Origin of the sequence: Roseburia sp. OM04-10BH, from assembly GCF_003462605.1 — a bacterium.
Classification (GTDB): domain Bacteria; phylum Bacillota; class Clostridia; order Lachnospirales; family Lachnospiraceae; genus Roseburia_C; species Roseburia_C amylophila.
This window is the reverse complement of the sequence record NZ_QTZI01000015.1, coordinates 1-57,671: the sequence shown is the minus strand read 5'-3', so window position 1 is coordinate 57,671 and position 57,671 is coordinate 1. Positions and strand designations below refer to the sequence as shown.

Below are 57,671 nucleotides of genomic sequence, written 5' to 3'. Positions count from 1 at the left end.
ATTTCTTTTAAACTCTTTGTCCCGTCAAATAAATCATACATTTTCTTTCGTTGTTCTGTTGTAAGGTACCGATTTTTTATCTGTTCATTGAAATCTGCAAGTTTGTCTTGAGATAAAATAGTAAGTAATTTACGAATCATAATCAACTCTTCAAGAATTTGTTCATTTATTTTATTATCCATTAATTTTTCTCCTCTTCCTCAACAACGCCAGAAATTCCGTATTCCTCTAAATTGAACGCCGCCTTATATCGTCCTTTTTGTTTTGCAGGAGCTACCAAACCGAGCAATGCCCACTTATTCCATAATCGAGCAATTGTAGAATGGGAACACTTATTTTTTAAAACAGCGGCAACTTCTCTAGTCGACTTTTCTCCATCTGATTTTTGATATATTTCTATAAGCTGCTCTGTATTTAACTCTCTTTGAAGAATTTCAATAATATTTCGTCTATTAACAACCTTATACATAAGTAAAAACTCTTCAAATAGGTTTTCCAATTTGTCATTAGCCATTTTGCGCTTCTCCTAATTCTTTATTTGCATAGTACACTGCAATTTTCGAAAGTGATTTACTCAAAATTCGTGCATTTCCTTTCATCTCATAGTCTACCAAATCCTTATCCACAAGTTGTTGGGCAAAGACTTGCAATGTATTTAGTTTACAATTTATGTCAGTACTAATCTGTTGTAATGTCCTTACTCCATCAAATGACTCATACATTTGATGCCTTAAATCTGATGTAAGGAAATCAGCATTAAATTTTCTGATGGCTTCAGCCTTAGTCTGAACAGTAAGTAATTTTGTTTCATCCAATAAAGCCTTTAAAAGTTTTTCAATGTTATTATTCTCCAAAATATCGCCTCCTCGTATTATAGTATATCTACATCTTTCTTTTTTGTCAACATTATAAATATTACAACTTGCCTATATAATGTTTATTATTTTTAAAAAGTAATGTTTTTAGCACATGTATTTGAACTGCTTTTCCCAAAATCAAGTGTATACAACCTTATTTATGTTACAAATCGCTTTATATAACCCTTAATTATCATTTTTGTAAAATAAATATTGTTTTAGTTCTTGTATTATTTAATATATTGCAGTCAAAAAATAATAGGATTGCCAGATAATTTCATCACAAAATATCCTTTTTTTATTTAACATCTAAATAATACCGTTTATAAATCAGTGTTCTTTTTACACTTTTTTTCTTACTACTTTTTACTGTTTTTCTAACACATTTGATATATGAATATAAACAAGACCGATTACACCCAAAGATAATCGGTCTATATCTCCTACTTAAGTATAAGCCCTAAATAAGTAAATCGCAGGTAAAAACTTAATTACAAAATGTTTAAAAGCCCAATTTTACTAGCCATTTCCCACTTCTATTACAGACTGCCGTGGCAAACCATGAGCACTTTTATTTTTCTTTGCATATCTTAGTATAACCTCGATTTTCCTTATATTTACTAGGGTTCTAGCCATTTTCTCATAGAACCTTATCTTGGTATATCTTAGCACATTTTACTCTTTCCTGGTAGGTAAAAAGAGTACAAACAGAAGTAAATTTACTCCTCCGTACTCTTCTTACTTTAGGCTATTCCTATATACTGCTCACTCGTTTTATTTCCTTTTTGGCATACTCCATGTCCACCAAGGTCATCTCCTTTTTTAACTGCTCCCTTACTTTCATCTGCTCCAGTTCGTCCTTCGCATCTTCTAATTTGAGATGCGTGTATACGTTCATGGTAGTCGCTATGTCTGCATGCCCCATAAGATATTGCAAAGTCTTTACTGATATTCCCGACTTTGTCATGTTGGTACAGTAGGTATGTCTGCATATATGGGGTGTAATCTTTGGCAGTTCCACTTTATAGATTTTATTGTATTTCTCAACAGACCTTGGGAACTTCTTTTCCCATTGATATGCTAACATTGGTTTTCCTCTGCCATCCAAAAATAGGAAACCATTGACCCCATCTATCATCATTTCTATTTTTGGTTTTTTCCTGCTTGAAGCAACACGCTTCCAGAACTCCGCCACTCTACTATATGTTTTTCTATTTTGATTATACTTTTAATCTCCATAAAAAAAAAAAATTATTCATTATTAGCCAAACTCCATCGCCATGCTTTCTATCATTTTTTTCTTCCCACAGAATAGTTCATAATCATTGCACAAGTATTGATTGCTTGCTCTACCATATCATCATCTGTAATATCAAGGATTTCAACAGGCATACAATTAATTTCTTGCCTATCAACTTGTGCACAATAATCAATTTCAAAATCACAATCGCTCCACACTCCTTTGCAACCAGAAATTGTGACACATATATATGCTATCATATGTTTTTCTTGTAAAACAAATAACTCTTTTGTTCCTTCCACCAATAATCTCATATTTTCTATAACGCCTGGCATCCAAAGCCATTTGTCCCCATTCCGTTCTTTAATATCCATTTTATAAAAGAGTTCTGATATTCCATTATTATAAAGCTGTAAATATACCCCATTATCATAACCATAGTTAGGGAAACAGATTCCGTCCACATTAGGAAATATGCATCCATAACAGAGCCCATTGAAAATATCATGAAATTTTATATTTTTCTCCTTATACTCATTATATAAAAGTGTCATAGAGTCAACATTTACAAATTCCGCAGGAATAACATGGATAATAGCAAATGGTGTATTGGAATATTCTTCAATATAAGAGCATAATCTATCCTTACGAAATCTTTTAACTTCCTCTGCCAAAAGATTAGAATGTAAAAAATCATCTCTAATCTCCATGTAACTCATCGCCTGCTTTCTATTTCCTCTTCTAACATAGAACCTATAGTTATCTTCATTTTCCCTATATAAATATGGTTTATAAATACCTCTGTAAATTTTTATTACTACCACATAATTTCCGTTTAACAATTTTATAAAAGAAAATTCTACTTTAGGTACAACTGGAAGTATTCCCGATAACTCATTTCTTCGATCTAGTTCAAACTTATCTGTGTTAGAAATGGCAATTCCATTTATTACTAAGGGTATTCCCTCTTCTTCCATTACTCCCACAATAAGATAACCACCTTCAGCATTAGCAAAGGAACAAATATCATGCCGAAATTCATTCTGTTTTTTACGTTTACGTTCCTTATCCTGACATTCTATTACAGCAAAAGTTTGCTTGTAATCTAAATAATCATTCTCTCTAAATGCATCATTCTCTACAATTTCCTGCAAATCTCCTTCTGTCCAGTCTTTAAATTCTTTATTATTTATTTTCAAATCATTCTCTCCTCTATCTTACAGTCTCAATTCCTAATAGCCTCATCTTCAAGGCTGTACTTTTTCCAACAACATTCTCTTTCTTCATTTGAAAGCAATAACTCCACTTCTCCATGATAGTCTTTTAACTGCGCTATAGTTCGCTTGTCTAAGTGCCTACTTCGATAACCTATATCCTTTTCAATTAAAGTTCATCTGCCCGCCCAAAATCCGATTTTCTCTTTCACGAATCGTCTACAATTCTTCATAAGAGCATTTTGCAAATACAAATATTTTCTCATCTATCTTTTATCAAAGTTCACTGTATTAAGCCCAAAATACTTACAAGTTCTACATACAACTTTCCATCTCCAAATTTCACATTTTCAAATAATATTGCTTGGCATAACACTTCCCTGACATTCTTTTTTTCACTCTAAAAACTCCACTTCAAAGGAGTCTCTCCATCTCTTCCAAATATAACCACTTTTACAGATAGTCAGAATGTCTATAAAACTAGGATATAAGACGTCTTAAAGGTATAAATATCCTTTCCCTTCTTTGTGGAATACGTAAATCAATATTCCTTTTCAATGCTATTTGTTCCGAAATAATACTTTGAATTATTGATTTCAAACATATTCATTATACACACATCTCTTTGTTTTTGAACAATCTCTATCCGAACACTGTATTTTCCATCTTCTAATTTGAGATTATTTATATTATATTGATACTTCCAATAAAGCATTTCCCCAGGTATTTTCTGAGTCTTTCCAATTTCGTCACCTTTATTATTTTTCAATGTTTGTCCTATTGAAGTCTTAGCCTGTAAAATAACATCTTCCGTAATGTCTATTTCTGTTACAACACCATTTTCATCATAAATACGCAAAGTTCCCTTTCCAAATTCTTCATCAATAGAATTTTGAATTAATATATTTCCTTGCTCATCAAATATTACATCCACTTTACCACATCTGCTACAAATTAGTACAAGTTCAATATATAATGTAATAGCTAATATTACTCCTAAAATAGCTAACCTTTTCGTAATATCCCATATTTTTTTCCAACCAATTTTCCTTTTTATAAGTTTTTCTATAAATACTACAATAACAATGACAAGTAATACTAGCCCCACAATAAAACCAAATAAACCTTCTATATTTTTTTGTGAAAAACCACTTATTAAAAACAATAAACACAATTCGCTCAAAATAGTTCCAAGTACTATTTTAAAATCTTTTATCATAGTAGCATATTTTATATCAGACTCTTTATCATAATCCTCATATTTTTCATCTAGCACATTATATCTTTTTAAATCAGCCATAACATAAAAAATAATGTCTAAAACTATAAAAATAGCACTTGATAAAGAAGTCAAGAAAATACTCCACAACATAATATAATATGCATATCCACTCTCTGGAACTGCAGACATAACTGCCTTTGTGCATCGAAATAACACCGAACATAATGTTACCATAATTGCAATTATCCCAATAATTGATCCCAATCTCGAATCACGCCTACTTGGTATATCACATATCGAAACATTACTTTCTTCGTTTCCATTTCTTCTTCGTTTACTCATATTTGTTGTCCTTACCTTTTCTCGCTAAAATATTACCTACCATATACAATTAAACATATCGGATGCCCAAAAAATACAGCCAATATACTTCTTAAACAACACCATTATTCTGAAAAAATACTTTTTATGACCGTTACAAAGCAAATCTCTATCCCAAAATTACTTCTGAACCAATTTTATCGTTAACTGCTATAAAGCCTCAACTATTTTTATAAAATTCCTTTAATTTGTTTTAATTTCATCAAAAGTTGTTTTAGTTCCATCTTAATCTTATAATACATATATTCATCTCTATGCAATATCTCTTCAAGTTGAGAAATTGAGCTATCAATATATTTTTCTGAATACTGATCACCTCCAAAACGTTCATAATATCTAATTGTATTTCTTGCATATATTAATGCATGATAATTAATTCTCACATCTTGAGTTATACAATATTCTAGAGTCGAAAAAGACTTCTGCATAGTTTCCTTAAGTAAGTATAGTTCTTTATCGCTATTTGCTTCTGCACCTATGTTCATCTCAAACATAATAACCGCATGCGTATTAGCTATCGTAAACACTTTCTTTTCACTCTCTGTATATGCTTGATCAATCTGTTTCCATGCTAAATCAAATTGTTTTTTTCTTAATAAAAAGATTGCATATTGATGCTTAACAAATGGAGATTTGTTTATCAAGAACATCTTCTCATAAAAATCTTGTCCGTCTTTAACATTATAAACATTAGTAATGATATCTGCGTCATAAGCTCTTCGTTTCATAACATCATAGCGATATATAATGTGAGGATTAATTCTATTCCAAAACTCTTTTAAAACTTTCCCCATAGTAATCTTATCAATCAGTTTTAATGAACGTTCTGCAAAAAGTTTACTTCTCATAATTAGATAATCTTGATCCTCTATTTCCTCTATGACCTCTTCATACTGTACAATAATCTTAGTCATTTTATTAAGTGCATATAGCAAATCCTTGTAATCATCAATATCCTCATGAAAGTAAAACAATAGCATATCCATTGAACATGGTACTCCACAATAACTTGTATAATTAATAAGTGCAAATAATTCCAACAAGTTGATTTTCAAATTCGGATCTTCAAATGCACGTAAATCATTAATATAACCACGAATTCGTTCATTAATCAATGTATTTGTAGATGCATAAAATACAATTTCTAATAGTGAAACATTATTATTTGATGATAAAAGACTTACTGCGTCTTCACCCGATTTATTCATCCCTTTGCATATACGTTGAACATCCTCTGAACAAAGATTACTAATATCAATAATATCCTGCGATTCAATATTAATTGACCTTTTTATGTAATCAAAATTTAAAGCACGCTCAGCCAATACCAAATTAACGTTTGTCATTTCTCTTAAAACCTTAAAAGCCTCCATGTTGTTATATAGATTATCAATAAATATCGTAACAACTTGTTGCTCATGCATAAGAAGTTTTCGCAAATTCTCAGCCTCTTGACATGTAATGCTATTAAACCAAAACTTAATCCCTGATATTTCTTCCGAAAAAGCAAGTTGAAGTAATAATGTAGATTTTCCACAGCCTGGTATTCCCATAATCAACACTGTATTTTTTGAAAGAATCATATTTGCCACATCATTAAAATATGAAATCCTTGTCACATTATTCGACAAAACATCTGATATCTGTGGCTCCGAGCCAGCAAAAAAATCTATAACCGGTCTTCTTACACTTATCTTACGCAATTTATCTGATATGAAATTTTTAGGAAAAATGTCTGCATAATTTCTTTTAGTCTTATTTATTGCCTTTTTAGTCAAGTCCATATCATGCAAGTATTCTATTAACTCCATTGTATCAGCTTTTATTACATTAAATCCTTGTTCTTGAAAATCATCTACATACTGAAGATTTTCTTTTGTTGGATAAATCACTATCCATTTAGGATTTTTTGATTTTGAATATGCTTCACTATTGCAGATTAAATCTAATGTATTATTGTCCATTATCCCTATTCCCCAGAATATTGTTGGCGCAGTAGATAATTTAAATGATACTGTTTCAAATAGCATCTTCTCTCGCAAGAATAAATCTGTAAGTTCTTTTTCTGTAAAAGACATGTCCTCAGTCATTGGATACGTCACAGAGCCATGGATTTTATATAAATTCACAGAATTACTCTTTTCTAAAGAACCATACACTTTAGAATCAATCAAACTTATTGTATCTGTTTTTTCCTCATATATTTTTTCTATCAAGTTATCAATATTAAGCGTAATAATATTATTTATAGGCAAATCCACTAAATACGCATATCTGTCATCATATGATTTAACCATATATATTTCCTTAAGGACTCGGTTCAACGCATCCTTATTATCTTTCTTAATTTTTTGGCAAGACTTACTTAGATTAAAGTTTCTTGACTTATCTAGTGAAAACATTTCTATCAATCTTTCATTAATAACATTCCCTAATGGTAATGACTCTTTATCCGAATTATATGCATATGCAGAAAATCCTGCGCCAAGATACAAATTCATTCCACTATTTGATACCAATTGTTTAAATAATGCTTCTTTTTCAAACTCCATATTACTTCTCCTTTGTATATAATGTTATTCTAAATTACTTTTCTACTTGTGTCTCACTCTAATAAAACATTTGCTTATTTTCCAATCATGACCAACATTTTTTCATGAGCCATAATATTTTCTTTCCCAACAAAAAAATTCACAAACGACCAATGCCCTTACGCATCATATCTTTTGTGAATTTCTAATTTCTTTTTATCATATTTACTTAGCTTTTTCATAACTTTTCTCTCCCTCCAAATTCTATATAAATATTATGCAACTCCTTTTCCCAAATTGCAACCTTTTTTAATAAAAACCGTCAAAATCTCCCCTCTTATCAATCTGCTTCACGCCCCAATTCGACAATACTTTCTATGATTCCTATTTTATACTTATATCTCTATCCTTATATAATTATTTTCCCAGCATAAAAAGAGCACAGAATTTCTTCCATGCTCTTATCTTACAACTTTCATTTATCTAATTTTCTTCCAACTGAACTTTCTCTTTCTTAGCCAAACTCGAAACTGCCTCATCTTCCCCCGAATCCGCAGTATCCTCCGATGTTACCACATCCTCAGGCACGCTTTCCTCTTCTAACACTTCTTCTTTCTGCGCTGCATCCTCCGGCACATCTCCTTCTTCTAAAACCACACTTTCTTCCTGCGCTGCATCTTCCACAACTACTGTCTCACCCTGCTCTGTATTTTCTGCATCTTCCGTGCCTTCATCCGAAGCAAAAACGCCCTCTTCCGCTTTCTCCTTCTCCTCTTCTTCCGTTTCTTCCACTCCCCTATCCTTCCGGAACTTCTCTAGGAACTGCTCTTTCTTGGCTGCCACAACGTCCATGAGGGCAAGCTTCTTCTCTTCGCGGTTCTCTAAGGCTTCCTGCTTCTTTGCGTCACGAAGTTTTTGCTGTTCTTCGCGCTGCGCGGCTTTCTTAAGCTCTTTTTCCTGGCGTTGCTCTTCTTTGATGCGGAGCTTCTCGGCTTTATCCTGCTCCTTCTGCTGCAGGCGGTTCTGGCGAAGCTCGTCTTTCGCCTGCTGCTTCTGGCTCTTCTTGACCTGCTTTTTGGCGGAACGCTCGATAGAACGGATCATGCTCTTGGCATCACCGACTCTGCGGCGGGCACTGCGGTATGGATCGTAGAGGAAATAGGATGCTGTGGTAAGTGCCAGCAGCACCAGTCCTACGATAAGGCAGATTGGAAGCAGAAAATCATAGAAGCCGTACTTTAATTCATAACCGATAAAGAGAACCAGCATCACCGGGAAAACTACTGCTGAGAAAATGTCGCAGATGAGTCTCCAGAGAAAGAAGCACTGCTTCTGATGTACAAAAATGGCAGCCTGCACGCCGGTAAAGAACATCAGCATCAGACAGATTTGTGATGTGATTCCATGTAAAAAGCCTACAAAGACGCACAATGCCAGTGAAAAGAAAAACATGGCAAGGGCGTAGCCTCTGCGGTATGCATATTTGTATTCCCGCATTCCCTCTCGCTTATCTGCACTCAGGTCATGGATTTCATATACCCGGTCATTGACCCGCTCCTTCATGTTCTCCCGGTATTTGCGGCCTTCTCTGGCATGTGCCATATTTTCGTCCATGTCTTCGTCCAGTTCCTGCAACATTTTCTGTTCCATAAAAATCTGCTGCAGCAACTCATCTTCCCGCTCTCTGCGCTTTGTGATTTCATCCTGAATCCAGCTTGCCTTCTGCATCTGGAGACTCTCTTTCATCCATTGTTCCTTTTCCATATTTTCACCCATAGCTGCCTTCTCCGTTTCGTACGCTTCCATTCTGTTCTATTTCTAATCAATCAAATCATTCTGAAATCTCGACAAATGCTCATAGGGAAGAATCAGTCTTCCCCGGTATAAGCCGCAGCCGTCATTCATCAGGCTGTTGCTTACTGCTGTAAACATGTCAACATCCACACCGGAAAGCTCCAGTTCCTGCAAACGCCTGCACCGTTCATAAGCTTCATCAAAATAAATGCATTCTCCCTCCGGGATGGTATCCCGGCGTGCTCTGGATGCTTCCTGCTTTTTCTCATAATTAATATGATTGGCGGAACCGATTTCTGCAATATCGTCCATCTGCTTTGTGCGAAGCTGCATTTCCACATAACATCTCGCACTGTTATCATAAAAAGTAATATGTAAGGATTTGTAATCGTCCTCATTTTCGCTGGTGATATAATCCCGGTAATATGGTTTTACAGCATCATCCAAAAGCGGAGAACTGCTTCTTAAGACACCGCCTGTCGGCTCTGCCGTAAATCCACGCTCCTCTAAAAACTGTGGCAGCACATTTGCAATCTGATAAAGGTGCTTTAATTCCTCTTCTTCGCGGTTCTCATGATTTTTCAAATGACACCGTGGCATGGAAATCACAATCCGGTATGCAATCAGATCACGGAAGCAGTTCAGCTTTTCCTTTAATTCTGCAATGTCCGGATAGCTTTTATGCTTTTTATAATAATCATAAATGTACTCTACAATATAGCCGTTGAATTTGCCCTCCGCACGAATCAGTGACTTGATTCTTCCTTTAAAAGTAAAGGAAAGATAAGGATATTCCATTGCCATATATTTGTAGAACTCACGGATTTTCTGGGACTGCGCTGTCAGGAAATCATTGTGCTCTAACAGCTCCATAATCTGAATCAGGAAATTGCAGTGCACCAGATCCACTTCATTTTTTGATACTTTTGCGGATGCCCGGAGGTCCTGCGTATACTTTTTCAATATCCGGAACACCGTTGCTCCGGAGTATAAGTAATCATTTAATGTAACCATTTTTCCTCGCTAAAATATCTTTTTATTTCAAATACTCTGCCAGTTCATATACCCTGTTTCTTGTTAATTCTGCCGCCTTATCATTTTCCAATAATGGCTGCAGGCTTCCGCCCTCGGCATCTTTGCCGGCTTCCTCTACTGCACTGTCTTTTGTCTTAATCCAGTCACGCTCTTCCTGGGTAAGAGTCGCCATAGTGTCCTCATCCAAAGTCTCTTTTAAACGGCTCCAGATAGAATTCAGCTCATTATCCCACAACTGATACAACTGCAGAGACAGGGCATTCATTTCCTGCTGTGTCAGTTCTCCACTGGAAAGGTCTTCCTGCATGGCTGCTGCTTTCTCCTCGATTTTCTGCAATTCACTCTCTATGGATACATCGGAAGTTGTGGTTTTATCATTTACTGTAACCTTATCTCCACTCGGTCCTAAAAAGGTATCAAAGGTCAGCGTATTAAAAATTGCATAGAATGGAAGCGTCGTATCATCATCGGTAAGACCAATGGATGCCCAGTCCAGGAATCTTTCCGGCAATTCATCTAACGGTGCACCCGGCAGATAAATATATAAATCATAAACTTCTTCCAAACCAGCCGGTCCCGTGTAAATATATTTCACGCCGTCTTTAATTTCCGTGTCGCCTTCTGTTTCCTTCGTTGCAATATTCTCCAACTGCATCTCATAGGTATAATCATTTATCTTTTCCGGCTGGGTGAATTTTCCATAGAAATCACAATAGTAAAGGGTTCCATTTGGATATCCATCCCCGCTATCTCCCGCATCTGCATCATGATAATTTCCTACAAAAGAGCCATCCTCGGATAAAATCAATGTAGAATCCCATGCACCGGCTCCGCTGGTAAACATAAAGCTTTCTCCTGCAAGCTGTGCAAAAATGTCATCTTCATCCACATTTTCCGTTTCTGTCTCCTCTGTCACCTCTTCTGAGTTTTCCGTTTCTTCCGTCTCAGTCTCTGCCTCTGTTTCTGTGGTCTTTTTCTCCGACTCCACGACTCTTCTTCCACAAGCCGCAAACGTTGACATTCCCAACGCTGCACTTAATATCATTACTAAAAACTTTTTCCCTTTCACAAACGAATCCTCCTGATGTTCCTTTTCGTTTCTCGCCCCTTTTTTATCTTTCTATTATTCTAAATCAAATACATCCTGGTTTCTTCCCCTTTCTTTTGCAACATAGAGCTTCTCATCCGCTAAGCGGTATAATACCGTAACAGCAATTCCTTCTGTATAATGCTGTACACCACTGCTGAAAGAGCATTCGATATTCTTTTCATGCTTTGTAAATTCCTTATATTCCCGTCTTATATGCTCTAGCATTTTACCGATTTCATCCGTGTTCATGCCCTTTAAAACCAGCATAAATTCTTCTCCGCCAAAGCGTACTGCAATCCCTTTATTCTTTACATGCTTCGTTAAAAGTCTTGCAAATTCCACCAGAATAATGTCTCCAAACCCATGTCCGTAAGTGTCATTCACATGTTTAAAGAAGTCAAGGTCAATCAGTACCGCATCAAATTCTTCCTTCTCATCCAGAATAAGGTCTCCCAGATACTGATTTAAATAACGACGATTATAGATTCCGGTCAGTGCATCCTTATCTGCGGCATCTTTCAACTGTTCATTCAACTTCTTTACTTCTTCTTCCTGCCTCTGTCTCTGCATCTGAAGCAGGATAGAAATCAAAAAGACACAAAGTAAAACGATCAGCAGGGAACAAAGTGTGCTCTGCAGCACGACTTCTTTTGACAATTTTTCACTTTCCAGCGGTCTCATATAGGCTAAAATAACTGCTGCCACATCGGCTACAATTACTATGCCGGCAAACCGGATTGCATTTCCGGTTGGAATAAAAATCGCAATTGCTACCATCGCAAGTACCATGTATACAATCGTTCCCGTCTGATATATATAATATAGTGTTGGAAATTCCACAAGGCTTAATACTGCTATCATCAAATAAGACGCATAACGTATCTGACCTTTTTTAATTCCAATGAAACTTCCTGCGGCCATAAGTAACATACAGATTCCGCAGAAAATCGTTGTTCCGTTCCATCCGAAAATCAATGCATTTCCAATAAATCCTGCCAGATTTCCGATACAGCTTCCCATTGCCAGCACATAAAACTGTCTGCGGCTCACATCAATTGAGGTATCAAATAAAAAATTCATCTTTCCTCTCCCATTTTATGAAAATAAAATTTTCAATTTATCCAGTGTATTTGCACATATCGTAAGTTTCTTTTTTAATTCATCATCCGGCTGTGTCTGATCCGGAACCATTGCCACCTGACAGCCTGCCTGACAAGCACTCATAACCCCATTGGGCGAATCCTCCACCGCAAGACATTCTTCCGGAGCAAGTCCAAGTTGTGCACATGCAAAAGTATAGATATCCGGTGCCGGCTTTCCATGTTCTACCATGGTTGCACTGATGATTTCATCAAAGTACGGATATAGTCCTATCTGCTTTAAATATCTTTCTGTCCGTTCCATGTCGGTTGCCGTTGCAACTGCCCGCCGGATTTTCTTTTCTTTTAAGAAATTCAATAACTCAACAGCTCCTCTTTTTATCTCAATACCGTTCTTTGCAAGATATTCCTCCATCAATTCCTTCCGGTAAGCCCGGATAGCCGGATAGTCAAGATTCTCATCTGCAAACATTTCCTTTAAATGCGCCGGTGCAAAGGGTTGTCCTAAGGAACGCATGGACAATGCCTGCTCATCACTCATTTCATAGCCAAAATGCGCCATTGCCTTAGGCCAGCAAATTCTGTAGTATTTCTCTGTATCAATTAACGTTCCATCCATGTCAAATAAAACTGCTTTTATCATATTACATTTTCTTCCTGCCTTTTTCATTGACTAATTTGCCATACCCACTACCACAGTTACCGAAAAAAGATTTTCTTCCTGTTTCAGAAAAACATCCCCGTTCATTTTATGCATCAGCTTTCTGCATATATAAAGCCCCAGTCCGCTTCCTTCCTGGCTTCCTGCATTGGAGCCACGATAGAAGCTGTCAAAAAGATGCGGAAGTTCTTCTGCCGGAAGAACTTCTCCTGTATTTTCCACGGTAATCAGCACACAGTCTTCTTCTTTTGAAATTGATATACCAATTTTTTTGCCACTACCATATTTTATAGCATTTTCTATGATATTCTGCAATACTTCCAGCAAACGTTCTGTATCTGCTTTCACCAGAGAATTCTGATACTCCCCCATGTTAAACCCTATATGAAGCTGTGAAAGTTTATCTTTATAGTATACTGTATCTCGACAGACATTTCCGATGGCATGCCTTCTTCCGTAAGTTCTTCTGCCAGGCAATCTAATTCTTTTGCCAAATCAGCCCGGGTCTTTCCTGCCATATTCTCCATTGCCTGTGATACATCTGATATGTAGATATCACTTTCTTTTCCAAATGTCGTAATCAGATTCTTACTTTTCATGGTATCTGTTGTAATAACCACTCCCAGCATAAAAACGGAACAGAGGAAAAAGGACAATATAATCGTAAGGAACCGTCTTGGACTGCTTAAAATATCATTGACTGCCAGATACCAGGTACTGTTAAAACGGCTTTTTCCCAGCCGGTAAATGGATTTCTTTTTAAAGCGTTCTCCGGACTGACCGTTTCGAATAGCATCCACCGGTGTCAGCTTCTTTACTTTTCCGGTACACCGGTATGCAAACCAGATGATAACTGCAATAACGATAAGTGCTCCAATGAAATTTGCTGTAATGGCATGACTGTTTCCCAACATCATATTTTCTGTCACGGACTGCAGCAGCATATTGCCAAATGGAATACTTGCCAGGAATCCAATTGCGGCTCCCACAACAGCCAGCATCAGATATTTTACAAGATAAAGGCTTCGTATCTTAAAGTCCGTAATTCCGATGGCTTTCATAACACCGATTTCCCGGTATTCTTCTGTCACCGTAAAAGTAATCGTAAATTTCAACACTGCAAAGGATACTATCATCAGGCATACACTTAAAACCAGCACCACAAATGCCACAATCATATCCATGACATAACACAATTTAAAAATGCCCCGTCCCCGGTTAAATAGAATGTTGGATGCATTGCTTAATAAAGAGGCTATTTCCGATGGATTGTCTGTGTCAATATAAATGATCTCGCCACGGTATTCTGCAAGACTTTCATCCGATGCAAATTTCTGATAATCCGCTTCATTTAAAATAAATCTTTTATTTCCCATAAATTCAGAACCCAGCAGCGCATCTTTTGCTTTTCCGGCAATCGTAAGCTCCACACTGTTTTCGCCATGGGTAATCGTAAGTTTATCTCCCTCTTTTAAATCATTTGCATCTAAGAAATTTCCTGTGACATAAACCTCACCCTCAGGCACTTTTGTAAGCTCCTTATTATCCTTTGTGAAAAAATGTATCTCACTTTCGGAAATGGATTCTATGATCATTGCCTTGTTTGCCATATCAAGTTCTTTTCCCTCTGCCTTGATATTCCCCTTGGTTGCATACATAATATGATCCATGCGGTAGTCTTTTACATACTGACAGGTATCCAAAAGCTCCGGCACACCCCCATCCCCCTGCTGGGTCAGTACTACATAATCTCCAATGTCTGCCTGATTAAGATAATAATCGGTTCCATTTACTACCGTCAGTACATTGTTCAGCCCGCTTGCCACAAACATGGCAGCTAAAATAATAAACAGCAAAATTACAATATTAATTGTTTTCTTTCGCTTTAAGTCTTTGCGTAAGATATCCCAAAACATCTTCTGCTCCTTTCTATCCTCTTAGTATACCTCAACTACGCGAAACACGCTTTGCAAGTTTCGTGCCGCAGTGTGCATCCTCGCAGAGCGTTTTTTACTTTACAGGCAATTTCCTGTAAAGCAAAAAAAGAACCGGCAAAGTTTTATTTCCTTTGCTGGTTCTACTATAACGAATCAATTATTAAAGAATCCTTAAATCTGAAAATTCTTATTTCATGCTTTCTTTTAAAATAAATGCCATCAGAAGTGCATCCGGTCCGATATGGGTTCCGATTGCCATTCCAACTTCATGTAAGCTGCTTTCTGTCAGGGAAAAAGCTTCCATGGTTTCTTTCCGGAATTCCTCTCCCATTTCCGGGTTATTGCTGTGAGCAAATTCTACCGGCATGCAGCAATCCACTTCTCCTTTTTTCAAAAATGCCTGCATTCCGCTTTTGGCCGCTTTCATGCCGCGGGCTTTGGAATATCCTTCAATCTCTCCATTCCGGAGCAGCAACACCGGCTTGATTCCCATTACATTTCCCACTGCTGCAACTACCGGAGAAATACGTCCGCCCTTTTTCAAATATAATAATGTGGACGGAACACCGGTAAGATAGGTGCGGTTCTTTACTTCTTCTAAGATTCCTGCAATCTCTTCTGCATTTTTGCCTTCTTCTTTTAACTTCACGGCATACTCCACCAGAAGCCGCAAGGATAAGGATGCCTGCAGGGAATCCACGATATATATCTTTTCATATCCGCACATTTCCTTCGCCAGCACTGCCCCATTATAAGTTCCCGAAAGCTTCGAGGAAATAAGAATCACCAACACTTCTTCCCCTGTTTCTTCTGCCGCTTCATACTTTTCTAAAAATGCTGCCGGTGATGGCTGGCTGGATACCGGAAGTTGTTCCTCGCTGCGCAGTTTCTCATAAAATGCTTTGAAATTCTCTTCTGTATTCCGGTCAAATATAACATCTTCAAAGTTTGCGGAAATCGGCACCAGATCCACGCCCATTGCCTTTGCTTCGATTTCTAATATATCAGATCCTGTATCTGTAATTATCTTCATTTTCGTCTCCATCTCTTGACTGTTGTCTGTATCTATGCCACACTATATGTGAGATAATTTATATCACATTGTTGTGGCTGCATAAGTAGCATTGTATCATAGTTTTCCCTTTTTTCAACGGTTTGATGTGAGACATTTTATATCATTTTGTATCATGATACGGATGTGGTGCCGGCGGGTGGGACAGTCGTTTTATATTTGTTATTACGATTTGTATTTGATACATACATTGCTTCTAACGTCAAAGAGCGGTTTTTCTTGCACTGCATTTTTCTTTTGCCGATAAAGCCTGTCTTTCCAATGTTTGACAGTATGCCGGACTCTGTTCGCCTGAATGCGGATACGATATATGCAGTCTGTTAGAGACGCTTAGAATTCCGGCAGCAACCGGCAACGCTGGCACAGGGACGTGCCAGTGAGGCACATCTTAAGCATGGATGCGAATATGTGCCGGGTGCCGGAAGATACGGAAACTTTAACGGAATTCTTAGCGTCTCTTTCAGACGGAATGTTGTATCCGCATCAGACGGACAGAGCCGGCATCCGGTCAAAGCAACGGAAAGGACAGCCTGACAGCAAGAAAAATACAGTGCTAAGAAAAATAACGCTCTTTGCGTAATGAACCAATGCATATATCAAATGCAAATCGTAAGAAACGAATATCATATTCTGTCCCACCCACCGGCACACATCCATAGCACATACGAACAGGAGCATTTAAATGAAAGAAACAGACAAACGATACGAAGCGAACCGCCAGGTAAAATTAAAGATTGCCCGTGCCCTGACCAAACTCATGGACACCAAAGCATTTTCCGATATATCCGTAACCGATATTATTACCACTGCCGGAGTAGCAAGAGCTTCCTATTACCGGAATTTTCATTCCAAGGAAGAAGTGTTGATTAAAATTACGGACGATATTATGGAAGAATACCGGAAGCGGGCAGAAAAGCTTGAAAATGACTTTTTCAGCTATGAGGCAATTTTACTGATTTTCCGGTATTTTAAGACTTACAAGAAATTTATTTTAAGTGTATATAAGGCAGGTCTTGCATACATTTACTTAGACCTTTTTGATCAGGAATTAGAAAATCATATGGGTGACATGCCTTATAATGATATTCACCGGTATAAAGTCTACTTCTATTCCGGTGCGCTCTATAATGTTTTCTTAAAATGGCTGCAAAACGGAATGAAAGAACATCCTTCCGCTATGGCTTCCATGGTGACGGAAATGTTAGAACAGGGAGCCTATCCGCTAGCTTAACTGCCAGCGGACATGGCTTCCTTCTTCATCTTTTGTAATAAGAAGCTGGTCTTCCATTTCCTGCTTTAATTCTGTTACATGGGAAATGATTCCAATAAGCTTTGAGCCGCCTGCCATCTCTTTTAATACCCGGACTGCCTGCTCTCTTGCATGCTCATCCAGGGAACCAAAGCCTTCATCAATAAACATCATATCAAGATGTATGGCAGCAGAATTTTCCTGAATCTCATCTGCCATGCCCAGTGCCATGGATAACGCCGCCATAAAGGATTCTCCTCCGGAAAGCGTACGGACTTCCCGCTCTTTTCCGGTTACATTGGAATATACCATAAGGTCAAGTCCCTTGTTCTTTCCGACTGCAGCCTTCTTCTCATCAAACATTCTGAGTTCAAACTGTCCTGCTGACATTTCTTCAAAACGGCGGTTTGCTGCATAAAGAATCCGCTCCAGATAATAGCGTTGCACAAAGGTCTCCAAATCCATACGGCTGCCGGACACATTTCCGGAAATGACAGTATAAAGCCGTGTTATACGGTTGTGCTGCTCTAATACCTGCTGCCGCCCGCTCCATATTTCCTCTACCGCTTCTAAGATTTCCGTATCCTTCTGATTAGAAATCTCCCACTCATTGGCCGCCCTGCCTGCAAGCTTACTCTGCTCCTCTGCTGCCTTAAGTTCCTCTGAAAGCTTCTCTACGTCCGGTTTTTCTTTCTCTCCTACAGTTTCTTTCGCTGTCTCATAGCGGCTCTGATACATCGTCTTCTGATTCTGATAATCTTCCCTTTTCTGCCGCATCTCTTCCATGGCATCTATCGAATACTGCTCCACCAGAGTCTGCCATTCCAGTTTGGAAATATCTTTTTCTTCTATATATAAATCATATTTTTGCTGCTTGGCTTCTGCTTCCTTTTTCCGTTCCGGAAGTTCTCTTTCACAACGGACAATGCCTGTCTGTGTACCGGTTTTCTCTTCCTCTAAACGGCTCTTTTCTTTATCAGCCTTTGCATATGCACTTTCTGCAGAAGCCTTCTTCTGCTGTGCTTCTGCCAAGACTTCATCCGCTTCTTTTTCAGATGTATAGTCAAGGGTGCGGTTCCGCTCTGTGTAAGCTGCCTGACAACGGTCAAACTGCTCTTTTGCCAATAGCTTCTTTTCTGTTGCTTCTGTCTCTTCTTTTTGAAGTGCAATCTTTTTTGCTTCTGCCTCTTCTAATTTATGAGACAATTCCTTCTTCTTTTTTATCTCCTGAGAAAGTGTTTCTTCTTCTTTTGCAAGCTTTTTCTTTTGTGCGACAAGCCACGGTTCTATTTCATTATCGGCTGCCGGGTTTGCTTCCTTTCCAAAGTCTTCTATTTTATTCCGGCACTTTTCCTTTCTTTCTGCCAACTCTTTCTCCCTGTTCTCTCTTCTTACGTGGCATGCACCGGCTTCTGTAGATGCCGCTTCCTGCTTCTGCTGTAACTTTGCAATCGTTTTTTCTAAAGCTTCTAACATTTCCCGGCTTAATTCTTCCTGCATTTCTACCGCAATGCATGGCTTTGGATGTTCCATGGAACCGCAGACCGGGCATGGCTCTCCCTCTTTTAATTCCTTTGCTAAAATACCTGCCTGCGCATCGAAAAATCGCTTACGATATGCTTCGTATTCCTGCTGCTTTGCCTGATACTGTCCGGATGCTTCCCGATAAATCTCTTTTGCATGTTCCTCCTGTTTCTTTTCTTTACCAAGAAGCTGCTTTGATTCTGTAATCTCTGCTACGGCATCTTCGATTTCTGCAAGAGCATTTTTCTTTCCGGTAATCTGTAACTGCCTTACTTCAATTTCTTCGAAGGCTTCTGCTTCTTTCTTCCACTGCACGATATTCTGCTCTAAGACAGTGCTTTTTTCTTTTGTCTCTTTTTCCGTCTCTTCCGCCTGCTGCAAAGCATCTTTACTCTGCTCTACTTCCTGTGCGGCTTTTCTTATTTCTTTCAATGCCTCTTTCGTGCGATTTACTTTTTCTTCTATAATACTGTAATTCTTCTGCTGTGTTTCCTTTTCCGCCTCTGCTAAGTTTCTTTCCTTTTCTGCCTCTTTTAAAGCTTTCTTTATCTCCGGCAGCTTTTCTTCTAATTTCTGCTGTTCTGCCTTTAAATTCTCCAGCCTCTTTACCGCTTCTTCATACTGCTGATAGAGCTGCTTTGCATCATAGGCAAGCTTTATCATCTGCTCTAACCGGGCAGTCTCTTTTATCTCCTCTTCCGCTTCAAAAAGGCGTGCTAACTCCCGCTGTGCTTCTTCCATCTGGGTAAAGGATTTTTGCAGATTTTCCGCTTCCTGCAACGCACTCCGGCAATGCTCCCGCAGTTTTTCCGCTTCTTTTGCTTCCTTCTTTTTCTTCTTTCCCTCTTCCTTAAGATACTGGCACAATTGCTGCATCAATTCTAAAAAGCGTTCCATCTCCGGTGCTTTTGCATCCGCCTGCTGCATCTTCTTTTTCAATGCCAACAGGGCTTCGGCTTCTTCAAAGGCTTCCGGTATGTCCGCATTCTCAGCTTTGGCATGAAACTTCGTACGGATTGTGGCAATCTCTGCATCTAATTTTCTTTTCCGGTCTCCTAATTCATTGGCAATCTTTTCATATTTTTCTGTGTGGAATAATTTTCGGAAAATCACTTTTTTCTCATCGGATTTTGCCCGGAGCAGTTCCATAAATTCTCCCTGGGCAATCATTGCCACCTGCATAAACTGCCCCTTGTTCAGCCCGACAATATCAATGATTTTCTGATTCGTTTCCTTTTGCGAATAAACGATTTCATCCGGCATGATTAAGGTAACGGATTCGCTTTCTTCTTTTTCACCGCTTCCCCGCTTCAATGGGCGGACATGTCTTGGCACACGGCGCACTGTATAGACGCCGCTTTCTTCTGTTCCTTCACAGAATTTCAATTCCACATAAGGCTCTGCGCCTGCTGTAGCAAACTGACTCTGCAGCTCTGTTCCACTTTTTTTATTAGCTGTAGAACTGGCTTCTCCATATAACGCAAAGGCTATGGCATCAAAAATAGTGGACTTGCCGGAACCGGTATCTCCGGTAATCAGAAATAAATTCTGGGATGGTTTTCGAAAATCAATTTTCGTCCGGTCTCCATAGGACCCAAATGCCTGCATTTCCAAGGTTAATGGTCTCATAACTCACTCTCCTCCTCTACTTTATTGATGACTTCCTTAAGAATTTCTCTCTCTTCCTCATTCATCTCTCCAATAAACTCACAGCATAGCGAAAAGGCATCAAGCTCTGCCTCATGCCGGAATTTTTCCATTTCGTAATTGGCTTTGTGCAGCGTTTCTCTTCGGATTTCCAGCAAATTGGGAAATGCATGACGCAGCCGGTCCTGCATGTCAAAGACATTGACATCCACCTTATCGGTAAGAATCACAGTTACAAAATTATCGGATGGCTGCTTTAATACTTCTTCTAATTTCCCTTCCACAATACGCACCTGACGCAGTGGTTTTAACGGAATTACTCCGGTGGAAAGCCTGCCCTTTTCTTCCAGTTCCACCATAACAATGCCCTTTTTCTGTCCCGCTTCACTGACGGAGCAGGCAAGAGGTGTTCCACAGTAACGATAACACTCTTTTCCCACGGTCATAGGCTTATGAATATGTCCCAATGCCGCATAGTCAAACCGCTCCAACACATCCGCAGACACTTCATCAATATTTCCCACGGTGCGGATTTCGGAATCCATCCGCTCAACATCCTCCGCCGCTTTTCCTGCCGGCAAGTAGAACTGGTGGCTCACCAGCACATTCCGCTCTGCTTCATTTACATTTTCTCTTTCCAGAAGCTTATGCAAAGTTGCATCATAAGAAAGATTGTTATCATTTTCATCCGTTCCCACAATCTGCTTTACCATAGACGGCTTCACAAATGGCAGAAGATAAAAATTCACTTTTCCATACTTATCCGTCAATGTCACTTTCTCAATGTATTCCTCTTTCGTCTCAGGCGGCTTTCCTATCATATATAAATGCTGTCTTGATAAAATGCTTCGGAAACAGTTCACTCTTGGTGCGCTGTCATGGTTTCCGCTAATCATCATAAGGACAGCCTCCGGCACCATCTCCGTCAGTTCATTGATAAAATGATCGAATACCTCTACTGCCTCTGCCGCCGGCACTGCTTTATCATAAATATCTCCTGCAATCAAAATGGCATCCGGTTTTTCTTCTCTGGCCCGCTCTACAATCTGATGCAGGATATATTCCTGGTCTTCCCTTAAATCATGATTCATTAATTTCAATCCGATGTGAAGGTCGGATAAGTGAAATATCTTCATAGCCCATGTGCTCCTTTTCTATACAAGATTATCCTACAAAGTAAGATTATATTTTTCTCTTACTTTGTATTATAGCTTGTCTGTGGTTCTGCCGCAACGGACTTCTGCCGAATTATATGGCAGCATTTTTAAGCAGGAGGCTAATTCTTTAGGGGGAAAATCTTTCAACTTCCTTCACTTTACAAAAATTTTGCAGTTTTTTTATTGATTTTATGACTTATTTATGTATAATAATTGTGATGACGTAACTAGGATTTATAGTTTCTCAGTCAAGATATCATAAAAACCTGCTTTTTGCGGGCGATTATCATATTACTATATTTAAAGGAAAGAGGTAAAACAAAATGGCAGAAATCAATTTAAGCAAGTATGGCATTACTGGAACAACAGAAATTGTCTACAACCCATCCTACGAAACATTATTCGCAGAAGAGACCAAGCCAGAACTGGAAGGCTATGAAAAAGGTCAGGAAAGTGAACTTGGCGCAGTCAATGTTATGACTGGTATCTATACAGGTCGTTCCCCTAAAGACAAATTCATCGTTATGGACAAGAACTCCAAAGACACTGTATGGTGGACATCTGATGAATACAAGAACGACAACCATCCAGCATCTGAGGAAGCATGGAGTGCTGTAAAAGACATCGCTATCAAAGAACTTTCTAACAAAAAACTTTATGTAGTAGATGCTTTCTGTGGTGCTAACAAAGATACCCGTATGGCTATCCGTTTCATCGTAGAAGTAGCTTGGCAGGCACATTTCGTAACAAATATGTTCATCCAGCCTACTGAAGAAGAATTAAAGAACTTTGAGCCGGACTTCATCGTTTACAATGCTTCTAAAGCAAAAGTTGAAAACTACAAAGAATTAGGATTAAACTCTGAGACAGCAGTAATGTTCAACATTACAAGCCGTGAGCAGGTTATCGTTAATACATGGTACGGCGGAGAAATGAAAAAAGGTATGTTCTCTATGATGAACTACTATCTGCCATTAAAGGGCATCGCTTCCATGCACTGCTCTGCTAACACAGATATGAACGGTGAAAACACCGCTATCTTCTTCGGACTTTCCGGAACAGGTAAGACAACCCTTTCAACCGATCCTAAGCGTCTCTTAATCGGTGATGACGAGCATGGTTGGGATGACAACGGCGTATTCAACTTCGAGGGTGGATGCTACGCTAAGGTTATCGACCTTGACAAAGATTCCGAGCCGGATATCTACAATGCGATCAGACGTGACGCTCTTCTTGAGAACGTAACATTAGATGCTAACGGAAAAATCGATTTTTCTGATAGGAGCGTAACAGAAAACACCCGTGTATCTTACCCAATCAACCACATTAAGAACATTGTCCGCCCGATCTCTTCTGCTCCAGCAGCTAAGAATGTCATCTTCCTTTCCGCAGATGCATTCGGAGTACTGCCTCCAGTATCTATCTTAACTCCAGAGCAGACTCAGTACTACTTCCTGTCTGGATTTACAGCAAAACTTGCTGGTACAGAGCGTGGAATCACAGAGCCTACACCTACTTTCTCAGCATGTTTCGGACAGGCTTTCTTAGAGCTGCATCCTACAAAATACGCTGCAGAGCTTGTTAAGAAAATGGAAAAGAGCGGAGCTAAGGCTTACCTCGTAAATACAGGATGGAACGGAACCGGAAAACGTATCTCCATCAAAGATACCCGTGGTATCATCGATGCTATCTTAAGCGGAGCTATCTTAACCGCTCCTACAAAACAGATTCCATTCTTCAACTTTGAAGTTCCTACAGAGCTTCCAGGTGTTGATTCAGGCATCTTAGATCCTCGTGATACTTACGCAGATGCTTCTGAATGGGAGACAAAAGCATTAGATCTTGCTGACAGATTCATCAAGAACTTTGCTAAATACGAAGGAAATGAAGCTGGTAAAGCTCTTGTTTCTGCAGGTCCTCAGAAATAATTTTCCTGATAAGGAAATCAATAGAAACGGAAAACCGGATGTGATTCCACATCCGGTTTTCTTTATCTGTTTCTTATTTTGCTGCCAGATCCTTTACTACTTCACCTGCGATAATCAGTCCAGCGACAGATGGCACAAATGCCACACTGCCCGGAATATCACGCCGCTCCGTACATTTATGGGCTGCTCCCGGCGGACAGATACAGTTGGTTCTACAGCTGATTGCCATATCTTCAACTGGTCTGGTTGGCTGCTCTTCGGAATAAACCACCTTAAGCTTCTTTACGCCACGTTTCTTTAACTCACGGCGCATTACTTTTGCCAGCGGGCATACCTTTGTCTTATAAATATCTGCCACACGGAACTGACTGGCATCTAACTTATTTCCGGCTCCCATACTGCTGATAATCGGCACATTCATCTCCTGTGCCTTCATAACCAGTGAAATCTTCGCTGTTACCGTATCTACTGCATCTACGATATAATCATACTCTTCAAAAGGAAATTCATCCGCATTTTCCGGCAGGAAAAAGCATTTATGCACTTCTACCCTGGCATCCGGATTAATCTCTAAAATACGGTCTTTCATGACGTCTGTTTTATATTTTCCAATGGTCTTTCTGGTTGCAATAATCTGACGGTTGAGATTCGTCAGACATACCTTGTCATCATCAATCAGATCAAAAGCTCCAACTCCGCTTCTTACCAGTGCTTCGCAGACATATCCACCTACTCCGCCGATTCCGAATACTGCAACCTTTGCATTCTTTAATTTTTCCATTGCTTCTTTTCCAAGCAATAGTTCGGTTCTTGAAAACTGTGTCAGCATCTTCTATCTCCTCTTCTTTGACTACGCTACATTTTACCGCGTCCTTATGTTCTTTGCAACAGAAAAATGCTGCACTCCCATTTCTGAAAGTACAGCATTTTTATTTTTCATTTCATGACTTTTCTATTTCCGATATATCCCTTTTCACTTATTTCATACGGCGTCCTGCATTTAATCTGCCATATGCTCCCGCAGCCACTCCTGCTGCAGCAATCAGTACAAGAAGATACAGGAATATCTGATTGTCGTCTCCGGTTTTAACCTGCGTGCTGCTATCAGACGTTGTTGCTGCCGGTGTCTGTACCGAAGATGCGCCCGGCAATGTTATAACAACATTACTTCCGGCGGTTAATGTCGTTCCATTATTATTTTCATTTGGCGTGCTTCCACCTGGTGTATTTTCCAGATTATTTCCGCCGCCCGGGTTTGACGGGTTTAAGCTGTTGGAAGAAGGAAGTCCTTTTTCTACTACAATCTGTGTTGCAGAAGACGCATAATAATTACGTGTTTCCTGATAACGTACCAGATAAGTTCCGTCGGCAAGTCCGGTCAATTCATTTTCTGTAATTGCAGTATAGGTAGTTCCATCAATACTGTATTCCATTTCCGCATTCACGCCACGAATCTTTCCATCATTTTTGCCATCAATGGTTTCTGCTACTGCGGTAAGTCCTGTCGGTGCTCCACGATGTGCTTTGGTAATGCTGAAGTATTTTGTTACACTGTCTAAAAAGCGGGAACCACTGATAATTGCTGCAGCTGTATCACCCACTTCAATATTATCAACATAAGTAACCGTAAAATCCCTTCCTTCAGTTAATGTCATTCCATCATACGTTACGGTTACAGCCGGCTCTTTTCCTGTGCCATCATAGACAAAGGCAGCCGGGCTTAAAGTAATGTCCGCTTCTGCCAGCTTCTTATTACGAAGTACCAGATTTTTGGCACGATTTCCGGATTCATCCAGTACTGTAATATCAGTATCAACAAAAACTGAATATCCGAAAGGAATTAATTTGTCCAATGCCTGTTCCATTGCTGGTACATTTTTATAGTTTGCCAGACCACTTATCATGTTTTCTACTGTAATTACAGAATCGTCATCCGGTGCTATTGTAATCATTTCTACAAAGAATGAGCAAGGAGATGCCTGTGAACCTACATGAAGTGTACTGCTCTTTAATTCCAGACCACCATTTGCAGTCCAACTTATGTCATGGATATCCGCTTCCACATTTTCTAATGTACATTTATCAGAAAGACTAGTATTTGCATCATTGAGCGTACTCAGGTTCAGCTTTCCATTGGAAACGCTTAAGTGATTCATGATATTGAATGCATCTAATGTTAAACTCTTCCCATTCAAATCAAGATTTACAGCCTTATATACAGAGGATAAATCAATTGATTCACTGCTGTTCTTATAATCAACAAATAATTTTACGGTATTGTATTCATTGGCATTGTGGAATGCATTGGACAGACTGTTATAATTTGTTACATTTCCGTTGGCATCTACAATAGCTGCCACCGGCTCCTGGTCATCACATACAACACATTTTCCATTGATACGCTTTGGATGCGTACATCCGCTGGCAGTATATACGGTTCCATCTACGATGGCTCCTTTCTTTGTGCCGTCTGCAAGCTGGATTACACCTGTTGCAGGAACACTTCTTATCATATCACCTAAAGCTGTTCCTTCTGTATTTCTCTTTACCGTAACCGTTCCACCTGCATTCAGGCTGACTGCATTCAAAGTTGAAATCACATATGTGCTGCTTTCCTGTTCTATTGTAATATTCCCATCGGTACTCTCAATACTTCCACCGGCTCCGCCCCAGGTAAGTGATGAATCTGTTGTTCCATTCTGTTTCAGTGTCACATCATTCTTTGCCTTTATATCAAGTTCTGCCTGAAACATCGGTACAGTCGCATTGGTTGAAATGCTTATTGCTCCTGCCAATGCCTGAATCGTCAGCTTACCGTTTGCCATGACAGGGGTTGCGGTCTGTTCAATTGTAACATCCCCATTGGTTGAAGTTAAGCTCACCTGTGGATTACTCTTGCTTGTTATTCCCTTCGCTGATTTTAAAGAAATATCTCCTGCAGCTTCAATCGTAAGATTACTGTCAGTCAACACCCCTGTGCTGGTATTTTCCAGTTCCACCTTTCCACCGGTATTTTTCAGGGTAACATTTTCTGCATGGAAAATTGGATAATAATCAGATGCAGAACTTAATGCAAGGTCTCCTTCTGTCTGTGTCAGGTTCAGTGTGGATACTCCACTGTCAATCATACCACATGGTGCGGTTATCGTAACTTTCTTTCCACTTAAATCAACCACTCCACTGCTCAAAGCAATTGGCTCTGAAGACGTTGATGCAGTTTCCAGTGTAATATCACCGGTTGTATCTATCTCAAATCTGCTGCCACCGTTTATTACATTACTATTACTTGTTACCTTGAAATTTCCGGTAAAATCCTTTGTGACAACGGCAGCACCGGTTCCAGATAAGTTAAATGCCGGACTATAGGTTCCTGTAACAGTAAGATTTCCCGCCCCGGAAATTGTTAGATTTCCATCCGTTACTGTCACCGGTTGCGGTCCGGAAGTAGCAATCTCCATATCATTGTATACAGTCATGGTTGCCGTATCTTTATCAAAATAAATATAACCACCACTTTCCGGTTCTTCCCCTACTTTATCGACGCCACGAATCGTTGCAGATGGTCCCGGTGTAGAAGGAGGATCCACCGCCTTCACATACCAGCCTGTCTCTAATGTTGTAATTCCTATTTGAACGGATGCCGGCGTATCCTCTGCCTTTACCAGTAGTCCGGCAGCATCTCCCATAAATAAGCCTGTCATCATAGCCAATGCCATCAAAAATGCCAGACATCGTTTTTTTCGTTTTTTTCCCATATTTCCTCTCCTTTTTTTATTTCTATTTCTTTTGTTCACACAATTTCTATCATAAGAAAACGCTTAAAATTTTGCAACCAATTCTTCCAAATTGTGATTTTATCTTCCTGATTGTCGATAAAAAATGATTTTTATTTTCTTTCAATATGATATACTTGTTTCGTATCCGGTGTTTTTACTTTTTATATACAGGAGAATAATTATGCTGATTTACTTATGCGAAGATTCTGAAAGCGATGCCTTACGGCTGAAACATCATCTGAATACATATGCCACGAAACATCATTGTAATATGGAGATTCTACTTTTTTCTTCGGGCGAAGAGATGATTCAATATTATAAGGAAGAAAAGCGTTATCCGGCTCTGCTGTTTTTAGATATCTATATGAATAACCAGGACGGTGTGGAAACAGCACGTATCCTTCGCTCACTGGGCTATGAGGGTGGCATTATTTTCACCACTTCTTCTACGGAACATGCCATGGCAAGCTATGAGGTAAATGCTCTTTACTATCTGCAAAAGCCTTACTCACACACAGATTTTCTCAATGCCATGAGCCGCTGTGATACGCTTTTAGAGGAATCCAATGAAGTATTTACCTTTTCTGTCCGTAGGAAGGAATATTCTCTTCCTTACTCAGATATTCTCTTTTTTGAAACCGGGCAGCACAATGTCCTGCTGCACGCTATATCAGAGACTTTTACGATTCCCGGAAACCTGACACAGCTTACCGAAGACTTTGCCTCTGTTGCCTGTTTTCTTCCGGTTGGCCGCAGCTATCTGGTAAACTTAAATCATGTCACCGGAATTCTACAGCACGACCTTATTATGGAAGACCACTCCATTGTGCAGATTCCTTTTCGTAAACGTGACGAGGTAAGCAAGGCCGTTAATAGCTGGTTTGCAAAGCTTGAGAAAGAGCCAACTCCTCCCGGCTTATCCTAAGGCCAGATATTTCCCATGTTTCCAATGTACTCCTATTGTGAAAATGTTACAGACTTGTTACAATTCATTTGTACTTAGCTAAGACATGATTTCAAAGAAAATAAGGAGGACGAAACTATGTGTTTTAATTTCAATAGCTGTTCCGAGTTATTTAACACAATCTGCAAATTATTCAGACTCGGATGTTAATATGTTTTATGCGATTTGCATAACCTAAAAAAAGCTGCCGATGGGCAGCTTTTTTCTGGGTAAAGATATTGTCTTTTTGATTGACAGTTTCTTTCTTATATGTTAGTTTTCTACTAGAACCATTATTGGTTCTTTTTCTTTACATATTATGTGCATATCATTTTAAGTAGTTCTTTTAATCTTCTTATTTCAGATTATTCCATGCATTTTTATTATCTTTTTTGTTTTAGTTTATTCCACTCTTGACACACGTATTAACACGTATTAATATAATATTGATCAAAGGAGAATTGCGTATATGCCAATGACTTCCAGAGAAATGGTAAACTACCTTAAGAAACATGGTTTTATCATAACCAGCCAAAGCGGTTCTCACATAAAATTATTTCATCCTATCACGAATAGAACCGTCATTGTTCCTTATCATAACAAAGACTTGAAGAAAGGATTAGAACAGGCAATTTTAAAAGAAGCCGGTCTACGATAATCCAATTTCTATCGAAAGGAGGTTCTTATGAACAAATTATTTTATCCTTCCATTTTTCATATTGCAGAAGAAGGTGGATTTTGGGTTACTTTTCCAGATTTACCGGAATGTATGACCCAGGGAGATGATATGCAAAATGCTTATGAAATGGCTGTTGATGCCTTAGGTCTTGCCCTGATAAGCCGTAAGCAGGAACATCAGGAGATTCCGGTTCCTTCCCAGCCAAAAGATATTAACGTTTCAAAAAATGAATACTGCATTATCATCGAATTCGATATGCTTGCTTATCAAAAACGCAATAACTCAAAAGCAGTAAAAAAGACCCTTACCATTCCGGAATGGTTAAATGAAGAGGCTATCTCACTCAATATTAATTTTTCGCAGGTACTGCAGGACGCCCTTATCCAAAAAATTAGAGCTAAGCTGTAACCCTTAAGCAGTTTTATCCGCTAGGTCACTTTTTGAAGTGAAAGATTTAACCTTTTTGTATTTATTGACATTTATCATTCTATTTTTCTATTCTGTGTTATCTGCAATGCTTTTGCCAGTATCTGCTCCTCCGCTTCGCTCGGATTGTTCCGATACATTTCCTCTGGAATATCCAGTGAAAACCGACCTAATTCCCTGATTTCCTCGTCCGTCTTCAGCATATTGCATATTCCCCATATTGTAGTCGAAGCTATCCCACATGTGTCTAACCAAATTATTAAATCTTTCTCTACTTTTGTAATTTCCTTTGAACCTGCCACTGGCAGCTTCTTACGGATGCCTGCAACCAAAAAGGCTGTAACCCTTGATTTATCAAGGATTACAGCCTTTTTTTCAGTTAAGCTGGCAACGGGAATCGGACCCGTGACCTCCGCACTACCAATGCGACGCTCTACCGACTGAGCCATGCCAGCAATTCTGTCGGAACTAATCCCGACTTGTAATACTATACTATAGAGAGCTATGATTGTCAATACTTTTCTACAGCATAATGTCAGATTTTTCTTTGCTATGCTCAATCTTCATATTTAACTTCCGGAACGGAATTGCAATTACAAGTCCAATCAGAAGTGAGATTATAATATAGATGCCTAAGATGCCAATGCATTTCCAATAAGTCATTCCATACATACCACCAATGGTCTCCCGCAGGGCATCCATTCCATAAGGGAATGGGAAGAAACGGTAAATCCGCTGATAGATTGCCGGCAGTACTTCGATTGGGAAGGAACCGCCTGCTCCTGCTACCTGGATAACCATAATGACTACCGCCAAAGCCTCTCCGACATTTTCAAAGGCTACCGTTAATGCGTACATAAATAAGGTAAATACAAAGCTGCAGCATGCGCAGGCAAGCCAGAATAAGAACGGGTTATGGCATTGTATCTTAATATAAAACAAATCTCCCAGTGCAGTAATCAATGCCTGCACCTGTCCAATCAGGAAGAATGTAATATATCTTCCAAAGAATTTCTGGTAAGGTTTTGCATCCGGTATTTTCTCATCCGGAAGTACCTTTACATGAATGATTGCCACCAGAATCAACGCACCTACCCACAATGCCAGTACCGTATAGAACGGTGACATTGCCGAACCATAATTGGAAATCGGATAAATCTCTTTCGTCTCCATATTGACCGGAGAAGATAAGAAATCTCCTAACAAAGTCGGGTCGGTCTCTAAAATTTTCATCAAAGCCTGATACTGGTCACTGATTTCCAGAGCACTGAGACTTGTAATCACACTGTCAAGTCCGGTCTTCATTTCCTGTGCTGCTGCCAATGAATCACTTAAGCTTTCATTTCCCTTATCGAGGGTTTCACTATAAGCATCCAACACTTCCGATACTTCATCAAAATCTCCATCGACACCATTTAAAATTGCCTGTGTCTGATTCAGTGACCCCTGCATGGACTGAATGGTTGTCTCCAGCTGACCTTTTACCGAATAGTCAAACGTATCCTTTAAAGCTTTTATTTTGGTCTTACAGGAAGTTATTTCGGTAGATATTTCAGTGTTTAAAGTATCCTTTGCAGTATTTAAATCTGTGACATTATTCTGGACACTGTTTAAATCTGCTTCAATTTTATCTAACTGTGCTTCGATTTCTGCAATCTGACCGGAAACACTTTCATCATCCTTCCAGTCTGCCACACTGTTTTCAAATAACTGACGGATCAGCGGCATCATATTAATTGCGCTCTGCAGTCCGCCGGAAGATAAATCACCATAGTTATCCAACTGATCTAAGGCATTCTGTATCAGCGTATTGATGTTGTCAAGGCTGTCGGCTGCTGTATTAAGATTTGCTGAAATAACCTCAGCCAAAGCACTGGCATTAAGGCTGCCGGAATTCAATGCTCCCTGCATGGTATTTACCGTATTCGAACCATCATCTACCATCGTATTCAGATTCGGCAGCATAACCTGTGTCGTATCAATCAGGCTGGATGCCGAATTGGTAATGCTGACAAAAGAATTCAGCAATGCAATATAGCCGTCCAAATCTCCGCTTAAATCATTAAGCTGTGTCAAGAAAAGATTCATCATAGAGCCGGAATCCATTCCATTTTCTACCATGACATCATTTACCTTTAACATGACTTCTGCCAGAGTGCTAACAAAGGTTGCATTAACCTGCTCCTGTACTGCCGTTTTTGCCTTGGATGTAATCTTTGGTGCAATGGCATTTTTCTTCTCATTTTCATAATAAATAATCTGCGGATTCTGTACTTCTCCGTTAAGGAAGCTTATCATTTTCCCGGAGAAATCCTCCGGAATAATCAGTGCCGCATAATATTCACTGCTGTATACACCGTCGGTTGCTTCATCCATGGTATCAGTAAACTGCCAGCCCATAGTCTGATTGGCTTTCAGGGCATCAATGACGCTGTCTCCGATATTTAAAGACAGACCTCCCATGTCAATTCCCTCATCTGCGGAATATACTGCTATCTTAAGATTTGATGTAGATTCCGGTCCATACGGGTCCCAGTTGGACAATATATTAAACCATGCGTACAGTGACGGAATAATAGAAAGACCTATTACAATAACCACTGCTACCACATTTGTGCTGACTCTCTTAAAATCCCGGTAAAAGATTCTAAAAATATTTTTCATGTGTTATCCCTCTGCTACTCCTTTGTGCTATCCGTTAAAAGTTCCTGCTCTGCCGTCTGAAGTACGGTACGAATCCGTTCTTCTACCTGGGCAATTCCATCGCCAATCAGTGCATCTCTCTCCTGTTGCTCCCGGTTAGAAATCTCATCTAATTTTTCCTGTAATTTATAGTCCGAATATTCTACGAAAATTAAATATCCTGCCAGAATAAACAGCGATACAATCCACAGAATCAAAAATACAATTTTTGAGCTTTCTGTCCAGAATAACAATGCCAGGAAAATCAGTGGAATAATGATAAGGCACCGCAATCCGATGCGGATACGTTTCTGGTTCTTCTTATGAATCTCCTGCTCATAGCCTAAAAGCATGTCATAAAGCTTTTCATAATCTTCTTTCTTTTCCATCTGCTCTTCACCTGCTCTCTTACATCATCTTCGTATCTTTCATTCGCTTTTCTACGAAATGATTGATACCCATAAATGGTACGCGAATCAGCAGTCCGATTAACAATGCCGCTGCTGCGAAAATCAGAAGCTCTGCCAGATTCTTCTCATAGGCTCCACCATACATGCCGCCAATGGTTTCACGCATGGCATTAATAGCATATGGAAATGGAAAGAAAATATATACCCGCCGGTAAAATTCCGGCAATATCTCAATCGGATATGTTCCACCGGAACCTGCAATCTGAATAACGACCATTACAACCACCAGTGCTTTTCCGATATCGCCAAAGGAAAGTGTCAGCGCATAGATTAATAAGGTAAAGGTAAAGCTCGTCAGCGACGCCGCAAACCAGAACAATACCGGATTCTTCACCTGACAATGCAGCAGATAAATATTACCCAGCACAATAATCAATGCCTGTATCTGTCCCATCACAAAGAAAATGAGATATCTTCCAAGAAAAAGCTGATAACGCTTCGGATTCGTCAAATCCTTTTCGGATGCCTTTACCTTAATCAGTGCCACCAGTACAATACCGCCTACCCAGAGTGCCAGTGTTGTATAAAATGGTGCAACTGCAGAACCATAATTTTTAATCTCATAAACCTGCTTTGTCTCCACTTTTACCGGCTGTGCAAAGAATTTACCATAGGATTCCGGATCGCCGCCCAAAAGTTCCATGATAATCTGCATCTGTTCATCTTCCGATGCTTCATCCAGCTTGCTGATTGCCTCTTCTATCTTTGTATCACAGGTCTGCAGCAATGTCTGAATCTGTGTAAAGCTTTCATCTGTAGCATCTACCATATCTAAGGTTCCATCGAAAATGGTTTCCATGTCACCTAATGTATTATTCAGATTATTCAAAAGATTGGTTACATTGACCAGTATCTGGGATGCCGTATCCAATATTCCGGATACTCCAGGCACCAGATTATTGGTGTATACATTCTTCATATTTTCAATGGTCTTGCTGCAGGTAGACAAGGCTGTACTCATTCCGCCTGTCACAGAATTTACCGTATCTTCTACTGCATCTGATGCATTGTCCGGCATCAGTGCCTCTAAAAGCTTCTGCATTTCTTCTGCATCCTGCTTTAAACCTTCAATCTGTGACATCACATCATCCATATCCGTTTTCTGCTCATCCGTAAAGCTCTCATCTGTCTTGAGTCCGCTGATTGCTCCATAAAGCGACTGCAACTGGTCATTTAAAGTCTTAATATCATCCGTTGTTGTCTCAATACTTTCAGTTGTCTTCTTGGCAGAGTCTCCCAGCCCGGCATTGGTAATATCCGTTGAAATCTTATTCAAAGAATTCTCAATATCTGTTAAGGTTGTCTCCACATTCTTGGAAAAATCTGAAAGTGTAGTATCCGTACTGTCTAATTGTGACTTTGTTCCATTCAGGGAATTTACAGCTGAATCAATCTTATCTTCCACCTTTGACACACTGGAATTGGCTTCATCAATCCCTGCACTCAGTTCTTCATTTCCGGACAGGAAGCTGTCTATCATGGCATCATAGTCCTTTAAATTCTGGCTGAGCTGCTCTAATTTCTGGCGGAATCCATCCACACCGCCATCTTCACTTATTTTCTCAGAAAGATTATCCATCTGGGCAAACATGGCACTTGCCGCTGTCTCAAGAAATGTCTCATTGATACTGGACTTTAATGTGCTCACTGCAGTATCGGTAATTTTCGTTGCAATGGCATTTTTCTTCTCATTCTCATAATATGTAATGGTCGGATTCTCCAGTCCTTTAGAAAAGATGCTGAACATGCTCTCGGAAAAGCGGTCACCAATAACTACTGCCGCATAATATTTTCCACTTTCTACTCCTCTGATTGCTTCATCAGAGCTGTCTACAAACTGCCAGCCTATGGACTTATTCTCCTTCAACTGCTCAATCACCTGAACACCCATGTTGACGGTTGTGCCATCCTCTAATTTCATTCCTTCATCTTCAGAGGCCACTGCAATATAGATATTTCCGGTGTTGGCATAAGGATCCTCGTTGGAATAAATATTAAACCATGCATACAAAGATGGAATAAAACACAATCCGATTGCAATGACCAGTGCGAAAAAATTCCTGCAAAGTCCTCTTACGTCCTTACGAAAAATGTGAATGATATTTTTCATGCTGTTACTTCCCTTTCAACTTCTTCTTTAAACGCTGCAACGCATTATCCACAGCCTTCGGCTCTTTTCCCATAGCTTCTGCAATCTGCTCATAGCGAAAGCCCTGCAGATAATACGACAACACTTCCTGTTCCATTTTGCTTAAAGTTTCATTTACTTTCCGCTTGAAATCTTCCCGGTCTTCCTGACTGATGAATAAATTCTCCGGATTCGCCTCATCTATAGTCTCTAACACATCCGCCAGATTCCTGCCTTCCGAATCCTCACTATCTGCATAAAGTGGTACATACGAATTGAGCGGTGCATGCTTTTTCCGATTGGAAGCCTCCACCGCTGTATACATCTGCCTTGCAATACAAAGGTCTGCGAAATGAAAAAAGCTGCTGTCTTTATCCGGCTGATAATCCCGGACAGCTTTAAACAGACCAATCATTCCCTCCTGAATCAAATCGTCCGTCTCACCACCAATGAGATAAAGTGCTTTTGCTTTTTTCTTAACCAGACTCTTGTATTTGTCCATCAGATAATCTGTAATTTCTTTTTCACCACTACGAAGTGCTGCAATTAATTCCTCATCACTCATATTCTGATAAGATTGCATCTCTCTCTCCTGTTAACTTAATCTCTGTCTTACAATTTCATAAGCTAAAACACCTGTTGCTACCGATGCATTTAAGGAGTCAATATCTCCCTTCATTGGAATCGATGCCACAAAGTCACAGTTTTCTTTTACTAATTTGCTGACACCTTCTCCTTCATTTCCGATAACCAGTCCGATAGAACCTTTTAAATCCAGATCATACATGGTTGTGCCACCCATATCTGCACAGACAAACCACATGCCCTGCTCCTTTAATTCCCGGATGGTATTGGTAAGATTGGTTACCTTTGCTACCGGTGTATAATAAATGGCTCCTGCAGAAGCCTTTGCTACGGTAGCGGTCAGTCCCACTGCACGGCGCTTTGGAATAATGACGCCATGGGCACCTGCCAGATTGGCAGTACGGATAATTGCACCCAAATTGTGCGGGTCTTCAATATTATCCAGCAAAATGACAAATGGTGCTTCATTTTTCTTTCTGGCATTTTCTAAAATATCTTCTACGGTTGCATAGGAAAATGCTGCTGCCATGGCAATGACACCCTGATGCTTCTTCGTCTCTGACAACTGCTCTAAACGCTCTTTTGCCACAAACTGTACCAGCGTATCATGTTTTTTTGCTTCTCTTAAAATGGTCTGAATGGGACCGTCTTTACAGCCATCTAATACAAACAGCTTGTCTATGGTTTTTCCGGAACGAAATGCTTCTAAAACTGCATTTCTTCCTTCTATCTTCGTGCTTTCTGCCTGTGTGTTTTCCATCTGCATTTCTTCCATTCTACTTTCCTCCTGCCAGATCATTCTTTCCGGTCTTCACATTATAGTGTCTGATTGCTTCTTTCGCCAGTTCCAAAATCCGCTCAAACTGATCCGTCAGATATAAATAGCCCATCAATGCTTCAAAGCCGGTGGCACGGCGATAATCTGACATAGTTGCGTTTTTTGCCATGGTCGGAGACTTGGCATTTCTGCCTCTGCGGTAAATTTCCGTTTCGTCTTCCGTAAGCATTGGAGTCAGTGTCTCCATCATCGTTGCCTGTGCATGTGCTTTCACCAGATGGCTGGTGGTCTGATGCAGACGGGATGCCTTGGTATTGCCTTTTCCAACTACAATGCTTCTTATGACAAGGTCATAAATGCCATCTCCTATGTAGGCAAGTGCCAAAGGGGAGTAGGTTGCTACATCCACCTTTGGCAGGTCAAAATATTCTTTGATATGGGAATCTATGCCTTTTTCCATTTTACACCCTCTCTGGTATCCTCTAAGACAATTCCTTTTTCCAAAAGTTCATTACGAATTGCGTCTGCTTTGGCAAAATCTTTTTCTTTCTTTGCAGCCTTACGCTCTTCGATTTTTTCTAATACATATGCTTCTAAATCTGCATCGATTTCATCGGCAGGATTTGCTGCTTCTCCCGCTGCTAAATCAAGAGATAATACATAATCAAAATCTTTTACCAGTGCAAGCTTGGTTGCATCGGTCATATCGGCTTTCAATACTTCATATACTACAGTCAGTGCCATGGAAGTATTTAAATCATCCTCTAATGCCTGCAGGAATTTCTCTTTGTATGCATCAAATTTATCCTGCTCTACTTCTGTAGACGCATCCAGTTTTGCAATGGTCTTACGAAGCTTTACATAGGAATTTTCCATATTATCCATTACTTCATAAGAGAATTCCAATGGCTTTCTGTAATGGGACTGCAGACAGAACATACGATATACCAGCGGCAGATAACCTTTTTCTTCCAATAAGGAAACGGTCAGGAAATCTCCCTTGGATTTACTCATTTTTCCTGATTTATCATTCAGATGATGCACATGGAACCAGTAATTACACCATTTATGTCCCAGATATGCTTCACTCTGTGCAATCTCATTGGTATGATGTGGGAAAATATTATCCACACCACCACAGTGAATATCCATATATTCGCCTAAATGCTTCATGCTGATGCAGGAGCACTCGATATGCCAGCCCGGATAACCAACGCCCCATGGACTATCCCATTTCAGTTCCTGGTTATCGAATTTGGACTTGGTAAACCACAATACAAAGTCACTCTTGTTGCGCTTATTTTCATCCTCAGATACGTCATCACGGACACCTACCATCAGCTCTTTTTCGCTCTGGCTGGAGAATACATAATAATCATCTAATTTTGATGTATCAAAATATACATTTTCTCCGGCAATATATGCATAGCCTTTCTCTAAAAGTACCTCTATCATATGAATAAATTCCGGGATACAATTGGTTGCCGGCTCTACCACATCCGGACGTTTGATATTTAATTTGGAGCAATCGGAAAAGAATGCATCGGTATAATACTTTGCAATCTCCATAACGGTCTTGTGCTCACGCTTTGCGCCCTTTAACATTTTATCCTCACCGGTATCTGCATCACTGGAAAGATGTCCTACGTCTGTTATGTTCATGACACGCTTTACATCATAACCTGCATAGCGAAGTGTTTTCTCTAATACATCTTCCATAATATAGCTGCGCAGATTTCCGATATGTGCAAAATGATATACGGTTGGTCCGCAGGTATACATTTTCACTTTTCCATCTTCGTTTGGCACAAAGGTCTCTACTTTTCTTGTAAGGGTATTAAAAATCTTTACGTTGTTCTCCATGTTATCCTCCATCGTTCCTGGAATTACTTATTTAATTCTTTTCTACTTCCTGCTTTAATGCTTTTATCTCTTTTTCCATATCAATGATACGGTTGCATAATTCTGAATTTTCCCGCTGCAATACATTGATGTCTTCCTGTACCGGGTCCGGCAGATTGCACTGATCCATATCGCTGCGTGGAATTTTTACATTGTTACGTTTTACGATTCGTCCCGGAACTCCTACTACGGTACAATTTGGCGGCACCTCTTCAATTACCACACTTCCGGCACCGATTTTCGAATTCTCGCCTACCGTAAAGGAACCGATGATTTTTGCTCCGGCACTTACCATTACATTATCCTCTAAGGTCGGATGACGCTTTCCGGTTTCCTTACCGGTTCCGCCCAGGGTTACACCCTGATATAAGGTTACATTATCTCCGATAATTGATGTCTCTCCGATGATAACGCCGGTACCATGGTCGATAAAGAATCCTTTTCCAATTACTGCGCCCGGATGTATCTCAATTCCGGTTTTTCTTGCTGCTTTCTGTGAAATATATCTTGCCCGGAAGAAATGTCCCTTCAGGTAATGCTTATGTGCACGCCTATAACTAAGCATAACACGAAATGACGGATAAAGCAAAACCTCCATTGGAGATTTTAATGCCGGATCACGCTCCTTGATAATCTCAAATTCCTCTTTTAATTCTTTTATAAAACCCATGATTACAGCCTCCTGTTCACTGTATAGATTCTTTCCTTTATGCATGCATGCCTGTAATTTTTCTCGCGGAGCGATTTTTTACTTTACAGGAAAGCAATTTCCTATAAAGTAAAAAATCGTCTCTATATAAATATAGAGACGAAGTTATTCCGCGGTTCCACTCTAAGTAAAGCATTGCTGCTTTCCCTCAATACACGTAACGTGTGCTATTCGTTCCTGGATACTTGCTTTCACCGGGACTGCTTCCGGATGCACTTCATATACTTTGGAATCAAGACTGCTTTCAGCCGATGACAGTCTCTCTCTTTTATTCACGCATGTATACTACTCTTTCCGTTCACTGCATTTATCAATTCATTTCTGAATCATTTTTAAATTCTTTTTACGCTACTAGTTTATGCACGAATTGCCATTTTGTCAATAGAAAAGTTATTTTCCGCATCCCGGGCAGCCTGCACAATTTCGTTCACTGCCTCCCACTGCTATGCTGTTTTCATAGATACTTGAGATAGCACAGATTGCCTGGGAGCTGATTCCATCTTCGCTTCCGGTAAAGCCAAGCCCTTCCTCTGTGGTTGCCTTTACATTTACCTGACTGACGTCTATCTTCAATGCCTGTGCAATATTTTCTTCCATCTTCTCAATGTGTGGACGCATCTTTGGCTTCTGGGCAATAATCGTAGCATCGATATTATCAATGACATAATTCTCTTTCTCTAAAAGCTGTCCCACTTCTTCCAATAATTTTATACTGGAAATCCCCTCATATGCCTGGTCTGTATCCGGAAAATGCTTTCCGATATCTCCTAAAGCCGCTGCCCCCAGCAACGCATCCATGATGGCATGTAACAATACATCTGCATCCGAATGTCCCAGCAAGCCAAGACTGTGCGGTATCTCCACTCCGCCTATGATTAATTTTCTTCCTTCTACTAATTTATGAACATCATATCCCATTCCTACTCGCATGTGATTACCTGCTTTCTTTTTTTCTTTTCAACTTTCCGGCTCTCTGCTTTCGCCCTATCTCGATACAGCTCCGCAGTGCATGCGGGAAGCTGCCATGCACCTTCCCGCTCTCGGGCTTTCGCCCTATCTCGGTACAGCTCCGCAGTGCACGCGGGAAGCTGCAAAGCACCTTCCCGCTCTCGGGCTTTCGCCCTATCTCGATCCAACTTCGCAGTGCCACGCAGGAAGCTGCTTTGCATCTTCCTGCTCTCGGGCTTTCGCCCTATCTCGATCCAACTTCGCAGTGCCACGCAGGAAGCTGCTTTGCATCTTCCTGCTCTCGGGCTTTCGCCCTATCTCGATCCAACTTCACAGTGCCACGCAGGAAGCTGCTTTGCATCTTCCTGCTCTCGGGCTTTCGCCCTATCTCGGTCCAGCTCCGCAGTGCATGCGGGAAGCTGCCATGCACCTTCCCGCTCTCGGGCTTTCGCCCTATCAAAAACAAGGAAAATCCAGCTTTGTCTGCAAGCAGCCAATCTGGATTTTTCTTGTTTTTGGCACTGCTCAATGCTTACGGACATTATACCACACTGGAGGTATTTTCTGATAGCTGTTTATAGATTTCTTTTTTCATATTATTTCCTGTTTTGCATCATACTATTGTATCAGGAGGTATTTTATGAATTCTAAAAAACTTTTTATCTGGGGTTTTCTCTTTATGTCCGTAATTGGAACCCTATTACATTTTGTCTATGAATGGTCCGGTAACAATTCCATCGTACGGCTTTTTGCACCATGGAATGAATCCACCTGGGAGCACATGAAGCTTCTGTTCTTTCCGATGCTAGCTCTTGTGCTGTTTCTCTTTTTCAAGCTTCCGGAACAAAGTCCGATTCCTGTGGCACTCTCCATTGGGACACTGGTCGGATTGGCATTGATTCCAATTCTCTTCTACACATACACCGGTGTGCTGGGCTTCTCTGTCATGGCGATTGATATTGCTATTTTCTACATCAGTGTTCTGGGTGCCTTTCTTATCGGATGGTTTCTGAACGATAACCGCGAACTTGCCAACCGCAGGGGACTGCTACTTACCTGCCTTGTAATTCTTGCAATTCTGTTTTTTATCTTTAGTTACTATCCGCCTGAGATTGGACTTTTTCAGGAGCCATAAGCTATTTTTAAATATAGAAGCAGGTAGGTAAGGGATTTACAAGAAATTGGGTAAGAAACACTCTGTTTGAAGTGTTTCTTACCCAATTTACTACGATGCAACTCTTCTGGCTTCCCGGAATTGCGACTTTGCTGAGCTAGATTGGGCAAAATAAAGACTGTTTCCAGCTTTTTTGCCCAATTTGCTACAATACGGTGCTTTCCGCTTCTGAAAATTGCGACTTTGCTAAGCTAGATTGGGCAAAATAAAGATTGTTTCCAGCTTTTTTGCCCAATCACAACTGTTCTATACGGGAACTAGACCAGAAGCTCTCTTCGCCGCCCACGCACTACCAAAATCCACCACTGACAGATTCCACGCACCGACAGAATTCACCACCTGCAGTTCTTTCCAGACCCCCAGGCCTTTTCTTGCTACTCGCAAAAAAAGAATCCTGCATCTGCAAGATTCTTTTTCAGTAGCGGAAGGGAGATTTGAACTCTCGACACCACGGGTATGAACCGTGTGCTCTAGCCAACTGAGCTATTCCGCCATATTCAATTATTTGTTTTGGAATGGGACCTACAGGGCTCGAACCTGTGACCCTCTGCTTGTAAGGCAGATGCTCTCCCAGCTGAGCTAAGATCCCATATTCCTGCGGGTTACTCATCTGCAACCCGCTTTGCTAGTATACTATATAGGAATAGTGAAGTCAAGCACTTTTTCAAAAATATTTTTGAAATATTTAAAATTTTTGAAAATATTTCAAGATTCAAAATTACTCCAATAATTCTGTCAAGCTGCCGGATACCTGCCTTATGAGATACCTTTGCAAATCATACATCTCTCCTTCTCCCTACTCCTTCGCAATAAACAAGACGCCCAGTGTTCCCGGTCCACAGTGGCTGGATACTACACCGCCGGCTCTGGTTTCTAAAATTTCATGAAAGACATGCAGGTCATTGAGATAAGCCCATACCTTATCTACGATTTCCGGGGCACTGCCGGAATGAGTGATAAATACACGTTCCGGCCGGGCATTCTTCATTGCTTCTTCCATGTCTTTCACATAAGAGAGCACAACCTTTTCCATATTGCCACGATATTTCTTGCCCGGCCCCATCTTACCATCCTCAACACCAATCCTCGGATGAAGCTTTAATGCACCTCCGGCTAAGGCAGCCAGTCCACTGCATCTGCCACCACGATAAAGATAGGTTAAGGTGTCTACCACAAAGCTTGCCCGAACCAGAGGCTTTAATTCTTCGATACGGGCGGTAATCTCTGCCGCGCTCTTTCCCTGCTGTGCCATTTCGGCTGCTTCTATGACAAGAAGTCCGATACCGGTAGAAAGATTTGCAGAATCAATTACAGTCACCAGATTTTCTGCCTCCAGTTCTTCCGCTGCAAGACGCATCACATTCATGGAAGAAGACATCCCGGATGCAATGGCAAAACAGATAACCTCCTGACCTTTTTCTACATAAGGCTTTAACAATTCTACTGCCTGCTCTGCGGATGGTGCTGAAGTCTTTGGAGTGGTCTTGTGTTCATCCGACCAGTCAAAAATCTCCTGCGGAGTAATATTTACTCCATCCAGATATTCTTCGTCACCTAATAAAATGTGAAGCGGAAGAATGGTAATATCATAACGTTTTACCAGTTCTTCAGATAAATCACAGGTACTATCTGAAATTATCTTTACCATATCAAAAACCTCCCAAAATAAAAATTTACATTTCTTCCAGTAGACGTTCTACCAGTTTTACACAATCAGCTGCATCCGGGGAATAGCCATCTGCACCGATTTCATCTGCAAAGCTCTGTGTAATTGCTGCGCCACCGACGATAATCTTGCTGTTGCAGCCGCGCTCTTTTGCCAGTTCTACCACATCCTTCATACGCATCATGGTAGTGGTCATCAGGGCAGAAAGTCCGATAATCTGGGCATTTTCTTTTAACGCTGTATCCACAATAATATCCGCTGCCACATCCTTGCCAAGGTCTAAGACACGATAACCATAGTTACGGAGCATCAGTGCTACCAGATTCTTACCGATATCGTGTATGTCACCTTCTACGGTTGCAATAATAATGGTTGCCTTTGGCTCTGCGTCCTTATCTTTGGAAAGCATTGGCTCCAAGTATTCAATGGCATGCTGCATAGTCTGCGCACTGGAAATCAGCTGCGGCAGGAAATAAATCTGCTTGTCAAAAAGGACACCAACTTCATTAATGGCAGGAATCAACTGTCCATTAATAATCGCTCCCGGTTCTTCTCCTGCTGCCAAAGCTTTATCTACTTCTTTTAAAATATTGCCCTTATTTCCCTTTAATACACAATCAAATACCGGATTTGCCGGCTCTAAAGTGCCTGCCGAAGCTGCGTTATCGGTTGCCGGAGTTTCCTTCTGTGACCGCTGGTTCATCCGATTGATATAGCGGATATCGGAACCTTCTTTATGTAAAAGCATATCCGAAGCCACTGCCGCATTCATTAATAAATCCTGGGATGGATTTGCAATTGCCATCGTAAGTCCTTTTGCAATTGCCATGGTAAGAAATGCACTGTTTACATAAATACGTTCCGGCAGACCGAAGGAAATATTGGAAAGTCCACAGGCTGTGGCAAGGCTCAATTCATCCTTACAATACTGGATGGTATCAAAACATTCCAATGCTGCCAGCGGATTGGCACCTACCGTTGCTACCAGTCCATCCACGATAATATCTTCTTTATGAAGACCGATTTTTAAGGCGGCATCTAAAATGGTACGGACAATCTGCCGCTTCTCTTCTGCGTCTTTTGGAAGTCCCTCGTCAGAAAGCGGAAGCAAAATAAACATTGCTCCATATTTCTTTGCAATCGGAAGCAATTTTTCGAATTTCTCTTTTTCTAAGGAAATAGAGTTAATCAAAGCTCGTCCCGGATAAATACGAAGTGCTGCTTCAATAATATCCACATGGGATGAATCGATACAAAGCGGACAATCCACTGTATAAGTAACCTCATGAATGGTATTTAACATCATCTGTTTCTCATCAATTCCATTCATACCCATATTGACATCCAGAATGGCTGCACCATTTTCTTCCTGCGCCCGTGCCATATCACGAACCATATTAAGGCTGCCTTCCCGAAGCTCTGCCTGCAATTTCTTCTTTCCGGTCGGATTAATCCGCTCACCAATTACCATAAATGGTCCGTCCAAATTAATTTCTACCGTCTTACGCTCGGAAGTAAGCACTCTTCGTCTTGGTGCTTCCACATGATGGATTCCCATTGGTTTTACTTTATCTGCCAATGCCTTGATATGTGCCGGGGTCGTTCCACAGCATCCACCAATAATCGAAACGCCTTCTTCGACTAATTTTGCACCAACTTCTGCGAATTCTTCCGGTGTGGTCTTGTATACCGTTACACCATCCTCTAATTCCGGTAATCCGGCATTTGGCTTTGCCAAAACAGGAACATAGGCATATTCTACAGTCTGGCGAATCGGCTCTAACATTTCCTCTGGTCCTGTGGAGCAGTTCATTCCCACTGCATCTGCACCCAGGCTCTGCAACGTAACTACCGCAGTTACCGGATCTGTTCCATACAAGCTTCTGCCATCCTCGTTATAAGTCATACTTGCCATAATCGGCAAATCACAGGTTTCACGGATTGCCAGCACAGCGGCTCTTGTTTCCTGCAGACTCATCATGGTCTCAATGATAAATAAGTCTACTCCCGCATCTGCCACAACTTTGACCTGTTCTTTATAAATATCTACCAGTTCTTCAAACTGCAATTCACCCATCGGATAAAGCTGCTGACCGGTCATGGTAATATCACCGGCTACCAGCGCTTTTCCGCCTGCTGCCTCTTTGGAAATGGCAACTAATTGCTGGTTCATCTCTACCAGCTTATCTGCCAGTCCATATTCTTCTAATTTAATGCGGTTTGCAGTAAAGGTCGGTGCCAAAAGAATCTGTGTTCCAGCCTCCACATAAGCCCGCTGCAAATCTATCATGGTCTGTGGATGCTCTAAAATCCACTGCTCCGGGCAGACTCCTACCGGCATTCCTGCATTCTGAAGATTGCTTCCGGTTGCACCATCTAAGATAACCGGTCCATTTTTTACTAATTCTTTAAATTCCTCTCTTGTCATCTGCGTTCTTCCTCCTGTCGGATTGCCTCAATAATTCTCGCAATTAAGCCCGTCCGGTTAAATGGTGTCATAAAATAAAATCCGTCTGCAATATCATATAATTTTGCTGCGATTTCAACAGATAATTCAATTGCCACTTCTTCTGCCTCTTCTCTTGTCATATCTTCCCGATACCGGTTTACAATTTCATCGGAAACATGGATGCCCGGCATCTCATTTTTCACAAACATTGCATTCTTATAGCTTACCAGCGGCATAATACCGCACATGATTTTGGTGTCAATGTGTTCCTTGATATAAGTCAGTCTTTCCACATCTTCCTCGGTATATACCGGCTGTGTCAGGAAATAACCGCATCCTGCTTCCGCTTTACGCTTCATCCGTTCAATAATCGCATCCGGATTGGCACCATGATAATTCAGTGCACCACCATAATAAACCGGCTCCTGTGCAAAAACTTCTAAATTCATTTCCTTAACATACTGCATCAGTTTGATGGAATTGAAATCAAAAACAGAAGTCACTCTTTCGCGGTCTGCCCTTGAAACCGGGTCTCCGGTCACAATCAGGAAATGGCGGACATCATTCATATGCATGCCTAAAAGACCTGCACGCAACGCAATCACATTGCGGTCACGGCAGCTGATATGCGGCATTACTGCCACACCGGTCTTCTGCTGGATTTTCACTGCCAGCTGTCCGGCATCCATTCTCGCCCGCGCCATTGGGGAATCGGAAAGGGTAATCAGATCCACATTACATTTTCTTAAATCTTCTGCTCCTTTCATAACCTTGGATGCATCCTCGGAAAATGGCGGGTCCAATTCTACAATATAAGCCTTCTCGCCACGGGAAAGCTTCTCTTCAAAAATAGACGGAGTTCTTGTAACCTCCTGCGTTACTACATTTTCAATTTTCTTTGCTGCCTTCGGCACATCCTGTAACTCGCCAGAAAGCAAAGCAATATATTCCGGTGTGGTTCCACAGCAGCCACCTAAAATATCTGTGCCAAGGGCTGCAATATCCTTCATTTTTTCTGCATAATAAGATGCATTATTGGAATAAATTGTCTTTCCTCGCAAAGTATATGGGTACCCTGCATTTGGAAGTGCTGATACGAATTTGTCACTGGAGAACTTCAGGTTCTTCATAAACTGATACATATGGGTACTGTCCAGTTCACAGTTAAATCCATAGGCATCCACATTTTCCATCTCGGAAGCTTCTACTGCCACACGCTGCATGGAGAGACCTGAGCGGGTGTATCCACTCTTGTCAAACGCAAACTGCACCAGAATAAATGCGTCTGATTTTTCTTTGATATATGCCGTCACCGGCTCAATATAGGTAAAGTCACTCTGTGTCTCAAATACAAAACAGTCTGCGCCACAGGAAAGGAAGGTGTCACAAATTTCTTTGTACTCCTGTAACACATTGTCATAGTCCTGATGGTCAAGATCATAAATCGGTCCTAAATCTGCTCCGATAAATACCGGAATCTCTTTTCCATTTTCTGCCTGAAATGCGGTTACTGCTTCCTTTGCAATCTCATAGCCCGCCCGGACTGTCTCTTTTACTTCCTGCATATCTGCAAGAAACATGGTATTTGCTGCAAATGTATTGGTGCGGATCAGCCTTGCTCCCGCACGCAGATATTCTAAATGAATCTCCTTAATCTGCTCCGGATTCTTAAGATTCTCCTTTTCTGCAATCACGGTATCTTCGCTGTATTTTTCCTCATAATAAGTGCCCATGGCACCATCGGTTATCAGTCTTTGTTCTTTGATATATTCCTTTATATTCATAGTATACTCCAGTTTATCTTACATTTGAATTCCTACTAATTATATATGTAAGCTCCTTTTCCTGCAACTTAAAAATATAAATTTAATCCGGTGAGTTGCTTTTTTCATTTTCTGTGCTACACTGTTATTCATTGACAATGATATTTTCAAATACAAAGGAGTACACTTGATGAATTCAGTAAAGCTAATTGCCTTAGACATCGATGGCACCCTCTATAATAAAGACGGTGTCATTACCTCTTATAATAAAGAAATGATTCGAAAAGCCGTAGAAAACGGGATTACCGTTATTATCTCCACCGGCCGGCCTTATATCGGTCTTCCTGTGGATGAAATGAAGGAGCTTGGCATCCAATATGCCATTACTGCCAACGGTTCTGCGGTATACCGCGTCCCGGAAAAGGAACTGCTCTTAGATGAAAGCATGGATACCGATTTAAGTGTCCGGCTGTTACGCAAGCTCTATACGCAGTCTCTTCATATCGATGCCTTTATCAATGGTGACGGCTATACCCAGTTTTCCACCAGCGAGCTTACCAACCTATTAGATATTCCGGATTCCTTAAAAAAATATATCCAGACCACCCGGAAGACGATTACTGACTTAGCTGCTTATATCGAAGAACATAAACTTTGTGTTTCAAAACTGACTTTAAACTTTGCACCGGATGCAGATGGAAGCTATACCACAAGAGAAAAAACAAAAGAAATCTTAGACACCTTCCCGGAAGTCACTTATGTGTCCGGCGGTTTTCATAACTTAGAAGTTACCAGATGCGGCATTGCCAAATCCAAAGGACTTAAATTCCTCTGTGATTACCTCCACATTTCCATGGAAGATACCATGGCGGTAGGTGACAGCGAAAATGATCTCGATATCGTCAAAGCTGCCGGCATTGGCGTTGCCATGGGAAATGCGCAACAGCTCTTAAAAGATTCGGCTGATTTCATTTCCCTTTCTAATGAAGAAGATGGTGTTGCATACGCAATCGAGCGGTTCTGCTTTTAACAGAACCGCTCGGTTTTTATTTTACTATTTTATTTAAAGTATGCTACTCCACTTTCGAACAGCTTCATATCCTGCTCGCCGTAAATGTTGACCGCAACAGACTCTCCACGACGCTCTGCATGTGCCATCTTACCAAGGACACGTCCGTCCGGACTGGTGATACCTTCGATTGCCATGTAGGAACCATTTACGTTCCACTCTTCATCCATGGTTGGAACACCGGCTTCGTTTACATACTGGGTTGCCACCTGACCATTCTCGAAAAGCTTGTCTAACCACTCCTTCGGAGCAACGAAACGACCTTCTCCATGAGATGCCGGGTTGCAGTATACGCCGCCAAGCTCAGCCTGTGCTAACCATGGGGACTTGTTGGTCACTACCTTGGTGTATACCATCTTGGAAATATGACGTCCAATGGTATTGTAGGTCAGAGTCGGTGAATCCGGTCTCTGGTGTGTAATCTTGCCATAAGGAACCAGACCTAATTTAATCAGTGCCTGGAATCCGTTACAGATACCAAGTGCAAGACCATCACGCTCATTTAAGAGTTTGTTTACAGCTTCTTTCATCTTCTCATTACGGAATGCTGTTGCAAAGAATTTTGCTGAGCCTTCCGGTTCATCTCCTGCGGAGAATCCGCCTGGGAACATGATAATCTGTGCTTCATCAATTGCTTTTGCAAATACATCAACAGAATCACGGATGTCTTCTGCATTTAAGTTCTTAAATACTTTTACGGTTACATCTGCGCCTGCATTTTCAAATGCTTTCGCACTGTCGTACTCGCAGTTGGTTCCCGGGAATACCGGAATAAATACATGTGGGCGGGCAACCTTGTGCTTGCAGACGTAAATGTCTTTTGTATCGTAAAGTCCGCTCTTCACTTCTTCTGTTCCGGTGGTTGCTCTGGTTGGGAATACTTTCTCTAAAGTCTGTCCCCATGCTTCGATTGCTTCATCCATGGAAATGCTCATATCACCATAGATAAAGTTCTTGCTGTCATTTACTGCACCCACAACAGCTCCGTTTGCTGCAAGACCTGCTGCTGCAAGGATTTCCTGTGCTTTTGCAACTTTATTTTCCGGAACTTCTGCTACGATATTTCCAAAGCCCGGTGCAAATAATGTTTCTTTTGTTACATCTGCATTTACAGTAACGCCAAGTTTATTACCAAATGCCATCTTGCTGACTGCTGCTGCAAGACCTTTTCCGTCTAATGCATAAGCTGCTACGATAACGCCTGTCTCAGTCATCTCATGAATTGCATCATAAAGCTTCATAACCTGTGCGTAATCCGGCATATCATAAGCATCTTTTTCGATGGTAAATAACATCAGCTTATCATTTTCTTTCTTAAGCTCCGGTGTGATAACATCTTTTTCTTTTGCTACATCAACTGCAAAGGATACCAGTGTTGGCGGTACATCAATTTCATTGAAGGAACCGGACATGGAGTCCTTTCCACCGATGGATGGAAGTCCGAAACCAATCTGCGCATTATAAGCACCAAGCAGTGCTGCAAATGGCTGGCTCCAACGACTTGGCTCCTCCGACATTCTGCGGAAGTATTCCTGGAATGTGAAACGAATCTTGTGGAAATCACCACCGGCTGTTACGATACGGGAAACAGACTCTAATACTGCATAAGCTGCTCCATGGTATGGGCTCCATGAAGATAAATATGGATCAAATCCGTAACTCATCATGGTTACTGTATCGCATTTTCCATTCATAACCGGAAGTTTTGCAACCATACTCTGAGTCTCGGTCAACTGATATTTTCCACCATATGGCATGTATACACTGCCTGCTCCGATGGAACCATCAAACATTTCTACGAGACCCTTCTGGGAACATACGTTAAGGTCTTTTAATTCATTTAACCATGCTGCTTTCATATCGCCTGCTGCAACTGCTTCTTCTACAGCCTTTGTGCTGATTTTATTTAAATAATTCTCTTCTTTTACCGGAAGCTCTACCTTTACATCAGTCTCCTGATGTGCTCCGTTGGTATCTAAGAATGCTCTGGAAAGATTTACAATTTCTTTTCCTCTCCAGGATAATACTAATCTTGGCTCTTCGGTTACAACAGCAACTTTCACAGCCTCTAAGTTTTCTTCTTTTGCATAATCTAAGAACTGCTGTGCATCTTCCGGTGCAACAACAACTGCCATACGCTCCTGAGACTCGGAAATAGCAAGTTCTGTTCCGTCCAGTCCGGCATATTTCTTAGGTACTTTATCCAAATCAACCTGTAATCCGTCTGCAAGCTCTCCGATTGCTACGGACACTCCACCAGCACCAAAGTCATTACATTTCTTAATAATGTGGGCAACTTCTTCTCTGCGGAAAAGTCTCTGAATCTTACGCTCGGTAGGTGGGTTACCTTTCTGAACCTCTGCTCCACAGGTATCAATGGATTCTGTATTGTGTGCTTTGGAGGAACCGGTTGCTCCACCACAGCCATCACGTCCGGTACGTCCGCCTAAGAGGATAATAATATCTCCCGGATCAGAAGTCAGTCTCTGAACGGCACGACGAGGTGCTGCTCCCATAACGGCTCCGATTTCCATTCTTTTTGCAACATAATCCGGATGATATACTTCTTTGACATATCCGGTAGCAAGTCCAATCTGGTTACCATAGGAACTGTATCCCTGTGCTGCGCCGCGAACCAGTTTCTTCTGAGGAAGCTTTCCTTCCATGGTATCTTTTACAGATACGGTAGGGTCAGCAGCTCCGGTTACACGCATTGCCTGATATACATAGGTACGTCCTGACAACGGGTCACGGATTGCTCCACCGAGACAGGTTGCAGCTCCACCAAACGGCTCGATTTCGGTTGGGTGGTTGTGGGTCTCATTTTTAAAGTTTACAAGCCATTCTTCTGTCTTGCCATCTACTTCAACAGGCACTACGATAGAGCAGGCATTAATCTCATCGGACTCTTCCTGATCCTGTAATTTTCCTTCTTTTTTCAGACGCTTCATTGCCATTAATGCAATGTCCATTAAGCAGACAAATTTGTCATCTCTACCCTCATACATTTTCTTATGTGTATCAAGATAATCCTCATATGTCTTTTCCATTGGCTCTTTGTAGAAACCATCTTCAAATGCAACATTTTTCAGTTCGGTAGAAAATGTGGTATGACGGCAATGGTCTGACCAGTAGGTATCCAGCACACGAATCTCGGTCATGGATGGGTCTCTATCTTCTTCTCCATGGAAATAGTTCTGAATATGTAAGAAATCCTTGAATGTCATAGCCAGTCCAAGGGAATCATAGAGTGCTTTTAATTCCTGCTCCGGCATATCCTTAAATCCGGTCATAATCTTAACATCTGCAGGCTCCGGGAACTCTGTTACCAAAGTCTCAGGCTTCTCCATGCCGGTCTCTCTGGAATCTACCGGGTTGATGCAGTGATGCTTGATTGCCTCTAACTGCTCAGCGTTGATATCTCCGTAAATAACATACGTTGTTGCGGTACGGATAACCGGCTCTTCATCCTCTTTTAAAAGCTTCACACACTGCTCTGCAGAATCTGCTCTCTGGTCGAACTGTCCCGGAAGGAATTCAACGGAAAATACTTTTCCATCCCCCATTTCAAAATTCTCTTCATAGACATCATCTACCGGCGGCTCTGAAAATACAGTCTGAACTGCTCTTTTATATACATCATCGGAAATGTTTTCAATATCATAACGAATCAGGACACGTACCTTATCTACTGCGCTGATTCCAAGATAACTCTTAATCTCTGCATGTAACTCTTTGGCGCGTACTGCGTAAGCGTCTTTTTTCTCTACATACACTCTTCTTACCTTACTCATCTTCTACCTCCTGAATGTTTACTTTCTTATGTTCATTATAGCACGGCATTATGAATAAGAACAATTAATATATTTAATTTTATTTATAAGAGTTACTAATGTTGACACAGTTATAAGCGTCACTTATAATAAAGGAAAATATGCAAGATATGCATTCTGATATGATAAAGGAGCCATTATGGATATTAATTACGAATTATATAAAGTATTCTATCACGTTGCTACTTCCTTAAGCTTCTCGGAAGCCAGCAAGCAGCTTTACATTTCCCAGTCTGCAGTAAGCCAGTCCATCAAGACCTTAGAAAAGAAATTAGAGCAGCCGCTTTTTATCCGTAGCACCAAGAAAGTCCAGCTTACTCCGGCAGGACAGGTTCTGTTAAAACACATTGAACCTGCCATGAATCTCATCGCTCGCGGAGAAAACCAGCTCTTAGAGTCCAATACTCTTGGATTGGGTCAGCTTCATATTGCTGCCAGCGATACTATCTGCCGCTATTTTTTAGTACCTTATTTAAAAGAATTTCATAAAAAATTTCCCAGCGTTCCCATCAAGGTTACCAATGCAACCTCTCTTGGCTGCGTTGACCTCTTAGAGCAGGGAAAAGTCGATATTGCCGTTACCAACTGCCCGAATGTACGATTAAATCAATCCTACATCCGCAAAATGGTACTGGATTTTACGGATGTATTTATTGCGAATCCATCCTACTTTAATTTAAAACAACAGGAATTAAGTTTCCGGGATTTAACAAAATATCCTCTGCTGATGCTCGATAACAAGAGTACCACCAGCGAATTCATGCACAATCTCTTCCTCTCCCATCAGTTGGAGCTGATTCCGGAAATTGAACTGAGCAGTAATGACCTTCTGATTGACCTTGCCCGCATCGGTCTTGGCATTGCCTGCATTCCGGACTACTGCTTAAAACATGAATCCAAAGATTTGTTTATCTTAAAAACCTTAGAACCTCTTCCGCGAAGACAGCTTGCCGTCTCCGTCAATCCGAATCTTCCGATTCTTACTTCTACGGAAGAATTCTTAAACCTGCTGCCGACATTATAAATGCATTTTCTCCCAGAAGGCGGTCAGCTTCTCTTCTAAATTAGAAAGCTGGCACACACTCCGCTGTTCCCACTCTCTTGGGAACAGCCGCTGATAATCATTCTGCAGAAAGCGTTCATCCAAAAGTTCAATAATTCCCACATCTTCTGCAGTCCGGATAACGCGTCCCGCTGCCTGAAGTACCTTATTCATTCCCGGATACCGATAGGCATAGTCGAATCCCATGCCCTCTTTCTTATCATAATACTCTTTTAAAATTTCCCGCTCATTGCTAATCTGCGGCAGACCGGTTCCTACGATAATTGCGCCAATCAACTGCTCCCTCTTTAAGTCAATTCCTTCTCCAAAGATGCCGCCCATAACACAAAATGCCACCAGGGACTCTTCTTTTTCCTCCTGAAATGCTTCTAAGAAAGCTTCTCTTTCCTCTTCCCGCATGCCGGATTCCTGACAGATGCAGGTAATTGTTTCATCCATCCGCAGTTCAAATGCCTCATGCACTTTTTTCAGGAAAAGATAGGATGGGAAAAACACCATATAATTGCCCTTTTTCTTCTTTATTGTACGATAAATATAATCTGCAATCCTTCCGTATTCTTCCGGTGTTCTTCTGGTATATTTACTGCTGACATCATTTCCGATTAACAAAAGTCTCTTATCCTGAGAAAATGTTGTCCTGGCATAAACCGCATAATTATCCGTTTTATTCGTCAAAAGCTCCTTATAATACTGAACCGGCAGCAGCGTTGCCGAGAAGAAAATCGTAGCATTTCCCTTATCCAGACACTCCTGCAGATTAAAGGACGGATCCACGCAAAAAAGCTTTATGACAAATCTGCCCTCTTCATCATGCTGCCCGTAAATTACATAATGCTCATCCACACGCTCATAGATATTCAAGAAATTGCGCAATTCAAAATAGAAATCAAGAACCACATCCCGCCCCGGGAACTCCGGATTCTTCTGCATATATTCTTCGATTTTTGCTGCAAGACGCATACAGGAGAAAATGAGATTCGGAATGCTTTCGTAAATCTGATAGGTTTCGCATTCTCTCTTATATTCTAACATCAGCTTATTGCATTTGCTCAGTTCCTTCTCAATGGCAGAGCTTCTTGGCTTCATAATTTTCCGCACCGCAAGAATATCCTCTTTGACAAGGGCGGCACTATACATCTCCCGTCCACGTTCCACAAGATTGTGTGCCTCATCTACCAGAAAGATGTAATCACCCTTGATGCCATCTGCGAAAAAACGCTTTAGATACACATTCGGGTCAAAGACATAATTATAATCGCAGATAATATTATCCGCCCAGGTTGCCGTGTCCAGACACATTTCAAACGGGCAGACCTGATATTCTTTTGCATGTGCCAGCAAAACTTCTCTTGCCATATTATTTTCTTTCTGTAATAAATCGTAAACCGCATCATTTACCCGGTCAAAATGCCCCTTTGCATAAGGGCAGCTTACGGGATTACAGTCCACTTCCTCACAAGGGCATAATTTTTCTTTCGCTGTAATCTGCACACTCTTTGCCCGATAGCCCTTTTCACATAAAATACCAAGGGTCTCTTTTGCCACATTTGCGGTAACAGTCTTGGCAGTTAAGTAAAAAATCTTATCACCTAATCCTTCTCCCACCGCTTTGATTGCCGGATATAATGTAGAAATGGTCTTGCCTACTCCGGTGGGTGCCTGAATAAACAGATTCTTTTTTCTGGCTATCGTACGGTAAACTCCGGCAGCCAACTCTTTCTGTCCCTCCCGGTACGGAAACGGAAATGCCAGTTCTTTAATGGATGCCTGCCGTTTCTTCCGCCACTCATACTGAAAATCCGCCCATTTCTTATATTTTAAAATCAAATCTGAAAACCATTCCTGCAACTGCTGTATGCTATATTCATAAGAAAAATATTTTAAATCTCCGGTATCGAGATTTCCATATGTCATCTGAACATTGATTTTCTGTAAATCATTCTGGATTCCATATATGTACGCATAGCACTTTGCCTGTGCCAGATGTACCTTTACGGGTTCTTCCAATAAGTCAAGGCTTAAATATACGCCTTTTATCTCATCAATGGTAACTGTTTCTTCTATTATAATGCCGTCTGCCCGTCCCCAGATTCCAAGCTCATAATTTTCTTCCTCAATGATAATATTTAAAGGAACCTCGGCATGGTAAGTGCTTCCCATCTTCTTTTGAATCTTCCGATGGAGTCTGCTGCCCGCCTGCATGGCTTCCATCGTATCAAGACTGGCTCTGCGGTTATCAATGTCTCCGGAACGCAAGATAAACTCCACCAGATTTCGTACCGATATTCTTATCTGCTCACGTTCCATTCCGCTGTCACCCCTTTTCATCCCATCTTATACTTATTTCTATTTATGCTATTCACTATTTTTTCTATTTATCAATTTTTGAAAAATCTCATTTTTCTAGCAGACTTTAAAGGAATTGAAACGTACTCTCATTTCATAATAACAAAAAAATACCAGATAGAAAAGACAATATCCAAATTGTCCGCTACCCGGTATTTCTTCTTACCTTATGAACCTGTATTTTCTGGCTGCCAGAAAACCTGTGCCATCATTTAAGCAGTTGCATACTTGCTTAATACATTCTCAAAGTTCATATCATGTCCGCCATACTTAACAGTAAGCTCTCGATTCAGATCTAGACTTAATACTCCAAGAAAAGACTTTGCGTCAATTATTACTCTATTGTATGAAATATCAATGTCAAAATCACATTTTCCTGCCTCACGTACAAAGTCTCTAACCTCTTCTGTGCCAGCTAATTTGATTTTCTTTTCATTCATTTTTTTCACCATCCTCAAAAAAATAAACTGATTTACTTTTGATTCTTGAGCATTATGACACCATTTCTTTTTTTTGTCAATTTTCGCTTACCATCTTAGTATATGAATTTTATGAGCATTTTACACAATAAATTTTTCTGTTTTTCTCCATTTTGGTCTTACCAAAATTAGTTTGCCTGTCACATTTTGTCGTTTTTTATGGTACTTTAGTCACATTTACAAGTTTTTTTTTACTCAGTCAATATTTTTTATCGTTTTTCACAAATTTTTGTGTCAAAAAATAAGGTAATAAGCCTCGCATTCCTTCAAAAGTCTTCAAAAAAGCTCCAAATTCCATCATTATTCCTAAACTTCTTTCCACACATAACATTTACATAATACTTACTATTGCACTTTTTTCCGTACATTCAGCGGTTTTCCATATAAGTGGACATTTTGTGTATTATAACGTGATTGTATCACTCATTATATTACGTCTTTCGAAGATATCCAGATCTGCTTTTTCTTGAAATATACTATCTCTATAATAATAAGAAGAACGGACACTCCGATTACTGCCAGATAACCATATTTCCATTGAAATTCCGGCATTCCCGGAAAATTCATTCCATACCAGCCTGTAATTAGTGTCAATGGCAAAAAGAGAGTTGTTACAATGGTCAGAATACTCATAATCCGGTTCTGGTGAATATCAATCTGCGTCTGATACATTTCACGGATTTGCTGTAAATACTCGCGGATTGTCTCTACGTAATTATGCAGCCGTTCCACACGATTCATATAGCGTTCCCAGCCCTGTTCCTCTTCTACTAAAGACTCCCGGTTCATATACATCTGCATGAAATCTCCCATATTCATCAACTGTTCATAATATGCCCGGCTCTCTGAAAGCTGCTTCCGATAACGCATAATTACTTCATTAAAATGCTCCGGTATCCTCTTAATTACAACATCCTCTACCTTCTCCAAATTTTCCTCTATCTTTTGCAGATAAAGAATATCATTGTCAATTAATGCATTACAAATAAAGAGCAACACCATATGAAGTGTGCAGCCATCAAACATATCATTTTTGACCTTTGCCAATATTTCCTGTAATTCCTCATCTTCTTCTATTAAAAATAGTTTATTTTCAAAGAGATAAAAGCCAAAGGAAAACTCTTTTTCCTTTTTACTTCCCTGTTTTGGTACATGTATAATCCCCTGTACACATTCATGAAATGCCTCTACTTTGCTATAGCGGATAAAACGCATGCTGCTAATCAGATTCTTTCGATGCGGATAATTTCCTTCTAATTGCTGAAATTCTTCCATATTTAATAGTATTATCTGCGGTTCTGATTCCTTTTCTATATTTTTCCCATTATCCCTTGCTAAAGAAAGTTCTCCTGATGCCGCATGCAACCAATACCTGTTCATTTCTCTTACAGCTCCCTTCCTCATAATCCGGTTTTCATTCATCACATATTTTCTTCTATGTCAGTAGACTGCCCTTTATAAAACTTCTCTTTCATTACTATCTCTTAGATTTTAACACTCTTTGTCTATTTTATACCACTTTTCTTTTTTATACAAAATTTACTGCTAATAGCTGTTTGTGAATTCATGCTAAGTCTGCCGGTAGCTTCTTACGAATACTTGACACAACTACGAGAAACACGCTTTGCGAGTTTCTCGCTACTCGCATAACAAAGAATGTGCCTTAGCACATTCTCGCGCCTGCGGCGGTCGCTTGCGACATCTACCTTATACGCCGCAGTGTGCATCCTCGCAGAGCGTTTTTTACTTTACAGGAAAGCAATTTCCTGTAAAGTAAAAAAAAGAAAGTATAAAATATACTTTCTATTTAAGAACAGGGGTGGAAGGAATCGAACCCTCCTCTGGAGTTTTGGAGACTCTTATTCTACCGATGAACTACACCCCTATATGCTAAAATGACGTACAAGTACGTCACAATAGGTTTGTTTTGTAACATACCTTCAAAACTTCATACAGGAATCCGAAAACTTTATTTCTAAGATGGTCATCTCAAATGCTTCGCATTTTCGATGTCATTTGCAGGCAAATGTTCGTCCGGCTTAAGAGCTGTTTCCGCAGATAAATCTGCTCCACATCTCTTCATCCGTCCTACCATCTTACTGCTTTTTGGTCAAGCCCTCGACCGATTAGTAACAGTCAGCTCCACACGTTACCGTGCTTCCAC

The 57,671-nt window shown here is 40.4% G+C and carries 45 protein-coding genes, 4 tRNA genes and 1 other annotated feature (1 of these 50 running past the window's edge); of the genes, 9 read left to right on the top strand and 40 right to left on the bottom strand.

Annotated elements, in window-relative coordinates; genetic code table 11:
* The 15 genes from DXB43_RS13375 to DXB43_RS13305 all read right to left on the bottom strand — a co-directional run.
* A protein-coding gene (locus DXB43_RS13375; protein WP_117947808.1) for a hypothetical protein crosses the window boundary here: on the bottom strand, positions 1 to 182 show its 5' portion. 121 nt of this gene lie to the left of the window's left edge; 182 of the gene's 303 nt are visible here — the first part of the coding sequence; it begins with the start codon at positions 180 to 182; its stop codon lies off the left edge, out of view.
* On the bottom strand, positions 182 to 514 hold the full coding sequence (locus DXB43_RS13370; RefSeq protein WP_117947807.1) for a hypothetical protein: 333 nt from the start codon (positions 512 to 514) through the stop codon (positions 182 to 184). Before DXB43_RS13370 ends, DXB43_RS13375 begins: the two co-directional genes overlap by 1 nt.
* Positions 507 to 854 carry a hypothetical protein gene (locus DXB43_RS13365; RefSeq protein WP_117947806.1) on the bottom strand — a complete coding sequence of 116 codons (348 nt, stop codon included), beginning with the start codon at positions 852 to 854 and terminating at the stop codon, positions 507 to 509. Before DXB43_RS13365 ends, DXB43_RS13370 begins: the two co-directional genes overlap by 8 nt.
* Positions 855 to 1,611: 757 nt before the next feature.
* Positions 1,612 to 1,995: a tyrosine-type recombinase/integrase gene (locus DXB43_RS13360; protein WP_243006683.1), complete on the bottom strand. Its 384-nt coding sequence runs from the start codon at positions 1,993 to 1,995 to the stop codon at positions 1,612 to 1,614.
* Positions 1,996 to 2,147: 152 nt separating this feature from the next.
* Positions 2,148 to 3,296: an AlbA family DNA-binding domain-containing protein gene (locus tag DXB43_RS13355; RefSeq protein WP_117947804.1), complete on the bottom strand. Its 1,149-nt coding sequence runs from the start codon at positions 3,294 to 3,296 to the stop codon at positions 2,148 to 2,150.
* A gap of 556 nt (positions 3,297 to 3,852) precedes the next feature.
* A complete protein-coding gene (locus tag DXB43_RS13350) occupies positions 3,853 to 4,875 on the bottom strand; it encodes a hypothetical protein (RefSeq protein ID WP_117947803.1) in 1,023 nt (340 codons plus the stop codon).
* 209 nt (positions 4,876 to 5,084) lie between these two features.
* Positions 5,085 to 7,466, bottom strand: a complete 2,382-nt coding sequence (locus DXB43_RS13345; RefSeq protein WP_117947802.1) for an SIR2 family protein — start codon at positions 7,464 to 7,466, stop codon at positions 5,085 to 5,087.
* Positions 7,467 to 7,928: 462 nt separating this feature from the next.
* Positions 7,929 to 9,251 (bottom strand): hypothetical protein, encoded by a 1,323-nt coding sequence (locus DXB43_RS13340; RefSeq protein WP_147343697.1) that lies wholly within the window; start codon positions 9,249 to 9,251, stop codon positions 7,929 to 7,931.
* A gap of 12 nt (positions 9,252 to 9,263) precedes the next feature.
* Positions 9,264 to 10,253: a guanosine polyphosphate pyrophosphohydrolase gene (locus DXB43_RS13335; protein WP_117947800.1), complete on the bottom strand. Its 990-nt coding sequence runs from the start codon at positions 10,251 to 10,253 to the stop codon at positions 9,264 to 9,266.
* Between the two features lie 22 nt (positions 10,254 to 10,275).
* Positions 10,276 to 11,343, bottom strand: a complete 1,068-nt coding sequence (locus tag DXB43_RS13330) for a lysozyme inhibitor LprI family protein (protein ID WP_117947799.1) — start codon at positions 11,341 to 11,343, stop codon at positions 10,276 to 10,278.
* Positions 11,344 to 11,397: 54 nt separating this feature from the next.
* Positions 11,398 to 12,444 (bottom strand): GGDEF domain-containing protein, encoded by a 1,047-nt coding sequence (locus DXB43_RS13325; RefSeq protein WP_117947798.1) that lies wholly within the window; start codon positions 12,442 to 12,444, stop codon positions 11,398 to 11,400.
* 15 nt (positions 12,445 to 12,459) lie between these two features.
* A complete protein-coding gene (locus DXB43_RS13320) occupies positions 12,460 to 13,107 on the bottom strand; it encodes an HAD family hydrolase (protein WP_117947797.1) in 648 nt (215 codons plus the stop codon).
* 30 nt (positions 13,108 to 13,137) lie between these two features.
* Positions 13,138 to 13,497 (bottom strand): sensor histidine kinase, encoded by a 360-nt coding sequence (locus DXB43_RS13315; RefSeq protein WP_117947796.1) that lies wholly within the window; start codon positions 13,495 to 13,497, stop codon positions 13,138 to 13,140.
* Positions 13,498 to 13,505: 8 nt separating this feature from the next.
* Entirely contained in the window at positions 13,506 to 15,041 is a 1,536-nt protein-coding gene (locus DXB43_RS13310) for an ABC transporter permease (RefSeq protein WP_117947795.1), read from the bottom strand.
* Between the two features lie 208 nt (positions 15,042 to 15,249).
* Positions 15,250 to 16,095: a DegV family protein gene (locus tag DXB43_RS13305; RefSeq protein ID WP_158567224.1), complete on the bottom strand. Its 846-nt coding sequence runs from the start codon at positions 16,093 to 16,095 to the stop codon at positions 15,250 to 15,252.
* 433 nt (positions 16,096 to 16,528) lie between these two features.
* Between DXB43_RS13305 and DXB43_RS15050 the strand changes: the two genes are divergently transcribed.
* The gene (locus DXB43_RS15050; protein WP_118627745.1) at positions 16,529 to 16,714 is read left to right on the top strand and encodes a hypothetical protein; all 186 of its coding nucleotides are present in this window, start codon (positions 16,529 to 16,531) and stop codon (positions 16,712 to 16,714) included.
* 102 nt (positions 16,715 to 16,816) lie between these two features.
* Complete coding sequence (locus tag DXB43_RS13300) at positions 16,817 to 17,365, top strand: TetR/AcrR family transcriptional regulator (protein WP_117840685.1); 549 nt, start codon at positions 16,817 to 16,819, stop codon at positions 17,363 to 17,365.
* Here DXB43_RS13300 and DXB43_RS13295 read toward each other — a convergent pair.
* A complete protein-coding gene (locus DXB43_RS13295; protein WP_117947793.1) occupies positions 17,357 to 20,536 on the bottom strand; it encodes an AAA family ATPase in 3,180 nt (1,059 codons plus the stop codon). The genes DXB43_RS13300 and DXB43_RS13295 overlap by 9 nt on opposite strands.
* Positions 20,533 to 21,690, bottom strand: coding sequence for an exonuclease SbcCD subunit D (locus tag DXB43_RS13290; protein ID WP_117947792.1), 1,158 nt, complete (start codon positions 21,688 to 21,690; stop codon positions 20,533 to 20,535). Before DXB43_RS13290 ends, DXB43_RS13295 begins: the two co-directional genes overlap by 4 nt.
* A gap of 344 nt (positions 21,691 to 22,034) precedes the next feature.
* Here DXB43_RS13290 and pckA point away from each other — a divergent pair, with 344 nt between their 5' ends.
* Positions 22,035 to 23,639: a phosphoenolpyruvate carboxykinase (ATP) gene (gene pckA / locus DXB43_RS13285; protein ID WP_117947791.1), complete on the top strand. Its 1,605-nt coding sequence runs from the start codon at positions 22,035 to 22,037 to the stop codon at positions 23,637 to 23,639.
* 73 nt (positions 23,640 to 23,712) lie between these two features.
* Here the strand turns inward: pckA and DXB43_RS13280 are convergent, their stop codons facing one another.
* Together DXB43_RS13280 and DXB43_RS13275 are read right to left on the bottom strand one after the other, a co-directional pair.
* A complete protein-coding gene (locus DXB43_RS13280) occupies positions 23,713 to 24,468 on the bottom strand; it encodes a tRNA threonylcarbamoyladenosine dehydratase (protein ID WP_117947790.1) in 756 nt (251 codons plus the stop codon).
* A gap of 148 nt (positions 24,469 to 24,616) precedes the next feature.
* Positions 24,617 to 27,394: a hypothetical protein gene (locus DXB43_RS13275; RefSeq protein ID WP_117947789.1), complete on the bottom strand. Its 2,778-nt coding sequence runs from the start codon at positions 27,392 to 27,394 to the stop codon at positions 24,617 to 24,619.
* A 202-nt stretch (positions 27,395 to 27,596) separates the two neighbouring features.
* On the opposite strand from DXB43_RS13275, the gene DXB43_RS13270 reads away from it, so the two are divergent.
* The 3 genes from DXB43_RS13270 to DXB43_RS13260 all read left to right on the top strand — a co-directional run bounded on the left by DXB43_RS13270 (position 27,597) and on the right by DXB43_RS13260 (position 29,445).
* Positions 27,597 to 28,340, top strand: coding sequence for a LytR/AlgR family response regulator transcription factor (locus DXB43_RS13270; protein ID WP_158567223.1), 744 nt, complete (start codon positions 27,597 to 27,599; stop codon positions 28,338 to 28,340).
* Between the two features lie 487 nt (positions 28,341 to 28,827).
* On the top strand, positions 28,828 to 29,016 hold the full coding sequence (locus DXB43_RS13265) for a type II toxin-antitoxin system HicA family toxin (RefSeq protein ID WP_117840672.1): 189 nt from the start codon (positions 28,828 to 28,830) through the stop codon (positions 29,014 to 29,016).
* A gap of 27 nt (positions 29,017 to 29,043) precedes the next feature.
* Entirely contained in the window at positions 29,044 to 29,445 is a 402-nt protein-coding gene (locus tag DXB43_RS13260; RefSeq protein ID WP_117840670.1) for a type II toxin-antitoxin system HicB family antitoxin, read from the top strand.
* A gap of 74 nt (positions 29,446 to 29,519) precedes the next feature.
* Here DXB43_RS13260 and DXB43_RS15175 read toward each other — a convergent pair whose 3' ends face one another.
* From DXB43_RS15175 to ispF, 11 genes are all read right to left on the bottom strand, one after another.
* Positions 29,520 to 29,666 (bottom strand): hypothetical protein, encoded by a 147-nt coding sequence (locus tag DXB43_RS15175; RefSeq protein WP_158565962.1) that lies wholly within the window; start codon positions 29,664 to 29,666, stop codon positions 29,520 to 29,522.
* Positions 29,667 to 29,845: 179 nt separating this feature from the next.
* Positions 29,846 to 29,918, bottom strand: a tRNA-Thr gene (locus DXB43_RS13250).
* 67 nt (positions 29,919 to 29,985) lie between these two features.
* Positions 29,986 to 32,127, bottom strand: a complete 2,142-nt coding sequence (locus tag DXB43_RS13245) for a YhgE/Pip domain-containing protein (protein WP_117947787.1) — start codon at positions 32,125 to 32,127, stop codon at positions 29,986 to 29,988.
* Positions 32,128 to 32,141: 14 nt separating this feature from the next.
* Positions 32,142 to 32,534 (bottom strand): hypothetical protein, encoded by a 393-nt coding sequence (locus DXB43_RS13240; protein WP_199535097.1) that lies wholly within the window; start codon positions 32,532 to 32,534, stop codon positions 32,142 to 32,144.
* Between the two features lie 19 nt (positions 32,535 to 32,553).
* The gene (locus DXB43_RS13235) at positions 32,554 to 34,725 is read right to left on the bottom strand and encodes a YhgE/Pip domain-containing protein (protein WP_117947786.1); all 2,172 of its coding nucleotides are present in this window, start codon (positions 34,723 to 34,725) and stop codon (positions 32,554 to 32,556) included.
* 4 nt (positions 34,726 to 34,729) lie between these two features.
* Entirely contained in the window at positions 34,730 to 35,326 is a 597-nt protein-coding gene (sigH, locus tag DXB43_RS13230; RefSeq protein ID WP_022242898.1) for an RNA polymerase sporulation sigma factor SigH, read from the bottom strand.
* Positions 35,327 to 35,338: 12 nt separating this feature from the next.
* Positions 35,339 to 36,094, bottom strand: a complete 756-nt coding sequence (gene rlmB, locus DXB43_RS13225) for a 23S rRNA (guanosine(2251)-2'-O)-methyltransferase RlmB (RefSeq protein ID WP_416390276.1) — start codon at positions 36,092 to 36,094, stop codon at positions 35,339 to 35,341.
* Positions 36,095 to 36,104: 10 nt separating this feature from the next.
* Complete coding sequence (locus tag DXB43_RS13220) at positions 36,105 to 36,566, bottom strand: Mini-ribonuclease 3 (protein ID WP_022242900.1); 462 nt, start codon at positions 36,564 to 36,566, stop codon at positions 36,105 to 36,107.
* Positions 36,551 to 37,969, bottom strand: coding sequence for a cysteine--tRNA ligase (gene cysS, locus DXB43_RS13215; RefSeq protein ID WP_117698606.1), 1,419 nt, complete (start codon positions 37,967 to 37,969; stop codon positions 36,551 to 36,553). The genes DXB43_RS13220 and cysS overlap by 16 nt, the downstream gene beginning before the upstream one ends.
* 31 nt (positions 37,970 to 38,000) lie before the next feature.
* Positions 38,001 to 38,678, bottom strand: a complete 678-nt coding sequence (gene epsC / locus DXB43_RS13210) for a serine O-acetyltransferase EpsC (protein ID WP_022242902.1) — start codon at positions 38,676 to 38,678, stop codon at positions 38,001 to 38,003.
* A gap of 131 nt (positions 38,679 to 38,809) precedes the next feature.
* Positions 38,810 to 39,028, bottom strand: a binding site (T-box leader).
* Between the two features lie 79 nt (positions 39,029 to 39,107).
* A complete protein-coding gene (gene ispF, locus DXB43_RS13205) occupies positions 39,108 to 39,647 on the bottom strand; it encodes a 2-C-methyl-D-erythritol 2,4-cyclodiphosphate synthase (protein ID WP_117947785.1) in 540 nt (179 codons plus the stop codon).
* Between the two features lie 658 nt (positions 39,648 to 40,305).
* On the opposite strand from ispF, the gene DXB43_RS13190 reads away from it, so the two are divergent.
* Positions 40,306 to 40,800, top strand: coding sequence for a DUF6512 family protein (locus tag DXB43_RS13190; RefSeq protein ID WP_022242904.1), 495 nt, complete (start codon positions 40,306 to 40,308; stop codon positions 40,798 to 40,800).
* A gap of 458 nt (positions 40,801 to 41,258) precedes the next feature.
* Here DXB43_RS13190 and DXB43_RS13185 read toward each other — a convergent pair.
* The 5 genes from DXB43_RS13185 to DXB43_RS13165 all read right to left on the bottom strand — a co-directional run bounded on the left by DXB43_RS13185 (position 41,259) and on the right by DXB43_RS13165 (position 46,738).
* A tRNA-Met gene (locus tag DXB43_RS13185) sits at positions 41,259 to 41,332 on the bottom strand.
* A gap of 23 nt (positions 41,333 to 41,355) precedes the next feature.
* Positions 41,356 to 41,428: transfer RNA gene (locus DXB43_RS13180), tRNA-Val, on the bottom strand.
* Positions 41,429 to 41,635: 207 nt separating this feature from the next.
* Positions 41,636 to 42,487 (bottom strand): DegV family protein, encoded by an 852-nt coding sequence (locus DXB43_RS13175; RefSeq protein WP_117947782.1) that lies wholly within the window; start codon positions 42,485 to 42,487, stop codon positions 41,636 to 41,638.
* A 25-nt stretch (positions 42,488 to 42,512) separates the two neighbouring features.
* On the bottom strand, positions 42,513 to 44,933 hold the full coding sequence (locus DXB43_RS13170; protein ID WP_117947781.1) for a homocysteine S-methyltransferase family protein: 2,421 nt from the start codon (positions 44,931 to 44,933) through the stop codon (positions 42,513 to 42,515).
* Positions 44,930 to 46,738, bottom strand: a complete 1,809-nt coding sequence (locus DXB43_RS13165; protein WP_117840656.1) for a bifunctional homocysteine S-methyltransferase/methylenetetrahydrofolate reductase — start codon at positions 46,736 to 46,738, stop codon at positions 44,930 to 44,932. Before DXB43_RS13165 ends, DXB43_RS13170 begins: the two co-directional genes overlap by 4 nt.
* 169 nt (positions 46,739 to 46,907) lie before the next feature.
* Here DXB43_RS13165 and DXB43_RS13160 point away from each other — a divergent pair, with 169 nt between their 5' ends.
* Positions 46,908 to 47,747, top strand: a complete 840-nt coding sequence (locus tag DXB43_RS13160) for a Cof-type HAD-IIB family hydrolase (protein WP_022242649.1) — start codon at positions 46,908 to 46,910, stop codon at positions 47,745 to 47,747.
* Between the two features lie 29 nt (positions 47,748 to 47,776).
* On the opposite strand, the gene DXB43_RS13155 is transcribed toward DXB43_RS13160, so the two are convergent.
* A complete protein-coding gene (locus DXB43_RS13155) occupies positions 47,777 to 51,580 on the bottom strand; it encodes a phosphoribosylformylglycinamidine synthase (RefSeq protein WP_117947780.1) in 3,804 nt (1,267 codons plus the stop codon).
* A gap of 178 nt (positions 51,581 to 51,758) precedes the next feature.
* On the opposite strand from DXB43_RS13155, the gene DXB43_RS13150 reads away from it, so the two are divergent.
* Positions 51,759 to 52,643 carry a LysR family transcriptional regulator gene (locus DXB43_RS13150; RefSeq protein ID WP_022243377.1) on the top strand — a complete coding sequence of 295 codons (885 nt, stop codon included), beginning with the start codon at positions 51,759 to 51,761 and terminating at the stop codon, positions 52,641 to 52,643.
* On the opposite strand, the gene DXB43_RS13145 is transcribed toward DXB43_RS13150, so the two are convergent.
* The 4 genes from DXB43_RS13145 to DXB43_RS13130 form a co-directional block, all read right to left on the bottom strand.
* On the bottom strand, positions 52,638 to 54,989 hold the full coding sequence (locus DXB43_RS13145) for an ATP-dependent DNA helicase (RefSeq protein WP_117947779.1): 2,352 nt from the start codon (positions 54,987 to 54,989) through the stop codon (positions 52,638 to 52,640). The two genes, DXB43_RS13150 and DXB43_RS13145, sit on opposite strands and share 6 nt — an antisense overlap.
* A gap of 251 nt (positions 54,990 to 55,240) precedes the next feature.
* The gene (locus DXB43_RS13140; protein ID WP_117698613.1) at positions 55,241 to 55,468 is read right to left on the bottom strand and encodes an HPr family phosphocarrier protein; all 228 of its coding nucleotides are present in this window, start codon (positions 55,466 to 55,468) and stop codon (positions 55,241 to 55,243) included.
* A gap of 465 nt (positions 55,469 to 55,933) precedes the next feature.
* Entirely contained in the window at positions 55,934 to 56,887 is a 954-nt protein-coding gene (locus DXB43_RS13135; protein ID WP_158565963.1) for a magnesium transporter CorA family protein, read from the bottom strand.
* Between the two features lie 434 nt (positions 56,888 to 57,321).
* Positions 57,322 to 57,392: transfer RNA gene (locus DXB43_RS13130), tRNA-Trp, on the bottom strand.
* Positions 57,393 to 57,671: the final 279 nt, after the last annotated feature.

What these genes read in the sequence shown, in the direction of transcription:
- DXB43_RS13370 (WP_117947807.1), bottom strand. Translation starts at nt 514, where the DNA reads ATGGCTAATGACAAATTGGAAAACCTATTTGAAGAGTTTTTACTTATG.
- DXB43_RS13360 (WP_243006683.1), bottom strand. Translation starts at nt 1,995, where the DNA reads ATGATAGATGGGGTCAATGGTTTCCTATTTTTGGATGGCAGAGGAAAA.
- DXB43_RS13350 (WP_117947803.1), bottom strand. Translation starts at nt 4,875, where the DNA reads ATGAGTAAACGAAGAAGAAATGGAAACGAAGAAAGTAATGTTTCGATA.
- DXB43_RS13345 (WP_117947802.1), bottom strand. Translation starts at nt 7,466, where the DNA reads ATGGAGTTTGAAAAAGAAGCATTATTTAAACAATTGGTATCAAATAGT.
- DXB43_RS13340 (WP_147343697.1), bottom strand. Translation starts at nt 9,251, where the DNA reads ATGGAAGCGTACGAAACGGAGAAGGCAGCTATGGGTGAAAATATGGAA.
- DXB43_RS13335 (WP_117947800.1), bottom strand. Translation starts at nt 10,253, where the DNA reads ATGGTTACATTAAATGATTACTTATACTCCGGAGCAACGGTGTTCCGG.
- DXB43_RS13325 (WP_117947798.1), bottom strand. Translation starts at nt 12,444, where the DNA reads ATGAATTTTTTATTTGATACCTCAATTGATGTGAGCCGCAGACAGTTT.
- DXB43_RS13320 (WP_117947797.1), bottom strand. Translation starts at nt 13,107, where the DNA reads ATGATAAAAGCAGTTTTATTTGACATGGATGGAACGTTAATTGATACA.
- DXB43_RS13315 (WP_117947796.1), bottom strand. Translation starts at nt 13,497, where the DNA reads ATGGGGGAGTATCAGAATTCTCTGGTGAAAGCAGATACAGAACGTTTG.
- DXB43_RS13310 (WP_117947795.1), bottom strand. Translation starts at nt 15,041, where the DNA reads ATGTTTTGGGATATCTTACGCAAAGACTTAAAGCGAAAGAAAACAATT.
- DXB43_RS13305 (WP_158567224.1), bottom strand. Translation starts at nt 16,095, where the DNA reads ATGAAGATAATTACAGATACAGGATCTGATATATTAGAAATCGAAGCA.
- DXB43_RS15050 (WP_118627745.1), top strand. Translation starts at nt 16,529, where the DNA reads ATGGATGCGAATATGTGCCGGGTGCCGGAAGATACGGAAACTTTAACG.
- DXB43_RS13300 (WP_117840685.1), top strand. Translation starts at nt 16,817, where the DNA reads ATGAAAGAAACAGACAAACGATACGAAGCGAACCGCCAGGTAAAATTA.
- DXB43_RS13295 (WP_117947793.1), bottom strand. Translation starts at nt 20,536, where the DNA reads ATGAGACCATTAACCTTGGAAATGCAGGCATTTGGGTCCTATGGAGAC.
- DXB43_RS13290 (WP_117947792.1), bottom strand. Translation starts at nt 21,690, where the DNA reads ATGAAGATATTTCACTTATCCGACCTTCACATCGGATTGAAATTAATG.
- pckA (WP_117947791.1), top strand. Translation starts at nt 22,035, where the DNA reads ATGGCAGAAATCAATTTAAGCAAGTATGGCATTACTGGAACAACAGAA.
- DXB43_RS13280 (WP_117947790.1), bottom strand. Translation starts at nt 24,468, where the DNA reads ATGCTGACACAGTTTTCAAGAACCGAACTATTGCTTGGAAAAGAAGCA.
- DXB43_RS13275 (WP_117947789.1), bottom strand. Translation starts at nt 27,394, where the DNA reads ATGGGAAAAAAACGAAAAAAACGATGTCTGGCATTTTTGATGGCATTG.
- DXB43_RS13270 (WP_158567223.1), top strand. Translation starts at nt 27,597, where the DNA reads ATGCTGATTTACTTATGCGAAGATTCTGAAAGCGATGCCTTACGGCTG.
- DXB43_RS13265 (WP_117840672.1), top strand. Translation starts at nt 28,828, where the DNA reads ATGCCAATGACTTCCAGAGAAATGGTAAACTACCTTAAGAAACATGGT.
- DXB43_RS13260 (WP_117840670.1), top strand. Translation starts at nt 29,044, where the DNA reads ATGAACAAATTATTTTATCCTTCCATTTTTCATATTGCAGAAGAAGGT.
- DXB43_RS15175 (WP_158565962.1), bottom strand. Translation starts at nt 29,666, where the DNA reads ATGCTGAAGACGGACGAGGAAATCAGGGAATTAGGTCGGTTTTCACTG.
- DXB43_RS13245 (WP_117947787.1), bottom strand. Translation starts at nt 32,127, where the DNA reads ATGAAAAATATTTTTAGAATCTTTTACCGGGATTTTAAGAGAGTCAGC.
- DXB43_RS13240 (WP_199535097.1), bottom strand. Translation starts at nt 32,534, where the DNA reads ATGGAAAAGAAAGAAGATTATGAAAAGCTTTATGACATGCTTTTAGGC.
- DXB43_RS13235 (WP_117947786.1), bottom strand. Translation starts at nt 34,725, where the DNA reads ATGAAAAATATCATTCACATTTTTCGTAAGGACGTAAGAGGACTTTGC.
- sigH (WP_022242898.1), bottom strand. Translation starts at nt 35,326, where the DNA reads ATGCAATCTTATCAGAATATGAGTGATGAGGAATTAATTGCAGCACTT.
- rlmB (WP_416390276.1), bottom strand. Translation starts at nt 36,094, where the DNA reads ATGCAGATGGAAAACACACAGGCAGAAAGCACGAAGATAGAAGGAAGA.
- DXB43_RS13220 (WP_022242900.1), bottom strand. Translation starts at nt 36,566, where the DNA reads ATGGAAAAAGGCATAGATTCCCATATCAAAGAATATTTTGACCTGCCA.
- cysS (WP_117698606.1), bottom strand. Translation starts at nt 37,969, where the DNA reads ATGGAGAACAACGTAAAGATTTTTAATACCCTTACAAGAAAAGTAGAG.
- epsC (WP_022242902.1), bottom strand. Translation starts at nt 38,678, where the DNA reads ATGGGTTTTATAAAAGAATTAAAAGAGGAATTTGAGATTATCAAGGAG.
- ispF (WP_117947785.1), bottom strand. Translation starts at nt 39,647, where the DNA reads ATGCGAGTAGGAATGGGATATGATGTTCATAAATTAGTAGAAGGAAGA.
- DXB43_RS13190 (WP_022242904.1), top strand. Translation starts at nt 40,306, where the DNA reads ATGAATTCTAAAAAACTTTTTATCTGGGGTTTTCTCTTTATGTCCGTA.
- DXB43_RS13175 (WP_117947782.1), bottom strand. Translation starts at nt 42,487, where the DNA reads ATGGTAAAGATAATTTCAGATAGTACCTGTGATTTATCTGAAGAACTG.
- DXB43_RS13170 (WP_117947781.1), bottom strand. Translation starts at nt 44,933, where the DNA reads ATGACAAGAGAGGAATTTAAAGAATTAGTAAAAAATGGACCGGTTATC.
- DXB43_RS13165 (WP_117840656.1), bottom strand. Translation starts at nt 46,738, where the DNA reads ATGAATATAAAGGAATATATCAAAGAACAAAGACTGATAACCGATGGT.
- DXB43_RS13160 (WP_022242649.1), top strand. Translation starts at nt 46,908, where the DNA reads ATGAATTCAGTAAAGCTAATTGCCTTAGACATCGATGGCACCCTCTAT.
- DXB43_RS13155 (WP_117947780.1), bottom strand. Translation starts at nt 51,580, where the DNA reads ATGAGTAAGGTAAGAAGAGTGTATGTAGAGAAAAAAGACGCTTACGCA.
- DXB43_RS13150 (WP_022243377.1), top strand. Translation starts at nt 51,759, where the DNA reads ATGGATATTAATTACGAATTATATAAAGTATTCTATCACGTTGCTACT.
- DXB43_RS13145 (WP_117947779.1), bottom strand. Translation starts at nt 54,989, where the DNA reads ATGGAACGTGAGCAGATAAGAATATCGGTACGAAATCTGGTGGAGTTT.
- DXB43_RS13140 (WP_117698613.1), bottom strand. Translation starts at nt 55,468, where the DNA reads ATGAATGAAAAGAAAATCAAATTAGCTGGCACAGAAGAGGTTAGAGAC.
- DXB43_RS13135 (WP_158565963.1), bottom strand. Translation starts at nt 56,887, where the DNA reads ATGAACAGGTATTGGTTGCATGCGGCATCAGGAGAACTTTCTTTAGCA.